The organism is Lentzea sp. NPDC055074 (genome assembly GCF_053608005.1).
This window is the reverse complement of record NZ_JBSGUQ010000022.1, coordinates 91,872-147,142: the sequence shown is the minus strand read 5'-3', so window position 1 is coordinate 147,142 and position 55,271 is coordinate 91,872. Positions and strand designations below refer to the sequence as shown.

57 protein-coding genes (2 of these 57 cut by a window edge) are annotated in these 55,271 nt (G+C 69.0%); 26 read left to right on the top strand and 31 right to left on the bottom strand.

Annotated features, from left to right (window positions below):
* Nucleotides 1–114, bottom strand: partial view of an aminotransferase class V-fold PLP-dependent enzyme gene (locus tag ACWF7A_RS37125; RefSeq protein ID WP_452255176.1) — the beginning only. The gene continues 1,104 nt to the left of window position 1, outside the view; 114 of the gene's 1,218 nt are visible here — the first part of the coding sequence; it begins with the start codon at nt 112–114; its stop codon lies off the left edge, out of view.
* A complete protein-coding gene (locus ACWF7A_RS37120; protein WP_452255175.1) occupies nt 101–547 on the bottom strand; it encodes a DUF1453 domain-containing protein in 447 nt (148 codons plus the stop codon). The genes ACWF7A_RS37125 and ACWF7A_RS37120 overlap by 14 nt, the downstream gene beginning before the upstream one ends.
* Nucleotides 548–610: 63 nt before the next feature.
* Between ACWF7A_RS37120 and ACWF7A_RS37115 the strand changes: the two genes are divergently transcribed.
* Entirely contained in the window at nt 611–1,210 is a 600-nt protein-coding gene (locus tag ACWF7A_RS37115; RefSeq protein ID WP_452255174.1) for a TetR/AcrR family transcriptional regulator, read from the top strand.
* Here ACWF7A_RS37115 and ACWF7A_RS37110 read toward each other — a convergent pair.
* Together ACWF7A_RS37110 and ACWF7A_RS37105 are read right to left on the bottom strand one after the other, a co-directional pair.
* Nucleotides 1,207–2,667 (bottom strand): alkaline phosphatase family protein, encoded by a 1,461-nt coding sequence (locus tag ACWF7A_RS37110; protein WP_452255173.1) that lies wholly within the window; start codon nt 2,665–2,667, stop codon nt 1,207–1,209. The two genes, ACWF7A_RS37115 and ACWF7A_RS37110, sit on opposite strands and share 4 nt — an antisense overlap.
* Nucleotides 2,668–2,753: 86 nt before the next feature.
* Nucleotides 2,754–3,200 (bottom strand): winged helix-turn-helix transcriptional regulator, encoded by a 447-nt coding sequence (locus ACWF7A_RS37105; protein WP_452255172.1) that lies wholly within the window; start codon nt 3,198–3,200, stop codon nt 2,754–2,756.
* 77 nt (nt 3,201–3,277) lie between these two features.
* Here ACWF7A_RS37105 and ACWF7A_RS37100 point away from each other — a divergent pair, with 77 nt between their 5' ends.
* Nucleotides 3,278–3,784, top strand: a complete 507-nt coding sequence (locus ACWF7A_RS37100) for an N-acetyltransferase family protein (RefSeq protein WP_452255171.1) — start codon at nt 3,278–3,280, stop codon at nt 3,782–3,784.
* A 151-nt stretch (nt 3,785–3,935) separates the two neighbouring features.
* Nucleotides 3,936–5,408, top strand: coding sequence for a hypothetical protein (locus tag ACWF7A_RS37095; RefSeq protein ID WP_452255170.1), 1,473 nt, complete (start codon nt 3,936–3,938; stop codon nt 5,406–5,408).
* 36 nt (nt 5,409–5,444) lie between these two features.
* Here ACWF7A_RS37095 and ACWF7A_RS37090 read toward each other — a convergent pair whose 3' ends face one another.
* The gene (locus ACWF7A_RS37090; protein WP_452255169.1) at nt 5,445–6,371 is read right to left on the bottom strand and encodes a nucleoside hydrolase; all 927 of its coding nucleotides are present in this window, start codon (nt 6,369–6,371) and stop codon (nt 5,445–5,447) included.
* A 63-nt stretch (nt 6,372–6,434) separates the two neighbouring features.
* On the opposite strand from ACWF7A_RS37090, the gene ACWF7A_RS37085 reads away from it, so the two are divergent.
* From ACWF7A_RS37085 to ACWF7A_RS37060, 6 genes are all read left to right on the top strand, one after another.
* A complete protein-coding gene (locus tag ACWF7A_RS37085) occupies nt 6,435–7,700 on the top strand; it encodes a Gfo/Idh/MocA family protein (protein WP_452255168.1) in 1,266 nt (421 codons plus the stop codon).
* Nucleotides 7,701–7,877: 177 nt separating this feature from the next.
* Complete coding sequence (locus ACWF7A_RS37080; RefSeq protein ID WP_452255167.1) at nt 7,878–8,924, top strand: Gfo/Idh/MocA family protein; 1,047 nt, start codon at nt 7,878–7,880, stop codon at nt 8,922–8,924.
* Nucleotides 8,925–8,961: 37 nt separating this feature from the next.
* Entirely contained in the window at nt 8,962–9,477 is a 516-nt protein-coding gene (locus tag ACWF7A_RS37075) for a hypothetical protein (protein WP_452255166.1), read from the top strand.
* 170 nt (nt 9,478–9,647) lie between these two features.
* The gene (locus ACWF7A_RS37070; RefSeq protein WP_030476842.1) at nt 9,648–9,851 is read left to right on the top strand and encodes a cold-shock protein; all 204 of its coding nucleotides are present in this window, start codon (nt 9,648–9,650) and stop codon (nt 9,849–9,851) included.
* Between the two features lie 86 nt (nt 9,852–9,937).
* Entirely contained in the window at nt 9,938–10,510 is a 573-nt protein-coding gene (locus ACWF7A_RS37065) for an AAA family ATPase (RefSeq protein ID WP_452255165.1), read from the top strand.
* Nucleotides 10,507–11,019, top strand: a complete 513-nt coding sequence (locus ACWF7A_RS37060; RefSeq protein ID WP_452255164.1) for a hypothetical protein — start codon at nt 10,507–10,509, stop codon at nt 11,017–11,019. The genes ACWF7A_RS37065 and ACWF7A_RS37060 overlap by 4 nt, the downstream gene beginning before the upstream one ends.
* Before the next feature lie 10 nt (nt 11,020–11,029).
* On the opposite strand, the gene ACWF7A_RS37055 is transcribed toward ACWF7A_RS37060, so the two are convergent.
* From ACWF7A_RS37055 to ACWF7A_RS37030, 6 genes are all read right to left on the bottom strand, one after another.
* Nucleotides 11,030–11,497: a hypothetical protein gene (locus ACWF7A_RS37055; protein WP_452255163.1), complete on the bottom strand. Its 468-nt coding sequence runs from the start codon at nt 11,495–11,497 to the stop codon at nt 11,030–11,032.
* 73 nt (nt 11,498–11,570) lie between these two features.
* The gene (locus ACWF7A_RS37050) at nt 11,571–12,152 is read right to left on the bottom strand and encodes a TetR/AcrR family transcriptional regulator (protein WP_452255162.1); all 582 of its coding nucleotides are present in this window, start codon (nt 12,150–12,152) and stop codon (nt 11,571–11,573) included.
* Nucleotides 12,149–14,065, bottom strand: coding sequence for a YhgE/Pip family protein (locus tag ACWF7A_RS37045; RefSeq protein ID WP_452255161.1), 1,917 nt, complete (start codon nt 14,063–14,065; stop codon nt 12,149–12,151). The genes ACWF7A_RS37050 and ACWF7A_RS37045 overlap by 4 nt, the downstream gene beginning before the upstream one ends.
* Nucleotides 14,062–14,691, bottom strand: a complete 630-nt coding sequence (locus ACWF7A_RS37040) for an ATP-binding cassette domain-containing protein (protein ID WP_452255160.1) — start codon at nt 14,689–14,691, stop codon at nt 14,062–14,064. Before ACWF7A_RS37040 ends, ACWF7A_RS37045 begins: the two co-directional genes overlap by 4 nt.
* A gap of 78 nt (nt 14,692–14,769) precedes the next feature.
* Nucleotides 14,770–15,690, bottom strand: coding sequence for an N-acetyltransferase family protein (locus ACWF7A_RS37035; RefSeq protein WP_452255159.1), 921 nt, complete (start codon nt 15,688–15,690; stop codon nt 14,770–14,772).
* Between the two features lie 11 nt (nt 15,691–15,701).
* Complete coding sequence (locus tag ACWF7A_RS37030) at nt 15,702–16,535, bottom strand: class I SAM-dependent methyltransferase (RefSeq protein WP_452255158.1); 834 nt, start codon at nt 16,533–16,535, stop codon at nt 15,702–15,704.
* A gap of 178 nt (nt 16,536–16,713) precedes the next feature.
* Here ACWF7A_RS37030 and rpsA point away from each other — a divergent pair, with 178 nt between their 5' ends.
* The 3 genes from rpsA (at nt 16,714) to coaE (ending at nt 20,607) form a co-directional block, all read left to right on the top strand.
* Nucleotides 16,714–18,204: a 30S ribosomal protein S1 gene (gene rpsA, locus ACWF7A_RS37025; protein WP_319977070.1), complete on the top strand. Its 1,491-nt coding sequence runs from the start codon at nt 16,714–16,716 to the stop codon at nt 18,202–18,204.
* 626 nt (nt 18,205–18,830) lie between these two features.
* Complete coding sequence (locus ACWF7A_RS37020; RefSeq protein ID WP_452255157.1) at nt 18,831–19,448, top strand: hypothetical protein; 618 nt, start codon at nt 18,831–18,833, stop codon at nt 19,446–19,448.
* 10 nt (nt 19,449–19,458) lie between these two features.
* Complete coding sequence (gene coaE / locus ACWF7A_RS37015) at nt 19,459–20,607, top strand: dephospho-CoA kinase (RefSeq protein WP_452255156.1); 1,149 nt, start codon at nt 19,459–19,461, stop codon at nt 20,605–20,607.
* Here the strand turns inward: coaE and ACWF7A_RS37010 are convergent.
* Together ACWF7A_RS37010 and ACWF7A_RS37005 are read right to left on the bottom strand one after the other, a co-directional pair.
* Entirely contained in the window at nt 20,583–20,924 is a 342-nt protein-coding gene (locus ACWF7A_RS37010; RefSeq protein WP_266041765.1) for a hypothetical protein, read from the bottom strand. The two genes, coaE and ACWF7A_RS37010, sit on opposite strands and share 25 nt — an antisense overlap.
* A gap of 265 nt (nt 20,925–21,189) precedes the next feature.
* Entirely contained in the window at nt 21,190–21,735 is a 546-nt protein-coding gene (locus ACWF7A_RS37005; protein WP_452255155.1) for a DUF402 domain-containing protein, read from the bottom strand.
* Between the two features lie 14 nt (nt 21,736–21,749).
* Between ACWF7A_RS37005 and ACWF7A_RS37000 the strand changes: the two genes are divergently transcribed.
* From ACWF7A_RS37000 to ACWF7A_RS36980, 5 genes are all read left to right on the top strand, one after another.
* A complete protein-coding gene (locus tag ACWF7A_RS37000) occupies nt 21,750–22,853 on the top strand; it encodes a DUF5685 family protein (RefSeq protein ID WP_452255154.1) in 1,104 nt (367 codons plus the stop codon).
* A gap of 55 nt (nt 22,854–22,908) precedes the next feature.
* On the top strand, nt 22,909–25,071 hold the full coding sequence (uvrB, locus tag ACWF7A_RS36995; RefSeq protein WP_452255153.1) for an excinuclease ABC subunit UvrB: 2,163 nt from the start codon (nt 22,909–22,911) through the stop codon (nt 25,069–25,071).
* A gap of 30 nt (nt 25,072–25,101) precedes the next feature.
* Entirely contained in the window at nt 25,102–25,782 is a 681-nt protein-coding gene (locus ACWF7A_RS36990) for a DUF6193 family natural product biosynthesis protein (protein WP_452255152.1), read from the top strand.
* Between the two features lie 217 nt (nt 25,783–25,999).
* The gene (locus ACWF7A_RS36985; RefSeq protein WP_452255151.1) at nt 26,000–26,404 is read left to right on the top strand and encodes a MarR family winged helix-turn-helix transcriptional regulator; all 405 of its coding nucleotides are present in this window, start codon (nt 26,000–26,002) and stop codon (nt 26,402–26,404) included.
* 23 nt (nt 26,405–26,427) lie between these two features.
* Nucleotides 26,428–26,763: an MmcQ/YjbR family DNA-binding protein gene (locus ACWF7A_RS36980; RefSeq protein ID WP_452255150.1), complete on the top strand. Its 336-nt coding sequence runs from the start codon at nt 26,428–26,430 to the stop codon at nt 26,761–26,763.
* Here the strand turns inward: ACWF7A_RS36980 and ACWF7A_RS36975 are convergent.
* Complete coding sequence (locus ACWF7A_RS36975) at nt 26,760–27,140, bottom strand: VOC family protein (RefSeq protein ID WP_452255149.1); 381 nt, start codon at nt 27,138–27,140, stop codon at nt 26,760–26,762. The genes ACWF7A_RS36980 and ACWF7A_RS36975 overlap by 4 nt on opposite strands.
* 56 nt (nt 27,141–27,196) lie before the next feature.
* Here ACWF7A_RS36975 and ACWF7A_RS36970 point away from each other — a divergent pair, with 56 nt between their 5' ends.
* A complete protein-coding gene (locus tag ACWF7A_RS36970; RefSeq protein WP_189159708.1) occupies nt 27,197–27,589 on the top strand; it encodes a VOC family protein in 393 nt (130 codons plus the stop codon).
* Between the two features lies 1 nt (nt 27,590).
* On the opposite strand, the gene ACWF7A_RS36965 is transcribed toward ACWF7A_RS36970, so the two are convergent.
* From ACWF7A_RS36965 to ACWF7A_RS36955, 3 genes are read right to left on the bottom strand one after another with little or no spacing between them, the layout of a single operon-like run.
* Nucleotides 27,591–28,517, bottom strand: a complete 927-nt coding sequence (locus ACWF7A_RS36965; RefSeq protein WP_452255148.1) for an ABC transporter permease — start codon at nt 28,515–28,517, stop codon at nt 27,591–27,593.
* Nucleotides 28,514–28,762: a hypothetical protein gene (locus ACWF7A_RS36960; protein WP_452255147.1), complete on the bottom strand. Its 249-nt coding sequence runs from the start codon at nt 28,760–28,762 to the stop codon at nt 28,514–28,516. The genes ACWF7A_RS36965 and ACWF7A_RS36960 overlap by 4 nt, the downstream gene beginning before the upstream one ends.
* Nucleotides 28,755–31,430 carry an alpha/beta fold hydrolase gene (locus ACWF7A_RS36955; protein WP_452255146.1) on the bottom strand — a complete coding sequence of 892 codons (2,676 nt, stop codon included), beginning with the start codon at nt 31,428–31,430 and terminating at the stop codon, nt 28,755–28,757. The genes ACWF7A_RS36960 and ACWF7A_RS36955 overlap by 8 nt, the downstream gene beginning before the upstream one ends.
* Nucleotides 31,431–31,959: 529 nt before the next feature.
* Between ACWF7A_RS36955 and ACWF7A_RS36950 the strand changes: the two genes are divergently transcribed.
* A complete protein-coding gene (locus ACWF7A_RS36950; protein WP_452255145.1) occupies nt 31,960–32,964 on the top strand; it encodes a TerC family protein in 1,005 nt (334 codons plus the stop codon).
* On the opposite strand, the gene ACWF7A_RS36945 is transcribed toward ACWF7A_RS36950, so the two are convergent.
* Entirely contained in the window at nt 32,965–34,167 is a 1,203-nt protein-coding gene (locus ACWF7A_RS36945) for an amidohydrolase family protein (RefSeq protein ID WP_452255144.1), read from the bottom strand.
* 89 nt (nt 34,168–34,256) lie between these two features.
* Here ACWF7A_RS36945 and ACWF7A_RS36940 point away from each other — a divergent pair, with 89 nt between their 5' ends.
* Complete coding sequence (locus ACWF7A_RS36940) at nt 34,257–36,116, top strand: S9 family peptidase (protein ID WP_452255143.1); 1,860 nt, start codon at nt 34,257–34,259, stop codon at nt 36,114–36,116.
* Nucleotides 36,117–36,164: 48 nt separating this feature from the next.
* Nucleotides 36,165–38,204 carry an ATP-binding protein gene (locus ACWF7A_RS36935; RefSeq protein ID WP_452255142.1) on the top strand — a complete coding sequence of 680 codons (2,040 nt, stop codon included), beginning with the start codon at nt 36,165–36,167 and terminating at the stop codon, nt 38,202–38,204.
* On the opposite strand, the gene ACWF7A_RS36930 is transcribed toward ACWF7A_RS36935, so the two are convergent.
* The 3 genes from ACWF7A_RS36930 to ACWF7A_RS36920 are packed head-to-tail and all read right to left on the bottom strand — an operon-like array spanning nt 38,187 to nt 39,832.
* Entirely contained in the window at nt 38,187–38,540 is a 354-nt protein-coding gene (locus ACWF7A_RS36930; protein ID WP_452255141.1) for a hypothetical protein, read from the bottom strand. The two genes, ACWF7A_RS36935 and ACWF7A_RS36930, sit on opposite strands and share 18 nt — an antisense overlap.
* 22 nt (nt 38,541–38,562) lie before the next feature.
* Complete coding sequence (locus ACWF7A_RS36925; RefSeq protein WP_452255140.1) at nt 38,563–39,219, bottom strand: RES family NAD+ phosphorylase; 657 nt, start codon at nt 39,217–39,219, stop codon at nt 38,563–38,565.
* A gap of 28 nt (nt 39,220–39,247) precedes the next feature.
* Complete coding sequence (locus ACWF7A_RS36920) at nt 39,248–39,832, bottom strand: DNA-binding protein (protein WP_452255139.1); 585 nt, start codon at nt 39,830–39,832, stop codon at nt 39,248–39,250.
* 156 nt (nt 39,833–39,988) lie between these two features.
* Between ACWF7A_RS36920 and ACWF7A_RS36915 the strand changes: the two genes are divergently transcribed.
* Nucleotides 39,989–41,158 carry a glycosyltransferase 87 family protein gene (locus ACWF7A_RS36915; RefSeq protein ID WP_452255138.1) on the top strand — a complete coding sequence of 390 codons (1,170 nt, stop codon included), beginning with the start codon at nt 39,989–39,991 and terminating at the stop codon, nt 41,156–41,158.
* Here the strand turns inward: ACWF7A_RS36915 and ACWF7A_RS36910 are convergent.
* Complete coding sequence (locus ACWF7A_RS36910; protein WP_452255137.1) at nt 41,100–41,645, bottom strand: HdeD family acid-resistance protein; 546 nt, start codon at nt 41,643–41,645, stop codon at nt 41,100–41,102. The two genes, ACWF7A_RS36915 and ACWF7A_RS36910, sit on opposite strands and share 59 nt — an antisense overlap.
* A 53-nt stretch (nt 41,646–41,698) precedes the next feature.
* Between ACWF7A_RS36910 and ACWF7A_RS36905 the strand changes: the two genes are divergently transcribed.
* Nucleotides 41,699–42,367 carry a hypothetical protein gene (locus ACWF7A_RS36905; RefSeq protein ID WP_452255136.1) on the top strand — a complete coding sequence of 223 codons (669 nt, stop codon included), beginning with the start codon at nt 41,699–41,701 and terminating at the stop codon, nt 42,365–42,367.
* A gap of 9 nt (nt 42,368–42,376) precedes the next feature.
* Here ACWF7A_RS36905 and ACWF7A_RS36900 read toward each other — a convergent pair whose 3' ends face one another.
* The 6 genes from ACWF7A_RS36900 to ACWF7A_RS36875 all read right to left on the bottom strand — a co-directional run bounded on the left by ACWF7A_RS36900 (nt 42,377) and on the right by ACWF7A_RS36875 (nt 49,831).
* Nucleotides 42,377–43,273, bottom strand: coding sequence for a hypothetical protein (locus ACWF7A_RS36900; protein ID WP_452255135.1), 897 nt, complete (start codon nt 43,271–43,273; stop codon nt 42,377–42,379).
* A gap of 256 nt (nt 43,274–43,529) precedes the next feature.
* Nucleotides 43,530–44,387, bottom strand: a complete 858-nt coding sequence (locus ACWF7A_RS36895; RefSeq protein WP_452255134.1) for an immunity 49 family protein — start codon at nt 44,385–44,387, stop codon at nt 43,530–43,532.
* A 15-nt stretch (nt 44,388–44,402) separates the two neighbouring features.
* A complete protein-coding gene (locus ACWF7A_RS36890; RefSeq protein WP_452255133.1) occupies nt 44,403–48,437 on the bottom strand; it encodes a hypothetical protein in 4,035 nt (1,344 codons plus the stop codon).
* Nucleotides 48,437–48,745, bottom strand: a complete 309-nt coding sequence (locus tag ACWF7A_RS36885; protein WP_452255132.1) for a type VII secretion target — start codon at nt 48,743–48,745, stop codon at nt 48,437–48,439. Before ACWF7A_RS36885 ends, ACWF7A_RS36890 begins: the two co-directional genes overlap by 1 nt.
* 35 nt (nt 48,746–48,780) lie before the next feature.
* Nucleotides 48,781–49,314, bottom strand: a complete 534-nt coding sequence (locus ACWF7A_RS36880) for a YbaB/EbfC family nucleoid-associated protein (RefSeq protein WP_452255131.1) — start codon at nt 49,312–49,314, stop codon at nt 48,781–48,783.
* Between the two features lie 142 nt (nt 49,315–49,456).
* Nucleotides 49,457–49,831 (bottom strand): FKBP-type peptidyl-prolyl cis-trans isomerase, encoded by a 375-nt coding sequence (locus ACWF7A_RS36875; RefSeq protein ID WP_452255130.1) that lies wholly within the window; start codon nt 49,829–49,831, stop codon nt 49,457–49,459.
* Between the two features lie 172 nt (nt 49,832–50,003).
* Between ACWF7A_RS36875 and ACWF7A_RS36870 the strand changes: the two genes are divergently transcribed.
* Both ACWF7A_RS36870 and ACWF7A_RS36865 read left to right on the top strand, forming a co-directional pair.
* A complete protein-coding gene (locus ACWF7A_RS36870; RefSeq protein WP_452255129.1) occupies nt 50,004–50,810 on the top strand; it encodes a S1 family peptidase in 807 nt (268 codons plus the stop codon).
* Nucleotides 50,811–50,865: 55 nt separating this feature from the next.
* Nucleotides 50,866–52,818, top strand: coding sequence for a beta-propeller domain-containing protein (locus tag ACWF7A_RS36865; protein WP_452255128.1), 1,953 nt, complete (start codon nt 50,866–50,868; stop codon nt 52,816–52,818).
* Here the strand turns inward: ACWF7A_RS36865 and ACWF7A_RS36860 are convergent.
* Both ACWF7A_RS36860 and ACWF7A_RS36855 read right to left on the bottom strand, forming a co-directional pair.
* Nucleotides 52,808–53,563, bottom strand: a complete 756-nt coding sequence (locus tag ACWF7A_RS36860) for an EI24 domain-containing protein (RefSeq protein WP_452255127.1) — start codon at nt 53,561–53,563, stop codon at nt 52,808–52,810. The genes ACWF7A_RS36865 and ACWF7A_RS36860 overlap by 11 nt on opposite strands.
* A 57-nt stretch (nt 53,564–53,620) precedes the next feature.
* Nucleotides 53,621–54,370 (bottom strand): GNAT family N-acetyltransferase, encoded by a 750-nt coding sequence (locus tag ACWF7A_RS36855; protein ID WP_452255126.1) that lies wholly within the window; start codon nt 54,368–54,370, stop codon nt 53,621–53,623.
* A 70-nt stretch (nt 54,371–54,440) separates the two neighbouring features.
* Between ACWF7A_RS36855 and ACWF7A_RS36850 the strand changes: the two genes are divergently transcribed.
* Complete coding sequence (locus tag ACWF7A_RS36850) at nt 54,441–54,806, top strand: hypothetical protein (protein WP_452255125.1); 366 nt, start codon at nt 54,441–54,443, stop codon at nt 54,804–54,806.
* Here ACWF7A_RS36850 and ACWF7A_RS36845 read toward each other — a convergent pair.
* Nucleotides 54,777–55,271, bottom strand: partial view of a YihY/virulence factor BrkB family protein gene (locus ACWF7A_RS36845; RefSeq protein WP_452255124.1) — the 3' portion only. It continues 426 nt past the right edge of the window; the window shows 495 of its 921 coding nt (coding positions 427–921); the start codon falls outside the window, past its right edge; the stop codon is at nt 54,777–54,779. The two genes, ACWF7A_RS36850 and ACWF7A_RS36845, sit on opposite strands and share 30 nt — an antisense overlap.

The window sequence follows — 55,271 nt, the reverse complement described above, 5'->3', positions numbered from 1 at the left end:
ATCCAGCCGGAACTCGCGGCGCACGGCGCCCCAGTCCACTCCCTGCCCGGCGGACGAAGCGGTCGGAGCGACGGCGAGCAGTCCTGCCCCCACGAGGAAGTCACGACGTTCCATACCTTCCATTGGACAGCTTCTCCGGTGCGAACGGCAGCCCCGTGTTCAACGCCTTCGCCCCCACGGCGCACAGCTCGCCGAGCATGCTCACCCCGATGGACAGCTGCGTCGGTGCGTGATGGTCGAACAGCAGCGCGAACCCGAGACTCGCGCCGATCGACGTCATCCACACGAGCAAGGTCCACGGCGTGTACCGCTGCCACAGGTGGCCGTCGCGCTCGAACAACCTGATCGTCAGGCCCCGGACCGCGCCGAACGCGAACCCGGCCGCGAGCGGGAGCAGGTAGGCCAGGTGGAACTCGTCCACCGCGCGGACGCCGAAGAACAGCAGGAACGCCGGCGGCGCCAGCAGGTCTCTGGCGTTGAGCGGTTCCCCCCTGAACCGGCGCACGAGCACGTACAGCACACCGGCCGCTATCAGCAGATATGTCACTGCATCCCCCTGGTTAGCATGACCCTGCTACTTAAACTAGCAGGGTCATGCTACAAAAGGGAGGTGTCACCGAGAGTCGTGGATCCCGTCGCCCGCCGCCAAGCCGTCGCCGAGGCGGTGTTCCGCGTGGTCGTGCGCGACGGCGTCGAACAGGCCTCGTTGCGCAACGTGGCCGTGGAGGCGGGCCTCGCGATCGGCTCGATCCGCCACTACTTCGACAGCCACGACGACATGATCATTTTCGCCGTCGAGGCCCTCATCCACTCCATCAACCAGCGCGTGATGGCCCACGTGCAGGCGCTCCGGGGCCGCAGTGATCCCCGCAGGCCGGGCGAACGCGTGCTCTCCGAGGTGCTCCCGCTCGACGAGCGTCGGCGGGACGAAGCCGTGCTGTGGCTGGCTTTCGTCACCGCCGCGCGCACCCGGCCGTCGCTCGTGCCGCACGCCGAACGGCTCTACGACGGCCTGCGCGAGCTCTGTCACCGCGCGCTGACGGTGATGACCGAGGCGGGCACCATCGCGGCCACGCACGACATCGCTCTGGAGACCGAGCGGCTGGCGTCGTTGCTCAACGGCCTCACCGTCGACGGCGTGCTGCACCCGGACCGGATGACCCCGGAGCTCACGGTGTCGTTGCTGCGCAGGCACCTCGACTCGCTCTAAGACAGGCGCGGTGCGTCGACGGCCCAGTACCAGTTGTTGCCGGCGTCGAAGAGCCGCCACGAGACCCGTGCCGTGCGGGCACCGGACGGGACCGCGACGGTCAGCGAGACCTGCTGCGCGAGGCCGTTCGCGTCGTGGGTGCGGACGACCTGCTCCGGGCCTCCGTCGAACGACACGCTGACCGTGCCGCGCTGCGTGCCCTCCTGCAGGTAGTGGGAGAAGTAGTCGAGCTTCACGCTCGACTTCCCCGTCACGTCGTAGGCGGGGGAGGCCAGTGTCGAGTCGAACTTGCCGCGCGCGGCCGGCGAACCCTTGTCGTCCCACTCGTCCGGGTCCGCGACGGCGAAGACTCCACGTGCGCGCACGTTCGCCTCGCGCGACTGAGAAGGAGCGGCACGGGTCCAGAAGTCGTCGGTCGTGAACGACCAGCCCTGCCACTCCGCGACGCCCTGCGGCATCGACGAGGCCGTGGTGACGGTCCAGCCCGCCGGACCCTGGCGCGTCCAGCCCAGCACCGAGGCGGGCACACCGGTCTCGTCCTGGCGCGGCTTCGGCGTCACCGAGTCGAACGGGTCCACCGGCGCGCTGCCGAGCGCGTAGCCGTCGAGCGACGCCGGGACGTCGAGGTGCTTCAGCGCGGACGCCGCCACGTCCACCAGCTTCGGCGCGACGGCGGGGCGAGCCGAGCCCGTGGAGATCACGAACGTCATCCGCTCTTCGGGCGAGTCACCGCCGTGGCCGCCCGACGCCGTGTGGCCGTGGTCGGTGGTGATCATGATCAGCCAGTCCTCGGACGCGTACGACGGCCGTGACTCGACGGCCCGCACGAGACGGCCGATCTGGGCGTCGTTCGTGCGCATGGCCGCGGCGTACTGGGAGGAGTCGGCGCCGTGGTCGTGGCCCGCGATGTCGATCTGGCCGAGGTAGACGAACGACGCGTCGGCGGCGTCGGTCCTCAGGTGCTGCTCGGCGTCGACGGTGATCTTCTCGTCGGAACCGGTGTAGCCCGCCGTGTCACCGTCGAGCACGTACTTGCGGTCCTGGCCGGTGCGCAGGACCCGGTCGCTGATCGGCTTCCAGTCCACCGCCGCGTACGTCGACAGCGCCGGTTTCGCCGTGTTCGCGCGCTCCAGCCAGCTCGGGTACGAGGTGAGGGCGTTGCCGGAGAAGGAGTTGTCCTTCACCTTGTGCTTGTCCGGCCAGACGCCCGTGAGGATCGTCGACCAGCCGGGGCCGCTGGAGGTCTGGGCCATGCCCGAGCCGTACAACGCGCTGCGGGCGCCGTACCCGCGGCCCAGCAGCGCCTTGACGTTGGGGGTGTCGGCGGAGAGGAGCTTGTCGTAGCGGGCGCCGTCGAGCCCGATCACGAGCACCTTGGGTGTCTTCGCCGGTGCCGCGACCGCGGCCGGGGTCACCAGCAGGAGAGGCAGCAGGATCGCAAGAGCAGCTCTTGTCATGACAGGCAGACTCGCGGCCCGCAAACGTCTTCAGCAATAAGGTGGATCTTAAGTTCACCTGGGCTTCGGCAGTTGTCAGTACAAGTTCACTGCCTGGCCGTCACGTTCACGTCGCGCGCGGTCAGTTCGGCGGCGCACTCGGTGCACTCGACCTTCGCCCGCACGCCGCCGCCGCAGTCGCGGTGGTGCAGCTGGAACGTCTCCTCCTCGTCGGGGGCCATCCACTTCTCGCCCCACGTGCGCAGCGCCATCAGCACGGGGTAGAGGTCGCGTCCTTTCTCCGTGAGGCGGTATTCGTGCCGTGTGCGGCCGTCCTCGTGGTACGGCACGCGCTTGAGCACGTTCTCCTGCAGTAGCACGTTCAGCCGGTCCGTCAGGACGCTGCGCGAGATGTCCATCGTCGCCTGGAAGTCCTCGAAGCGGCGGGTGCCCAGGAAGATCTGGCGGAGCAGCAGCAGCGTCCAGCGCTCGCCCAGCAACGCCGCGGGGCGGCTCAGCGTGCAGGGCATGCTCGCGAAGTTCGAGTACGGCATGAGCCCAGGATATCCCTTGCGTTCGATTTTCGAACTCAGCTACAGTTCGGATTCCGAACTCAGAGGGGTAGATCCTCATGCGCGTCACCGAGCTCAACCGCGACACCGCGCCGGAAGCTGTCGACGCGGTGTTCGAAGGACTGTCCGCGCGAAGCCGCTACCTGCGCTTCCACTCGCCGACGCCCCGTCTGACCGCGTCCGCCCGCCGGGTGCTGACCGACGTGGACGGCCGTCGGCACGCGGCCGTGTGCGCCAGGGTCGGCGGCGAGCCGGTCGGCATCGCCAGGGTGATCAAGACGGGGGAATGCGGCGCCGAGATCGCGGTCGCCGTGGTCGACCTGTGGCAACGCCGAGGCGTCGGCCGCCTCCTGTTGGAGGAGCTCACGGCGGTCGCGGCCCGGATGGGCGTCGCGGAACTGCACGGCGACGTGCTGCCCGACAACCACGCGATGCTGGCCCTCGTGCGCAAGGTGCTGCCCGGCGTCCGGTTGACCAGGGAGGTCGACACGGTCCAGCTGAGCTACCCGCTCGCGTGGGTCCTCGCCGAGATCAGCGACGCCGACCTCGTGGAAAGCCTGCGGTGACGATCGTCCACAAGGGTCGACTTCACTGCCCGTGCGCCCGGCCGTGCGTTCACCGTTGACGGTCTGAACGGCGCGGACAAGTCGGCGAAGGCGGGAACACAGGACGTTCGACCGGACCAAAACTTCACATCGCCTTGCTACGGTGACCGGCATGAGATCGTGGGGGATGTTGGCGGTCGCCGCGGCGGCCATCACGTTCGGCTCGACGCTGGCCATGCCTGACGTCGCGGTCGCCGCTGCCGAGGGCGGGGTGGTCTGCGGGACGTACGAGGCCAACTCCAAGATCACGCGCAGCGAGGTCCTGGCGCGCTCGCGGACCTGGATCAGCGCCCGCGTGCCCTACAGCCAGAGCGACTGCTTCGGCAACAAGTACGGCGCCTACCGCACCGACTGCTCCGGCTTCGTCTCCATGGCCTGGGGCCTGCGCATCTCCTACACCACGCACATCCTCGAGCAGGTCGCGCACCGCATCGACTGGGAGGACCTCCGTCCCGGCGACGCGCTCAACGACCGCGAGAACCACGTCGCGCTGTTCATCGGCTGGGCGGACGCGGCCAAGACGCGGCCCATCGTGCGCGAGCAGGCCGGGCCGGACGGCAGCAGGCCCGTGCAGCGCGTGTGGAGCGCCAGCAACGCCCGCAGGTACGTGCCCCTGCGCTACAACAACATCCTCGAGGCCGGCAGCAGCGGCAGCACCGGCAGCGAGACGCCGGTGACGGACAAGCTCGTCGTCAACGCCGGCCCGCAGATCTCGAACACCGGCATGGGCCAGCTCGAGGTCTTCGCGCGCGCCGCGGACGACACGATCATCACGAACTTCCACAAGACGAGTCGCTGGAGCGGCTGGCAGCAGCTCGGCCCCGAGCTCTTCGCCGGCGACCCGGTCGCGCTGATGAACCCGCAGACGAAGATCGTCGAGGTGTTCGCGCGCGGCACGGACGACAAGGTCTACCGCCGCGTCGACGGCAAGTGGGTAGCGCTCGGCGACACGGCCGTCGCGGGCGACCCGACGCTGTTCTGGAACGACAAGACCAAGGCCGTCGAGGTCCTCGCCCGCGGCGCGGACGGTCTGCTGCTCCGCTTCACGGACCAGTGGGCGCCGGTCGGCGACCGCAAGATCGAGGGCAACCCGGCCGTCGCCGACAAGGACGTCTACGCGCGTTCCGCCGACGGCAAGCTCGTCAAGTGGGACGGCACGACCTGGGCGGACCAGGGCGACAAGAAGATCGTCAGCGACCCGAGCGTCGCCGTCGACCAGGTCTTCGTGCGCACCGAGTCCGGCAGTGTCGAGCAGTACGCGGCGGGCGTCTGGAAGTCCATGGGCGGCAAGGGGACCGGCGCGCCGTCGGCGGTCTTCAACTCGACGACCGGCTCCATCGACGTCGTGCAGCTCGGTGAGGGCGGCCTCGTCGAGCACTCCCGCGCGACCGACAACGGCTGGACCGCGTGGGCCAAGCTCGGCACCACCAAGGCCTCCGAGGCGCCGACCGCGATGTACCACGCGCAGACGAAGACCGTCGAGGTCTTCGCCCGCACCGAGGACGGCAAGCTGATCCGCCGCTTCTACAAGGAGAAGGCCGGCTGGAGCCAGTGGGCCGTCCTGAGCGGCAAGACGATCGGCTAGGCGCCTAGACCAGACCTGTGGGAACGGGGCGGCGACTCACCGAGTCGCCGCCCCGTTCTGCGAGAGCCGGGCCACGGCTCCGACGACCAGGTCGAAGAACCGGTCCACGTCGAGCCCGACGGCCACCCGCGCGTTCGGCTCCCGGCCGAGCCGCCCGTGCAGGTCCACGACCGTCGCACCGCGGGTGAACGTGCCTGTCGTCTCGATCCCCACGAACGCCTCGACGCAGGTCACGAGCGTCGGATCGATCACCCGCGCCACCGCGACCGGGTCGTGCAACGGCGGTGCCGCGAACCCGAACACCTCGCGGTAGGTCGCCGCGAAGAACGTCATCAGCTCCCCGCACGTCCGCCCGAGCGGTCCCAGCGCGTTCAACTGAGCCACGACTTCCGGCGTCACCAACGCCTGGTGAGTCACGTTCAACCCGATCATCGTGATCGGCACGCCGCTGCCGAAGACGATCGCGGCCGCCTCCGGGTCGACGTAGATGTTGAACTCCGCGTACGGCGTGGTGTTGCCGCGTTCGGTGGACCCACCCATGAGCACGATCTCGCGCACCGCCGACGGTCCGTACCGCCGCAGGTACATCGCCACGTTCGTCAGCGCACCGGTCGCCACCAGCGTCGCCGGCATGTGGGCGTGCATCACGTCGATCGCGTGCTCCGGCACGACGCCGACCGTCAGCGGACCGAACGACGGACCGTCCATTCCGGACTCGCCGTGGATGTCCTCCGCCACGTACAGCGGCCGTACCAACGGTTGTGCGCACCCGCGGGCGATCGGCACGGAGATCCCGGCGGCCGAGCAGATCCGTTGCGCGTTCGCGGTGACCTTGTCCAGCGTCTGGTTCGCGGCCACGGTGGTGATCGCGCGCAGGTCGATCTCGGGGGACCCGGCCGCCAGCAGGATCGCGATCGCGTCGTCGTGGCCGGGGTCGCAGTCGAGCACCACAGGAGTCGGCATGTCCCCATCCTGCCGCTCGCGTATCGTGACACGACCGAAAACGTTTTCACGGGAGGTCGGATCGTGGCACGCAGGCGATACGCGGTGGTCGGCACGGGGTCGCGGGCGGAACGGCACGTCCACGCCATCGCGGTCGAACACGCGGACACCTGCGAGCTCGTGGCGTTCGCCGACGTGAACCGCACGAGGATGAACGTCCACAACGAACGGCTCGTGGAGCAGGGAGTCGAGCCGGTGCCGACGTACGACGCCGAAGACTTCCTGAAGATGCTGGAAGAGCAACGGGTCGACGTGGTGGTGGTGACCACCGTGGACCGTTTCCACGACACGTACATCGTCGAGGCGCTGGACGCCGGATGTGACGTCGTGACGGAGAAGCCGATGACGACGGACGTCCCCTCGGCCGGCAAGATCCTGGACGCGGTGCACCGCAACGAAGGCACCGTCACGGTCACGTTCAACTACCGCTACAACCCGATCCACGAGAAGGTGCGCGCGCTGCTGGCGGACGGCGCCGTCGGTGAGATCGGGTCCGTGCACTTCGAGTGGCTGCTCGACACCCGGCACGGCGCCGACTACTTCCGCCGCTGGCACCGCGACAAGGCCAACTCCGGTGGTCTCATGGTGCACAAGGCGACCCATCACTTCGACCTGCTCAACTGGTGGGTCGGCTCGGTGCCGGAAACCGTGTACGCGCACGGCCGTTTGTTCTTCTACGGCGAGGAGAACGGCGAACGGCACGGCTACGCGCGCGATGACCGGTTCGACATCAAGCTGGAGCAGAACGCGTGGCTCAAGAAGCTCTACGTCGACGCACGGCACGAGGACGGCTATCGCCGCGACCAGAACCCGTTCGAACCCGGTGTGTCCATTGAGGACGACATGTCCGTGCTCGTCCGCTACGCCAGCGGCGCGAACCTGACGTACCACCTCACGGCCTACTCGCCGTGGGAGGGCTACCGTTTGATGGTCAACGGCAGCAAGGGCCGTCTCGAGCTCGAGGTCGTCGAGAACTCCTGGGTGTCGGGTCAGGACCCGTCCGTGCACGGCGCCACGGCGAACCCCGAGCAGGGGTGGGCGAAGCTCTCCGTGCAACGGCTGTTCGCCGAACGCGAGGACGTCCCGCTGGAGTACGACCGGGACGGGCACGGCGGCGCGGACCAGCGCATGGTCGACGCGCTGTACGGGCCGGCCGGGCAGGAGGACCCGCTGGGACGCAGGGCGACGCACTACGACGGCGTGCTTTCGCTGCTGACCGGGTTCGCCGCCAACCGCAGCTTCGAGACGGGTGAGGCCGTCCGCGTCGCCGACGTCCTCGACCTCCGATGAGGACCCCTTAGCGGTCGCCGCACTCTCCGCGCCATTGCCCGTTCGGGTGGCCACGTTGACCGTGGTCGCCCGGATGATGTCGCAAACGAGTCTTGGTTGGCGCGGTGCATTGAAATTCGACGCACGTCGGCTGATGCTGGTGGGCGCGGTGGAGTCCGCCCGAGAAGGGTGAGAGCGATGCGTGTTGCGCTGGTCGGCGCTCGTGGGCACGGGGCGCGGCACGTGGAGAACCTGGTGCGGCTGGGTCACGACGGCCTCGCCACCTTCGTCGGGGTGGTCGACGTGGCGGACGTCGACGTGCCGGTGCCGTCCTACCCGGACCTGCCGTCGCTGGCCGCCGAGCTCCACCCGGAGGTCGTCGTGATCTCCTCGCCGCCCGCGACGCACCGCGACCTCGTGCTCGCGGCGTTCGAACTGGGCTGCGACGTGCTGGTCGAGAAACCGGCCGTGCTGTCGGTGACCGACTTCGACGAGATCTCCGCGGAGGCCGCGAAACGCGGGCTGGTGTGCCAGGCCGGGTTCCAGACGCAGGGCAAAGGCTCGTATCGGCGGCTCTGCTCGTTGCTCGGCTCCGGTGCGTTGGGCGACATCACGGGCATCGGCGCCGCCGGCCGTTGGGTGCGCACGGACTCGTACTACGACCGCGCCGAGTGGGCCGGGCGCCAGGGCGAGGACGGGACGCTCGTGAACCCGTTCGCCCACGCCCTGCAGAACGCGTTGCTGCTCGCCGATGTCGAGGAACGGGCCGACATCGCTGTCGAGTTAGAGCTGTACCGGTGCCGCGACACGATCACCGCGGACGACACGGCGTGTGTCCGCGTCACAGCCGATGGCGCGCCACCGGTCGTGGTCGCCACCACGCTCTGCGCCACGACATCGTTGCCACCGGTCGTGTTGGTGCACGGAACGCTCGGCCAGGCCGTCTGGTGGTACGACGACGACAGGCTGACGGTCAACGACCACCGCATGGCCGTGGCGCCGTCCGTAGATCTTCTGGAGAACCTCATCCGGCACCGGCGGACCGGCGAGCCCCTGGTCTCGCCGCTGGCCGGCGCGCGGGCGTTCACGTCCGTCGCCGAGCAGTGCGGCAAGGCCGACGTGCCGCTGCTGCCCGCCCGCCGCGTCGGTGACCGGGTGGTGCTCGACGGCATCGACGAGGTCGTCGTGAGGGCCGCCGAGAAGATCGCGACCTTCACCGAACTGGGCTGCGGATTCGGGCGGTAGTCTGCCGCGCAGTTCGCCGCGTTCGGGGAGAGTTGCGTTGGACACCTACATCGACCTGAAGGACGTCCGGGTCACCGGTTACGTCACCATGGGCCTGATCGCGCTGGTCGCCGCCGAGTCGATCTGGGGCACGATCAACGACTGGCAGGGCGGCTCGTCGTCGTGGAGCTTCCTGGCGATCGTGCTGATCCTTCCCGCGGGCGTCGCGTCCTTCCTGTGGTTCCGCGGGGTCACGCACAACGCCGAGGCGATCGCGCTGCACGGCGTGCGGACGGTCTCGCAGGTGTGGAAGGCGAGCGACCCGGCGCAGCGGGAGAAGCCGTTCGAGCAGCGCGTCGCGAGCCCGTTGATCAAGCCCTGGCAGTACGCGTTCCTCGCCATGGTGCTGTGTGACGTGTTCGAGTCGATGCTCCTCGACACACCCCTTTACGTGGTGTTCTCCACTCTCTCCACGCTCCTCGCGATCGGCGCGGCCGGTCTCGCGTGCTTCCTCGTGCTGCGAATCTCGCTCATGCAGCAGCGGTTCGCGGTACCTCAGCGCAAACGCGGCTGATCTGAGGTAGACTCCTTCGTTGGTTGCAGTTTTGTGTTCGTGTCTTTCACGCTCGCCAAACTTCAGTTGCGAGCGCTTCTCCTTCTTCACGGTTGGGGCAAGGCTCATGACCAACCACGGAGTGGCCGCACAGTGCGGCTCGCTCTTCAGTAATCAAGGAGAAGCAGTACATGGCAAACGGCACCGTCAAGTGGTTCAACGCTGAAAAGGGCTTCGGCTTCATCGCCCCCGAGGACGGCGGCGCTGACGTCTTCGTCCACTACTCGGCCCTCAACGGCGGCGGCTACCGCAGCCTCGAGGAGAACCAGAAGGTCTCGTTCGACATCACGCAGGGCCAGAAGGGCCCGCAGGCGACGAACGTCACCGCTCTCTGACGTTGTTTCATCCGTTGGGCCCCCGGAGTCTCTCCGGGGGCCCTTCGGCCTTCTCGGGACGTGTGCGCGCCCCCTAGCCTGGCCGGATGCCGTTGCTCGGACCAGCCGACCCGCTGCCGCACGTGCCCCGGCGCGTCCTCGTCGCAGGCAACGCCGGATCCGGCAAGTCGACGCTCTGCCTGCGCATAGCCGAGCAGCACGACCTGCGCCGGGTCGAGCTGGACAGCCTCTACTGGGGTCCGCGGTGGACCCCGCGCCCGGAGTTCCGCACCGAGGTCGCCGCGTTCGTGCGCGAGGACCACTGGGTCACCGAGTACCAGTACAAGGCGGCGCGGCCCGCGTTGCTCGCGAGGGCGGACACGGTGGTGTGGCTCGACCACCGCTTCGCGGTCGTGATGGGACGGCTGGTGAGTCGCACGATCAGACGTCGCGCGGCAGGGGTGGAGTTGTGGAACGGTAACCAGGAGCCGTCGCTGTGGTCGGCGTTCACCGACTCCGGCCACATCCTGCGATGGGGCTGGAAGAGCTACCGGCGCAACCGGGCCAGGGTGCTCGCCCTGGTCGACGACGTGGTGGTCGTGCGGTTGCGTGGGCAGGCGCAGGTGGAGCGGTGGCTCTCGGGTCCGCTCGCCTCGGTCGGGGAGGAGCGCGCTCGGTGAGAACCGCACTGGTGCTCGGCGGAAGAGGCATGCTGGCCGGCTGCGCGGGACAGCTCGTGGCCCGCGGGTGGCGGGTGGTGCTGCCCTCGCGCACGCAGCCGCTGATGGCCGACGACGGTCCCGGACGCGCGGCGCGGGCGTCGATCTCGCACGGGCACCGGCCGACGTGGGTCAGGGCCGACTGGGCCGATCCCGCGAAGCTGGCGACGGAGGTCGAGTACGAGCTCGACGGCCATCGGGTGAACCTGCTGGTCGCGTGGGTGCACGCCAACTACCGCGTGAGCGTGCTCAACGCCGTGCGGCACCTTCTCGCAGAAGGCGCGCCGGTGGTGGAGGTGCACACGTCCGCACCGGTGCCGGACCCTGTGCTCCCGCACCCGACACAGCAGGTGTTGCTCGCTCACTTCGCCCACGACGCGATGCAGCGCACGAGCCGTGCGGTGCTGGAAGCCGTGGAGCGGGGACTGGAAGGACGGGCGCCCTCGCTGCATCACGAGGACGCCCGCTGACGTCTCGGCCCTACCTGGCCTCGGTCTTCTCGATCTTCGCCCGGCCGATCTCCGCCTGCACCTTGATGCCGGCGGCCACGTTCACGAGCTGACGGACGACCACGTCCTCGTTGCGGATGTCAGCGATCTTCTGCTTGGTCTTCGTGACGAACTCGAACTCCGCGACCTCCGCCGCCTCGATCTCGGCGACCTTCTGGAAGTCCTTGCTGAAGTCGAGGACCACCTCCGCGTCGTCGAGGACCACCAGCTGGTAGTCCGACGGCAGGTCGGAGGCGAAGCCCTTCTGGAACTTGCCGGTGACCTTGATGCCGTCGGGTGTCTCCAGCAGGTCGAGGACTCCGTCGACCGGCGTGAACACCGCCTCCCGGAAGTCGGCGGTGGCCTTCGCGGGCACGGGTTCCGGCTCGGCCAGCGCGGGGGACGCCGTGAGTGCGAGAGTCGCGAGCAGGGCGGTGGCGATGTTCAGCAGTTTCGGCATGTCTTCGTTCGTACCGGCGGGCATTTGGCCCCGCTCGGTCAAACGCGTCGCTCGATCGGGCGGTGAGGCTCGATCAGCTCTGACGGGTCGAGCGCATTCCGCGCACCAGCAGCATGACCGACTCGCGCACCTCGGCCCGTGACCGCTCCGGCTGGAACACCTGCCAGTCCAGCGCGATCACGAGCAGCGTGCCGAACAACGCCGCCGACGCGGTGCCGACCTCGACCCCCTCGGGCAGGCGGCCCGCGTCGGACAGGCGCTTCATCTGACCGCGCACGATCGACACGATGTCGTCGCGCAGCAGCTTGAGCGTGCCGTGCCACTGGCCGGGCGTGCGCCACAGCTCCGAGACGAGGAGCTGGCCGAACGCCGGGTACTCGGCCCAGAAGCCGAGCATCTCGTCGACCAGCGCCTCCAGCGAGTCCTCGGACCCCTCTGCGGACCGCAGCCGGCCCGCGAGGATCTCCACGCCGTGGTGCAGCAGCGCTTCGACCAGGGCGTCCTTCGAGGCGAAGTTGTAGTAGATCGTGCCCTTGGCGACGCCCGCCTCCGAGGCGATCTCGTCGACCGTCACCGAGGCCGCACCCCGTTCGCCGACCAGCTTCAACGCCGCGTCGAAGAGCTTCTGCCGGGTCGCCGTCGTCCGGGCGCTCACAGCACGAGCTCCGGCTTGAGCTTGGACGCTGTCCACACGCGCTGCTTGTAGGCCGCCACGGACGTCAAGGCTAGGGCTCCGACCAGCCAGGCGAGAAGGATCAAAGCGTCCTTTCCGACGCTGCCCAGGTCACCGCCGTACATGAGGTGGCGCAGACCGTCGACCGCGTAGCCCATCGGCAGGCCGTAGTGCAGCGGGTACAGCGGCACGGGGATCGTCTGCCACGGGAACGTGCCACCCGCGCTGACCAGCTGCAGGATCAGCAGGATCAGCCCGAGGAACTTGCCGACTGCGCCGAACGCGGCGTTCAGCGCGTGCAGGATCGCCACGAACGTCAGTGACATCAGTACGAGGAACCCGAACGTGCCGATGGGGTTCGACGGCTCGATGTCGACCACGAACCGTACGACCGTGAACATCACGAGCACCTGCACGACGCCGAGCAGTGCACCAGGGAGCCAACCGCCCAACGCGACGCGTAGAGCCGACTGACCGGCGGCGAGCGCACGGCGTGAGAGCGGACGCAGCAGCAGGAAGAGCACGAACGCGCCGATCCAGGTCGCCAGGCCCAGGAAGAACGGGGCGAGGCCCGCGCCGTACGTGGCGGCCTTCGTCTGGGACAGACCCCGCACCGCCACCGGGTCACCGATCGCCTGCGCGATGGCGGCACGTGTGGGGTCGTCCTGGTTCGGGATCTTGTCGATGCCGCCGGACAGGCCGGCGCTCAGCTCGGACGCACCGCTCGCGACCTTCGTGGCGCCTTCCTTGAGCTGCGGGGTGCCCGTCGCGGCCTTCTGCAGGCCGTCGCGGAGCTGGGCGTTGCCGTCGGCGAGCTTCGTGGCGCCGTCGTCGAGCCTCACGATGCCGGAGACGAGGCCGGGCATCTTCGACGAGAGCTGCTCGGCGCCGTCGGCCACCTGGTCCGCGCCGGTCGCGAGCTTGCGGAGATCACCCGCGGCGCCCTGGACCTTGCCGTTGGCGTCGTCGACCGGCTTGCGGACCTGACCGAGCGTGGTCAGCACGTTCTGCACCTGCTCCTCGGTGAAACCCAAGGCGCGCAAGCGGGTCGCGATGTCTCCGTTGGCCTGGTCGAGCACGCCGACGAGAGCCTGGGCCTTCTTCGCGTACTCCTCGGCCTGGGTCGCGGCCGTCTCGTTGCCGGTGGCGACCTGGCGCGCGCCGTCCGCGATCTTCTTCGCGCCTTCGGGCAGCGGTGCGGTCTGCGAACGGAGCTCGTGCGTGCCGTCGCGGAGCTGCGCGGCGCCGTCGGCCGCCGTCACCGCGCCCGTGGAGAGCTGCTGGACGCCGCTGTCGAGCTCGCCGATCTTGTCGCGCAGCGTCGCGCTGCCGTCCGCGAGCTGCTTCGCGCCGTCGGCGGCCTTGGTGGTCTCCTGGCGGATCGTGGAGAAGCCGAGCAGCAGCTTGTCCGCAGCCTCGGTCGAGACCTTCGCCGTGACGGCCCTGCGGACCTCGTTCACGACCTGGTTCGCGATCGTGGAGCCGAGGTAGTTGTTGGCGTCGTTGGTCGTCAGGGTCAGTACGCCCTGGCGCGGCTTGTTCTGCTCGGCGGACGTGAGCGCCTCCGAGAAGTCCTCCGGCAGCGTCAGCGCGAAGATGTAGTCGCCCTTGCGGACACCCTCGTCGGCGTCGTCGACGACCTTCCAGTTGAACTTCTTGCCGTTGAGCAGCTCGTCCGCGACGTCCTTGCCGGCGTTGAGGTCCTTGGCGCCCTTGTCCTTCACGACCAGCGCTGCGGGCACGTTGTTGAGGTTCGCGTACGGGTCCTTGTTGGCGTACAGGTAGAGCGACGCGTACAGCAGGGGCACGAGCGCCAGCGCCAGGACGGCGAGCTTGGGGAGCTTGCCGGAGGTGATCCGGCGGATCTCGTTGAAGGCCATGCGAAGGGCGCTCATGCGGTGATCTCCATCTTGGTGTCGTTGTCCTCACCAAGGCGCGCGTGCGGGATGTCGAGGATGTGGGCGGAGGAGTTCGAGCACAGGACGACGACGGACCGTTCGGGGGTCACGTGGTCGTGGGCCAGTGCGAGCCACTCGCGCGGGTTCGGGTGGTAGCGGTCGGGGCAGTCGAGGATCAGCACCGTGACGCCGGGGCGTGCGGCGGCCAGGTCGAGCATCACCGCGCACCGCGTCTGCGCCGGAACGTGCTCGAAGCGCTTGTCCGCGTGCTCATCGGCGGCGTGCTCCACCAACCAGTCGTGCACTGCCTTCTTGCCGGAGGGCATGCCGTTCATCGCGAGCTCCTCGCCGACCACGGCGGACAGAGTCAGCGCCTCTTCCGGCTCGTTCACCTCGGGAGCGTCCACGAGCACGACACGCTTGCGCAGCGTCTTGGCGTCCGGGGACACCGTGCCCGTCGAGGGCTTCATACGACCGGAGAGGAGGAGGGCGAGAGCCGTGTGGCCGGCTCCGGGCTCACCCGCGACCAGGGTCAGCTCGCCGGGCTTCACGGTCAGCGAAGTCGGCCGGACCAGGGGACCATGGCCCCCGTTGACGCCTGCGCGACTTGCGTGGATCTCCACGGCTTTACCCTCCGTTTAAACTGACCGGTCAGTACAAATTCTCCCGCAGACCTCTGCCGCTGGCAACTCGGACATAGGTCACCTAAGGGCGGAGGCGGGGCGTACTTCCCAGACGGTCCACAGCGGCCGGTAGCCCTGACGCGGCCAGAACACGCTGCTCAACGGGTTCGGCGGGTTGTAGTAGAGGTACGTGCCGACCGCGCCCATCCGGTGGAGCTCCTGGTGGGCGTGGGCGAGGAGCTGCTGGCCGATGCCCGTGCCGCGGGCGCCGGGGAGCACGGAGACGCAGTTCACATAGCCCCAGCGGCCGCGGGGGAGCCGTGCGGCCGCCATCGTGCCGGGCTCGGACGACACGATCGCGCACTCGGCGAGCGCCACCGCGATGCCGTCGCGTTCGGCGAGCCAGATCGGACTGGCGTTCTTGAGACGTTCTGTGAGCGCGCGTCGCTTCACCACGGCGGCGTTCGGGCGCACGATCGTGGAGCCGACGTAGGAGGAGTACTCCAGCTCCGAGAGCGACAGCTCCAGCACGGTCTCCAGGTCGTGCGGGGTCGCACGGCGGATCGTGAGCGTGCGGGAGACGTGCTGCGTTGGTGTGCGCAGGCGCACGGCGAGCACGGACAACGGCACGAGCCCGTGGTCGAGGAACGCCCGTGCGGCCTTCGTGTCGCGGCTCGGCCAGTGCACGACGCACGCCGTGTCCTCGTGGACCTCCTGCGCGTCGAGGTGCCGGCGGAAGCGGGTGAGCAGCGCGTCCATGCCCTGCGAGCCGCCGACCAGCGGCAGCATCTCCCACACCTCCGCCGCCGACCACAGCCGCGTGGTCGTGTGCGGCTCGAAGCTCTGGTGGCTGACGACCCCGGCCACGCGCGTGCCGTCCGCCAGCGCCGCCGTGAGGACGTGGCCGTCGGCCGGCGGTTCGGTGGCGGGCGGGAGCAGCGGGTCCAGTGAGGCGAAACGGGCTGACTGGGCCGCCACTAGTCCGCGTGCCGAGGTCATGGCCGTTGAGATTACGACGTCAGGCGGGTCCGGAAGATCGCGGTGCCGGGGAAGAGCTTGCCGCGCAGGGGGCTCCACTGGCCCCAGTTGCGGGTGTGGCCCTTCGGCCACTCGGGCTCGACCAGGTCCTCGACCACGAAACCGGTGTTCGTGAGGGCGCGGACGTAGTCGCCGAGCGTGCGGTGGTGCTCGACGTAGGTCGCCTTGCCCTCCTCGTCGACCTCCACGTAGGGCGTGCGGTCGAAGTACGACTGCGTGACGGTGAGACCGAGCGGGCCCGGGTCGTCGGGGAAGATCCACCGCATCGGGTGGTTGACCGCGAACACCCAGGGCGCGCCGGGCCGGAGCACGCGGGCGAGCTCGCCGAAGACCTCCTGGACGTCCGCCACGAACGGCACGGCGCCGAAGGCGGAGCAGGCGGCGTCGAACGAGTCGTCCCGGAACGGCAGCTGGTCGGCGCTGGCCTGCACGAGCGGCACGTCGATGCCCGTCTCGGCGTTGGTGCGGCGGGCGTGCCGGAGCATGCCCTCGGAGATGTCGAAGGCCGTGACGTCGGCCTTGTTCTCCTTGAGCCAGCGGGCGCACATGGCGCTGCCGCAGCCCACCTCGAGGACGCGCTGACCAGCGATTTCCCCCAGGAACCGGGCTTCCTCCTCGCGCAGCCCCTCCGGGCACCACACGAAGTCCGCCGCGCCCAGGAAGTCGCCGTGCGTCTGGTGGTAGTCGTCGGCGTCCGCGTCCCACCAGATCCGGTTCGCCACCCTCGACTCGGCGGCGTCCGCACCCCGCTTGACGATGCCGGCGGTGCCGAGCGCTTGTTCCGCGCTCGCGTGCTGGTTGGACACACTGCTCCTTCACATGGGGGCTGGTTTGCTTGCGCGTCTTGCGGCCGCGTACGATATCGCGTGCGTAGTGGGTTAGTGCTGCCCATGATCCAGAACCGCGGATTCCAGGTCGCTGCGACGCTGCGCGCGCACCACTACCAAGCCATCGATGCCAATCCGTACCGGAGCCACCTACCTAATGTCCACCGACACCACCACCGCCCCCGTTGCCGCTGCTCCCAAGCAGGTCGCGATCAACGACATCGGGACGGAGGAGGACTTCCTCGCAGCTATCGACAAGACGATCAAGTACTTCAACGACGGCGACATCGTTGAGGGCACCATCGTCAAGGTCGACCGGGACGAGGTCCTGCTCGACATCGGCTACAAGACCGAGGGCGTCATCCCCTCGCGTGAACTGTCGATCAAGCACGACGTCGACCCCAACGAGGTCGTCAAGGTCGGTGACGAGGTCGAGGCGCTTGTTCTCCAGAAGGAGGACAAGGAAGGCCGTCTGATCCTCTCCAAGAAGCGCGCCCAGTACGAGCGCGCGTGGGGCACCATCGAGGCCCTCAAGGAGAAGGACGAGCCCGTCAAGGGCACGGTCATCGAGGTCGTCAAGGGTGGTCTCATCCTCGACATCGGCCTCCGCGGCTTCCTCCCCGCCTCGCTCGTCGAGATGCGTCGCGTCCGCGACCTCCAGCCGTACGTCGGCCGTGAGCTCGAGGCGAAGATCATCGAGCTGGACAAGAACCGCAACAACGTGGTCCTGTCCCGCCGCGCGTGGCTCGAGCAGACCCAGTCCGAGGTCCGCAGCGAGTTCCTCAACCAGCTGCAGAAGGGCCAGGTCCGCAAGGGCGTCGTGTCCTCGATCGTCAACTTCGGTGCCTTCGTGGACCTGGGTGGCGTCGACGGTCTCGTCCACGTCTCGGAGCTGTCCTGGAAGCACATCGACCACCCGTCCGAGGTTGTCGAGGTCGGCCAGGAAGTCACCGTCGAGGTCCTCGACGTCGACATGGAGCGCGAGCGCGTCTCCCTGTCGCTGAAGGCCACGCAGGAAGACCCGTGGCGCCAGTTCGCCCGCACCCACGCGATCGGTCAGATCGTGCCGGGCAAGGTCACGAAGCTGGTTCCGTTCGGTGCGTTCGTCCGCGTGGACGAGGGCATCGAGGGCCTGGTGCACATCTCCGAGCTGGCCGAGCGCCACGTCGAGATCCCGGAGCAGGTCGTGCAGGTCGGCGACGACGTCATGGTCAAGGTCATCGACATCGACCTCGACCGTCGCCGCATCTCGCTGTCGCTCAAGCAGGCCAACGAGGGCTTCACGGTCGACACCGAGTTCGACCCGACCCAGTACGGCATGGCCGCCGAGTACGACGACCAGGGCAACTACATCTACCCCGAAGGCTTCGACCCGGAGTCGCAGGAGTGGGGCGAGGGCTTCGACAAGCAGCGTGAGGAGTGGGAGCGCCAGTACGCCGAGGCGCACACTCGTTACGAGGCCCACATGAAGCAGATCCGCAAGGCCGCCGAGGCCGAGGAAGAGGCTTCGGCCGAGGGTGCGGGCAACTACACCTCCGGTGGCGACGCTCCTTCCGCGTCCGTCGGCGCGCCGGCTCAGTCCGGTGGCACGCTGGCTTCCGACGAGCAGCTCGCTGCTCTGCGGGAGAAGCTGTCCGGCGGTATGTGAGTCGCTGGCTAGACCCTTCGAAGGCCCCTGCACCCGGTTCTCGGGTGTGGGGGTCTTTGTTGTTGGCGGTTGGTTTGGGTGGGCTGGCCGTTGTGTGGGCGGACCTTGTCGGGCGGTCGTCTTTGCGTGGGGCGACCTGTGTGGGGCGAGCTGTGTGTGGGGCGAGCTAAGACGGTGGTCGCCTTGAGGGCGGCCAGGTTGCGTTGCGTGCTTTCCCTGGGGCTCTGCCCCAGACCCCGGCAATCTGATCAGGGGGCCAGCGCTGCCGGTGGGTAGATGGCACGCCTGTTGCTTAGAGCGGCTGCCTGTTGCTTTGAGAGTTGCGGTGGCGGTGGGGTCCCATCACAAGCCGAGCCAAGAGCGGGCCACATGTCTGAGGGGGTGTCAACTCGACGAAAAGCGTGTCGAGTTGACACCCCCTCAGACATGCAGCAAGAGCTGTGGCGCGACTCGTGATGGGACCCCACCACCCAGCCCTTGTGGAAAGACGGCTCGCCTTCGGCTTCGCGCAAACCAAGGTGTGTGGCTCGCCTTGGCTTCATTTGGTCGGTGCTTCTTTCGTGTGCCGGGTCCACCCGTTCACTCTGTGGTGGAGGCCGAACCTCGTTGTGTAGGTTGACAAACCTATGCGTGGGAACTGGTTCTTCGTCGCACTGGGCGCGGGTGTGCTGGCGGTCTGCACTGCCTGCTCGACTGCCGTGCCTCAGACTCAGGCGCCGCCGCCGCAGATTCCGAAGATCACGCCTCCCACCACTCCCTCGCGGGTGCCCGTGATGGTGGATCGGGCGTTGCCGGACGACTGTGAGCTCGTGGTGCCCGTGGAGGTCATGAACGCGGCGATCGGGCAGGAGTTGCCCGGGGAGCCCCGGATCATCGTCGGCATCAAGGAGCCCGGGATCGGGCGGACCGGCAAGATTGACTGCTACTACGGGATTCCCGAGAAGAAGGGGCTTCCGGACGCCAAGATCGTCATCGGGTTGTCGACCTACACGGACGATCTGACGGCTCGTACTCGGGTCAACGAGAGTGTCGAGGCCGAGCGGGGTGAAGGGGCCAAGGTCACCGAGGTCGACGTCGGGAAGCAGAAGGGGACGTTGGTCGAGGGCAAGGACGAGCAGTTGTTGATCGGGTCCTTGGGCAAGTCGACGTTCGTGGTGCGCAACCGGAACAACTTCATCCCCAAGGAGAAGCTCATCGCGATCCTGCCGGTGCTGGCCGTGCAGTCGATGACGCCGCCGGTCTAACCTGTCCGGCATGCTCAGGGTGGGGTTGACCGGGGGAATCGGGTCCGGGAAGTCGACGATCGCGCGGTTGCTCGTGGAGCGCGGCGCCGTCGTCATCGATGCGGACAAGCTCGCGCGTGAGGTTCTCGAGCCCGGGAGTGAAGGGCTCGCGGAGGTCGTCAAGGCCTTCGGTGAGGACGTGTTGCAGGCTGACGGGACGTTGGACCGGGCCGCGTTGGCCGCCAAGGCGTTCGCCGGCGAGGAGGCTCGGCAGACGCTCAACGGGATCACGCATCCCCGTATCGGCGCGCTCACCGGGCAGCGGATGGCCGAGGCTCCCGAGGACGCCATCGTCGTGCACGACATCCCGTTGTTGGTGGAGCGGGACATGGCGGCGATGTACCACCTGGTGATCGTTGTCTACGCGGACTCCGGCACTCGGCTGGAGCGGCTCGTCACCAGCCGGGGGATGGATCGGCAGGACGCTGAGAAGCGCATTGCCGCTCAGGCGACTGATGAGCAGCGGCGGGCCGTTGCGGACGTGTGGCTCGACAACACCGGTGAGGTTCCGGACGTCACGGCGTTGTGGGATCGGTTGGTGGGGTTCGAGAAGAACGTGCGGACGCAGTCGTACGCGTCCGGGTCGCCGGTCGTGGTGCCCTACGACGAGCGGTGGCCCGCGCAGGCTCTGCGGGTTGCCCGGCGGATCAGTGTGGCGGCCGGTGGGCGGCACGTCGAGCACATCGGGTCCACGGCGGTGCCTGGGCTCGCGGCCAAGGACGTGCTCGACTTCCAGCTCGCCGTCGAGGACATGGACACCGCGGACGGCCTGAGAGAAGCGTTGGGGCAGGCCGGGTTCCCGTACCTCGGGTCGTACGAGGACACGCCGCGCGGCGAGGGCGACTGGAGCAAGCGGCTGCACGCCGGCGCTGACCCCGGACGGCGCGTGAACCTGCACCTGCGCGTCGAAGGCACGGCGAACTGGCGGTGGGCGATCGACTTCCGCGACTGGCTGCGGCACGACGCCGTGGCTCGTGAGGAGTACACCAACCTGAAGTGGGAACTGTCCCGACGTTTCGCGGCCGATACCACCGGGTTCGCCTACGGTGAGGCGAAGGATCCCTGGATGGAGGCGGCCGTGCGTCGCGTCGAGGCCTACAGGGGCGGCCAGGAGTCGTAGATGCCGTGCCACGTCAGCCACGACGTCAGGTTGTGGTTGACGTTGCTGAGCTCTTCGAGGGTGCGGTGGACCGTGCGCAGCGCCTGGTCGGCGTCACCCGGTCGCAGCACGCGGCCCGCCACTGCGGCGGCGAAGTCCTCGCTGCGCACGATGCGGGCCGTGGTGCCGCCGGGGACGGCCAGACCGAGCAGCAGGTCCGTGGTCTGCCAGTGGCGGTGGTCGCGCTCGACCCGCACCGCGGACAGCACGCTCGGGCTGCTGCGCGCGTGCCGGGAACGCGGGCGGTAGGTGGTCAGCCGCAGGCCCAGTTCGGGCATCAGCCAGGTGACCTCGGAGTCCGAGAACGGGTCTTCCGGAGTGGGATGCTCGATTCGCAGACCCCACCGTTCGACATAACACGAACTGAGGGTCCGAGAGCCACCCGATGAATACGAGCGCACGCCCGAAATGGTGTCGACGACATCGACCAACTGAGGTGTAGTGACCGCTCCCACGCCGCCGAGCGTAGTCAAATATGTGCTCGCAGTTACACGCCGGGTCGATTTGTTACGTCACGGTCAGGTGACGAACACGCTCTGTGTATCAACGCCAGGCCGTGGGGCAACCCGAATAGGTGAGCCACCTGACCACATCGTGACCGTGCGCTGAAATGCCGGACACCGCCGAGTAGGTGGTTTCCAGTGCCCATTGTGCGCGTTCCGGAGAGAGCAGCTCGTGCTGAACTGCGGAGATCAACTCGTCCGTGTCCAAAACAGTCACGCTGTGGCCCGTTCGGACTATCAGGTCGAGGTACAGATCGGTTGTTTTCCAGACGCTGCCGATCGCGTTGATCTCGACGACGTCCACGTAGAAGTCGAAGTCGAGCTGGTGGCCGGGGTGCCAGGACTGGCGCGTCACGCGGATGTTGAGCTTGGGCAGGAACCAGCTCTCGAAGTGGCTGATCTTCGGATGCCCGGCGAGCGGCCGGAACATGTAGAGGCCGGTCGGCGTGAGCCGGAACTCGTCGACGCTCCTCAGCTGCCCCTTGGGATCGGTGTTGCTCTTGGCGTCCAGGTCGAAGTACTCGATCTTCGGCGGATGGATGTGTGCCACGTCCGCGATACTGCCATCGTTGGACGCCGCGGCCACTTAGGATGCCGCGCATGTTCGGGATCATCCGCCCCTGTCGCAACAGAATGGGCGCTGAGCTGCGGTCCGCGTGGCTCTCACACCTCTGTGGAATGTGCCTGTCGTTGCGCGACGAGCACGGTCATCTCTCACGCCTCGTCACGAACTACGACGGGCTGATGATCTCGGCCGCCGTGGAGGCGCAGTCCTCCGTGTCGCGGCGGACCGCCGGGCCGTGCGCGTTGCGCGGAATGAAGTCCGCGGACGTGGCCATCGGGGACGGGGCGCGGCTCGCGGCGTCGGTGTCGCTGGTGCTGGCGTCGTTGAAGATCCAGGACCACGTGGACGACGGCGACGGGCTCGCCGGCCGGATGGGGTGGGCTGGGCGAGCGGTGGCGCAGCGGTGGGCCGCCAAGGGCCTCGGAACGGCCTCGGACCTCGGCTTCGACGCGTCGGTGATGGTGGACGCGGTGCGGCGGCAGCCCGAGGTGGAGGCGGGCGCCGGGCTGGGCAGTTCCGTGCTCGTGGTCACCGAGCCGACGGAGACCGCGACCGCGTTCGCCGTCGGGCAGACCGCGATCATCGCCGGCAGGCCAGGCAACGTGGAGCCGTTGCGCGAGGTGGGGCGGCTGTTCGGGCGGGTGGCGCACCTGATCGACGCCGCCGAGGACCTGGAGGAGGACACGGCGTCGGGGGCGTGGAACCCGCTGACCGCCACCGGAACGTCCGTCCAGGAGGCGCACCGGCTGTGCCTGGACGCCGTGGCGGGGATCAGGCTGGCGCTCGCCGAGGTGGAGTTCACCGACGCGCGGCTCGTGCACAAGCTGCTGGTGCACGAGCTGGAGGAGTCGATCATCCGGGTATTCGGCAAGCGCCAGCGCCACCAGTACCCGCCGGACAAGCGCCGGTGGTCCGACCCCGGCAGCGGCCTGTGGGCCTACCCGAGGCTGAACTGGCAGCGGCAGCCGCGCGGGTGTTTCGAGGGCTGTGGCGCGTTCCTCTACATGTGCGGGACGTGCCAGTTCTGTTGCCGCGACCCGTTCCCGGGGCCGTGGAGCGACAAGCGGCGCGACGGGTGCGACGGCGGCGACTGCGGCCCGAACTGCGACTGCGACTGCAACTGCTGTCCGTGCGATTAGGCCTCTGACCAGGCTCAATCGGAAATTGTCAGACCTCCGGCGTAACGTGCTTCCCGTGGCTTTCGCAACCGAGCTCCCGCCAGAGGAAAGCACCGTCAAGGCGCACTCCGAGCACCGTCCCGTCGGCGACATCGTCCGCACCGACGGGCAGTTCCGCGTGGTCAGCGAGTACCAGCCGGCGGGTGACCAGCCGGCTGCGATCGCCGACCTCGAACGCCGCGTGCGCGGTGGCGAGCGCGACGTGGTGCTGCTGGGTGCCACGGGTACCGGCAAGTCGGCGACGACGGCGTGGCTGGTCGAGAAGCTGCAGCGCCCCACGCTGGTGATGGCGCCGAACAAGACTCTGGCGGCGCAGCTGGCGAACGAGCTGAAGGAGCTCTTCCCGCACAACGCGGTGGAGTACTTCGTCAGCTACTACGACTACTACCAGCCCGAGGCGTACATCCCGCAGACGGACACGTACATCGAGAAGGACTCCTCGATCAACGAGGACGTGGAGCGCCTGCGCCACTCGGCCACGATGTCGCTGCTGACCCGGCGCGACGTCATCGTGGTCGCGTCGGTGTCGTGCATCTACGGCCTGGGCACGCCCCAGTCGTACCTCGACCGCTCGATCCCTCTGGAGACGGGCGTGGAGGTCGACCGCGACGCGTTCCTGCGCCTGCTGGTCGACGTCCAGTACACCCGCAACGACATGTCGTTCACCCGCGGCTCGTTCCGCGTGCGGGGCGACACGGTCGAGATCATCCCTTCCTACGAGGAGCTCGCGGTCCGCGTCGAGTTCTTCGGCGACGAGATCGACAAGCTCTACTACCTGCACCCCCTCACCGGTGACGTGGTGAAGGAGGTCTCCGAGCTGCGGATCTTCCCCGCGACGCACTACGTGGCGGGCCCGGAGCGCATGGAGCGCGCGATCCGCGACATCGAGGCCGAGCTGGAGACGACGCTCGCCCAGATGGAGCGCCAGGGCAAGCTGCTCGAGGCCCAGCGCCTGCGCATGCGCACGCAGTACGACCTGGAGATGATGAAGCAGGTCGGGTTCTGCAACGGCATCGAGAACTACTCGCGCCACATCGACGGGCGTGGTGCCGGCACCGCCCCGGCGACGCTGCTCGACTACTTCCCCGACGACTTCCTGATGGTCATCGACGAGTCGCACGTGACGGTGCCGCAGATCGGCGGCATGTACGAGGGCGACGCCTCCCGCAAGCGCAACCTCGTGGAGCACGGCTTCCGCCTGCCCTCGGCGCTCGACAACCGCCCGCTGACGTGGGAGGAGTTCGCCGACCGGATCGGCCAGGTCGTGTACCTGTCGGCGACCCCGGGCCCGTACGAGATGGGCCAGTCCGGCGGTGAGTTCGTCGAGCAGGTCATCCGCCCGACCGGCCTCGTCGACCCCGAGGTCGTCGTGAAGCCGACGGAGGGCCAGATCGACGACCTGGTGCACTCGATCCGCGAGCGGGCCGAGCGCGACGAGCGGGTGCTCGTGACCACGCTGACCAAGAAGATGGCCGAGGACCTGACGGACTACCTGCTGGAGCTGGGGATCCGGGTCCGGTACCTGCACTCCGAGGTCGACACCCTGCGCCGCGTCGAGCTGCTGCGGCAGCTCCGGCTCGGCGAGTTCGACGTGCTGATCGGCATCAACCTGCTGCGCGAGGGTCTCGACCTCCCCGAGGTGTCACTGGTGGCGATCCTCGACGCGGACAAGGAAGGGTTCCTGCGCTCGGGTACGTCGCTGGTGCAGACGATCGGCCGTGCCGCGCGCAACGTGTCCGGTGAGGTCCACATGTACGCGGACCGGATCACCGACTCGATGCGGCACGCGATCGAGGAGACCAACCGGCGCCGCGAGAAGCAGGTCGCCTACAACACCGAACGCGGCATCGACCCGCAGCCGCTGCGGAAGAAGATCACGGACATCCTCGAGGCGGTCTACTCCGAGATCGAGGACGAGGTCCCGGTCGGCGGGTCCGGCCGGAACCAGTCCCGGGGCAAGCGCGCCACCGGTGAAGGTGGCCGCTCCTCGGGTGTGGTCGCGTCGCACGAGCGGGCAGGGATGGCCCGGTCGGAGCTGGCGGACCTGGTGCAGTCGCTGACGGACCAGATGATGAACGCGGCCCGCGATCTGCAGTTCGAGCTGGCGGCTCGGCTGCGCGACGAGATCCAGGACCTGAAGAAGGAGCTCAGGGGCATGGACGCGGCGGGGGTCAAATGACAGCTGGCTTAGACACGTAGCTTGGACGGCATGGGGAGATCGCCGTACCAGGACGTGGCCGACGCGGGTGGTCTCGAGATCGTGCTCCGAGGGGCGTGTCCCGGTGGCGTGGTCGAGGTGGAGGTGTTTCCAGGCTGCTACAACGCCACCGTGGCCCAAGGCGACCGGTCCGTGGACGTGAGTCTGCTGCGCCGCGAGCGCGAGTTCAGCGTGAAGCACCGGCTGCGCGGGGTGTGGTTGAGCCGCGTGACCACGACCGACCTGGCCGAGTTCACGGGCTGGGTGGCGATGTGGCTCGGCGGGGCCACCGCGCGGGAGTTGGCCGTCACGTGGCCGTCCGCTGATTTCGTCGCCGTGGCCGACGCCTTGGAGAGCGGCGACGAGGTCGAGCTCAGGTGGCAGCAGTGCCGTGCGATCAACATGAACGGCCTGGGGGAGTTCGTCGCGTCGGTGATGCGGGAGCCTCGGCTGCGGCCGCTGTACCCGTTCATGTCGCACTGGTGGATGTCGTTCAAGGTCGCCCCGACGGCGTATCGCATGGGCGGCCCCTGGGTTCGTGCGCTCGGCGGTGGACGATTCTCGGTGACCGAGGTTCGTTACCCGGACCGTGTTGACGTCGAGTACGACGCCGCCGACGCGGTGCGGGTGTGCGTGGCCGAGTTGGAACGGCTCGGTGTGCTCTCGCCCGAGGAGCTCACGTCTCCGGGCTGACGTGGAGCACGCGGTTGGCTTCGTCCATTGTGGATGTGGGGCGGATCGCGTCGCGGTGAGTTAGATCGACGTGTGCGGTGCGTAGTCCTGGGGCCGTATAACGATTTGCGCGCCCGCCGTAAATCGCCCTCTGGGGTGAGATGTGCGCGGACTGCTTTCGTCAGGGCCGCGGGCCGCCATGATCTCTGGGGTGGATGTGGACTCCCACCTTGCCGCGGTGGAGCAGGCTCTGATCGCTGTGCGGCGCAGTCAGTCTCGTAGGGCACTGGCCGAGTTGGCTGTTCCGGCCTTCGACGTGCTCGACGTCGTGGAGACGGCTGAGCGGACTGGGGCCCAGGCCACGGTTTCCAGTGTTGCCTTGGCTTTGCACGTCGACCAGCCTCGGGCGAGCAAGCTCGTCACCAGCGCCGTCGACGCCGGGCTGGTCGCCAGGGTGGCCGACAAGGCCGACGGGCGCCGGGTGTTGCTCGTGCGGACGCCTCGTGGGCGGGCGACGTCCGCTGAGCTGCACAGGGCTCGGCAGAGTGCTTGCGCCGTAGCGATGGCGGACTGGAACGAGGAGGAGCGGGTGGAGTTCGCCCGGCTGCTCACCCGTTTTGTCGCTGTGTTCGGCGCACGCTAGTTTTTGTTGTGACACTTGATGAGTTGATCGTCTACTGCGCCGGCAAGCCCGGTGCGGAGGAGACGTATCCGTGGGGCGAGGCCGAGCTGGTGTGCAAGGTCGGCGGGAAGGCGTTCGCCTTCATCGGCCTCGACGTGCACACCGTCGGCCTGAAGTGCGGCACCGATGCCGAGGCCGCCGCGGTGTGGCGAGAGCGCTTTCCCGGTGACGTCACGGTGAGCGGCTACATCGGCCGGTACGGGTGGAACACCGTCGCGCTCAAGGGAGCCGTGCCGGACGACGACCTGCTGGAGCTCGTCGACGGCTCGTACGAGGCCGTCGTCGCCCGGCTGCCCAAGGGGAAACGGCCTGCTGTCTAGCGTTCTTCGGGCTGGATGATGCCGAAGATGTTGTTCTCGGTGTCCTTGTAGTAGGCGAGCAGGCCCACGCCCGGCATCTTGTCCTTGGGCAGTGCGACGGTGCCGCCGTTGACCTCGATGGCCGCGATGGCGACGTCGATGTCTACCACGCTGATCGTCATGACGTAACCGTGGACCGGTGCGTCCGGGTCCGGGTCGGGGCCGCGGCGGGGAAGCAGGCCGCCGTTGACGCCCGGCTGGTCGTCGTCGCCGGTGACGATGGTCCAGTAGGGGATGTCGCCCCACTGTTCGATCTTCCAGCCGAAGACGGACGAGTAGAAGTTCCGCGCCCGCTCGGGATCTGCGGCGTGGATCTCGAAGTGCACAGGACGTGACATGACACGGCACGCTACTCCGGACAGTGGTTGTCCGCATTGGTCTCTACGGTGGCGGCATGGCAATCGGAATCCAGGTCACGATGGACGCGGCGGACCCCGGCAAGCTGGCTGCTTTCTGGGCGGAGGCGCTCGGTTACGTGGTGCAGCCGCCCCCTCCCGGGTTCGACTCGTGGGAGGACTTCGCGGTCAAGAACGGCATCCCGTTCGAGTCGGTCAACGACTACTCGGCGATCATCGACCCCGAGGGCGCCGGCCCGCGGTTCTTCTTCCAGCGCGTGCCCGAGGGCAAAACAGCGAAAAACCGCCTCCACCTCGACGTGAACGCCGGGCTGGAGGCGGTTGATCGGCTCGTTTCCCTTGGTGCCACGAAGGTCCAGGAGTTCAACGACAACAAGGGCCACTGGGTCGTGATGCTCGACCCCGAGGGCAACGAGTTCTGCGTGCAGTGAGCTAGCTCGTGATGTCCTTCGTCTTGAACACGCGCGCCGCGAGCAGCGTGAAGACGCCGCCGTAGACGAGCGCGGAGAACGTGCCGCGGGTCATCTCCGACCAGTCGATGTCGGTCGAGAGCAGGTCGGCCCACGCCATCGCGTAGTGCGTCGGCAGGTAGTTGCGCAGGTCTCCGAGCGGCTCGATCTGGTCGAGGATCTGCGACACGATCGAGACGAGCACCGTGCCGCCGACCGCGCCGAGAGGCGCGTCGGTGGACACGGACAGGAACATCGCGAGGCCGGCGACCCAGAACAGGTTGATCGAGATGTAGACGACCGCGAACGCCATGGCCAGCACGCCGTCGCCGAACGGGGCGGCTTCGCCGGTCGGGCTCACCACCTCGCCCGTGCCGTACCAGACGACGCCGACGGCCAGCGCGACCGCGGGGAGCAGCGCGAGGGCGAAGACGCTGAGGATGCCGCTGCTGATGGCCTTCTGGCGCAGCAGGCGGTGCCTCGGGATCGGTGCGGCGAGCAGGTACTTGAGGCTCGACCACGACGCTTCGGACGCGATCGTGTCGCCGAAGAACAGCGCCACGATCATCGGCAGCAGGAAGCTGCTGCTCACGAACAGCGTGAGCACCACGAAGTTGATGCCGCTGGCGGTCGCGAGGTCGACGAAGCCGCCGGAGCGGCGGTTCGGGTCGGACTGACCGATCTCGAAGCTCGCCGCGAGGATGAACGGCAGCAGCACCAGGAAACCCAGCACGAGCTGGGTCCTGCGGCGGCGGATCTGCCGTTGCAGCTCCACGTGGATGCGGAGCGTGCGGCGCGCCTTGTACCCGACCGACGAGCCGTCCGGCGCCACCTTGGTGTGCTGCTGGGCGGCCGCGTCGGTGAGGTCGTTGAGCGCGCCGGGGTCGGTGTGGACGCCGTTGTTGTTCACTGGTCCACCTCCTGCCGGATCGGTGCCTTGGTGCGGTTCGGGTTCGCCGTGAGGACTGTTTTCACCACGGGCGAAACCGCGGCCGCGGGCGGCTGTTCGGCGCCGGAACTGTCGGTGCCGACTGGGATAATTGAGTCAAGGGGTCCCCCTTCGCCGGCGAGCAACGTGCGCTCGCTCGACGAGGGGACCTCTGCCTCGGCCTGGGCGTCCGTCGCGGACGCCGCTGCCATCAGGAAGTCATTCACCGACCAGCTCCAAGAACGCGTCTTCCAGCCTGCGTCGCGGGCCCGCCTGGTCCACCGCCACACCGGCCGCCACGAGAGCGGTCAGTGCGACGGAGCGCGGGACGCCGTTCATCGACGCGTGCACGGCGCCCTCGTCCTCGTGCACGTCGTGCACGCCTTCGAGGCTCCGCAGGACATCGGCTGCCTTTGAGGGGGAGTCGACGCGGAACGTCGCCTCGCCGCCTCCCGCCGCGATGTCGGCCACCTCGCCGGCGGCGACGAGCTGACCCTTGTGCATCACGACCACGTGCGAACAGGTCTGCTCCACCTCGGCCAGCAGGTGCGACGACACGACGACCGTGCGGCCCGCCGCGGCGTAGCGGCGCAGGACCTCGCGCATCTGGTGGATCTGGGGCGGGTCGAGACCGTTGGCCGGCTCGTCCAGGATCAGCAGGTCCGGGAGGCCGAGCATCGCCTGCGCGATCGCGAGCCGCTGGCGCATGCCCTGGCTGTACGTGCGCACGCGGCGGTGCACCGCCTTGCCGAGGCCCGCGATCTCCAGCGCCTCCTCGACGTGTGCCTCCTCCACCGGCCGGCCCGTCGCCGCCCAGTACAGGCGCAGGTTCGCGGCGCCCGAGAGGTGCGGCAGGAAGCCGGAACCCTCGACGAACGAACCGATGCGCGACAGCACCGGAGCACCCGGCGTGACCTTGTGGCCGAAGACCCGGATGTGGCCCTCGGACGGGTGGATCAGGCCCATCACCATGCGCAGCGTCGTGGTCTTGCCGGCGCCGTTGGGGCCGAGCAGACCGAGGACCATGCCGTGCTCCACGCGGAACGACAGGTCCGTCACCGCCTTCACGCCGCCGGGGTAGGCCTTCGTGAGGTTGGAGATGACCAGCGGGACGTCCGCGAGGTCCGGGTCCGAGTCCTGCGCCATGCGGCGGCGGAACAACGCGATGACGCCCGAGCCGATCAGCACGAGCAGCGCGATCACGATGCCCCAGAGAGCACCCGTCGGGAAGCCCTCGGTGACGTTGCGACCGGGCACCACGGGCACCGAGATCTCGTCGGAGGCGAGCGAGATGCGGTACGCGGCGGGCTGCTCGGCGTTCGCGAACGCCTGGTCCGTCGTCGACACCACGAGAGCCAGCTTGTGCTCGCTCTCCACCGGACGCACCGCGCCCGGCAGCGTCACCGTCACCTCGGCGGCGGAACCGTCCGGCGGCAGCGCCACGCGGAAGGGCGCGACGATCGAGCCCGGCAGCGTGCGGGTGCCGTCCGCGGAGACGTCGTAGAGCTTCGCGAACAGGATCGCCTCGCCGGAGCTCTGGTCACCGCGGGCGACCTTGAGCTTCACCGTCGACGACCCGGTCAGCAGCACCTGCGAGGTCAGCTCCTCCGAGGTGAACACGGCGGCCTGGCCGGGCATGTCGAGCGACAGCCGCGACGAGATCGCCGACGACCGCGACAGCGCCGAACCGAGGCCCGGCAGGTTGCTGATCGACGCCGGGTTGCCGCCCGCCGGGTTCACGACGACCTGCTCGCGTCCCGTGAGCTTCAGCGTCTTGCGCTCGGTGGACGAGCCCTGGGCGAGACCGGGGTACGACGGCGCGATGACCGTGCGCAGCGACGGCTGGCCGGACGAGCGGAACGCGCCCTGCACCGTGTACTCGAAGCCGGTGCCGGGGTCGGTCCCCTTGCCGCGCAGGTGGAAGTCCATCCAGTCGGCGATCTGGCCGCGCAGCGCGGTGCCGGGGTTGCCGCCGTCGTGGCCGCCCGCGTACCAGACCATCTTGACCTGGCCGCCGGCCGCGGCGATCTGCCGCGCGGTGGCGTCGGACTGGTCGAGGCCGAACAGGGTGTCCTGCTCGCCCTGCACCAGCATCGTCGGCTGCTTGATCTGGTCCGCCACGGCGACGGGGGACGACTTGCGCAGCAGGTCGAGCGTCTGCTGTGACGCACTGCCCGTCGTGGCGACCTCGGTGTAGGCGGTGCAGACCTCGGGGGTGAAGCGGCCGCACGCGCCGAGGGACGGCGTCGGCGGCTGCTGGCCCTGGCCCCCGGAGTTGCCACCGGGCTGCTGCTGCGGCGCCTGAACGGAGTTCTGGCTCGGCTCCCGCTGGCCCTGCTCGGGCGCGTCACCCGTGGGCGACGAGAGGTCGATCGACGTCATGCCCGCCGAGAAGAAGATGCCCGCCCACGAACGCTTGAAGACGCCGTCCTCGCCGAACGCGGTCGCGGACGGGGTGGCGTCCGCACGCGGTGTCGCCAGCGCCGAGTTCGGCAGCAGCGACTGGGCGAGGTCGTTGTAGGTGATGACAGGGACGATCGTGTCGACGCGCTTGTCGACGCCCGCGAGCAGGAGTGACAGCGCACCGCCGTACGACGCGCCTGTCACGCCCACGCGGGGGTCGCCGCCGCTGTCCTTCTCCACCTCGTCACGTGTGCCGAGGAAGTCGAGGAGCTTCTGCGCGTCGCGGACCTCGCGGTCGACGGAGTTCAGCGCGATCTGGCCCGTGCTGCGGCCGAAGCCGCGCGCGGACCACGTCAGCACGACGAAGCCGCGTCGTGCGAACTCCTCGGCCTGCGTGTGCACGCTGCGGAGGCTGCCGCCGAAACCGTGCGCGAGCATGATCGCGGGCGCGGGCGTCTGCTGGGGGAGGTAGAGGCGGGTCTCGATCGTCACCGTCTGAGCGCTGTCAGGGCTCTCGGGTGCGTCGATGTTCGCTTCTTTGAAGGAAACGGCTACGGGGTCGTCTCCGGATCGAGTGAAGTACACGCCACCTGCGACGAGGGCTAGTACCACGATCAATGCGGGGATCGTCCACCTGCCGCGAAGGCGGGAGAGGCGGGACACAGCGATGACGATATGCGAGTTTTGCTGAGAACGGCTTGTCGGGATCCGGTCGCGGTCTCAGCATCAGTGGATCTTCAGCAGGCCTTCAGGTAGTGGGTCGCTCAACTCCGAACGACACCCCGCGTATTCCCGTTGCACCTGGTCGCGTGCGTCTGCTCACCCTGTGTGGCGCTAACCGACCTCCATGGCGCACAATATTCACGCAGCATGGAGGGGAGTACTCCCTAAGCGGCGGTGTCGTCAGTACGGAGCTCAGTGTCGAGGTCCCGGTGCCGTCGGTCGTTCGAGAGATCATCTCGGCGGCGGAGGAGACCTCCGGGTTTATCTGGCATGCCCTGAGAATCCCGGAGGTTGGGTTGTGAACGTCCCCGCATGGATGTGGATCGCGACGATCGGTGGTCTGCTCGTTCTGCTAGCCGTGGACCTCGTGATCGTCGATCGCAAGCCCCATGAGGTGACGATCGGTGAAGCCGCCCGCTGGGTGATCTTCTACGTGGCGATGGCCGCCCTCTTCGGTCTCGGGATCTGGTACTTCTCCGGCGGGCAGTACGCCACGGAGTTCTTCGCCGGGTACATCACCGAGTACTCGCTGAGCGTCGACAACCTCTTCATCTTCTTGATCATCATGACGACGTTCAAGGTGCCCGCGATCCACCAGCACAAGGTGCTGCTGATCGGCATCCTGCTCGCGCTCGTCATGCGCGGCATCTTCATCGCGGCCGGCGCGGCTCTCATCAGCCAGTTCAGCTGGGTCTTCTTCATCTTCGGCGCGTTCCTCATCTACACCGGCTGGCAGCTGGCGCGGGAGAACCACGACGAGGAAGAGGAGTATAAGGAAAACCTCATGCTCCGCATGGTGCGCAAGGTCTTCCCGGTCACCGACGACTTCCACGGCTCGAACTCGTTCATCAAGATCGACGGCAAGCGCTACGTGACCCCGATGTTCATCGTGATGGTCGCGATCGGCTCCACCGACCTGCTCTTCGCGCTCGACTCGATCCCCGCGATCTTCGGCCTCACCAAGGAACCGTTCCTGGTCTTCACGGCCAACGCGTTCGCTCTGATGGGCCTGCGTCAGCTGTACTTCCTGCTCGGCGGCCTGCTCGCGAAGCTCGTCTACCTGTCGATCGGCCTGTCGGTCATCCTCGGCTTCATCGGCGTCAAGCTGATCCTGGAAGCCCTGCACACCAACAACCTGCCGTTCCTCAACGGCGGCGAGCCCTTCCACGTGCCGACCATCGGCATCGAGGTCTCGCTGTCGGTGATCATCGGCGTACTGGCGATCACGACGATCGCCAGCCTGTGGAAGGTGAAGCGCCACCCCGAGGCCGCGAAGCACATCGGGGCGGACGCCAACCACTAGCTACAGCTGGGAGACGCCGTTCTGGTAGACGGCGCGGACGGCCCGCTTCAGCGTTCCGGCCTTCACGTGCTGTTCGGCGTCACCCTCCACGAGTACGAGATCGGCGAGCTTGCCCGGGGCGAGCTCGCCGAGTTCGTTCTCCAGGCGCATGAGCTCGGCGGCCGACCTGGTGGTCGCCTGGAGCGCCTCGGCCGGGGACATGCCGTACTCGACCATCAGCGTCAGCTCGTTCAGGTTGTCCCCGTGCGGACCGACACCGGAGTCGGTGCCCATCGCGATCTTCACGCCGGCCTCGTGGGCCTTCTGGAACGACTGGAAGTGTTGCGAGACAACGGCGTTGGCCTTGTCGAGGATGACGTCCGAGATCGCCATGCCGGCGGCGGCCTGGTCGAGCACCATGCGCGGCGCCATCAGCGTGGGCACGAGCCACGTGCCGTTCTCGAGCATCGCCTCGACGCCCTCGTCGGTGAGGAACACGCCGTGCTCGATGGACCGGACTCCGTTGCGCACGGCCGTGAGGATGCCGTCGCCGCTCATCGCGTGTGACATGACGGCGATGCCGGCGGCGTTGGCCTCCTGCACGATCATCGCGATCTCCTCGTCGCGGAAGTGCGCGTGACGGGGGTTGCTGCGCGGGGACATCACGCCGCCGCTCGACGCGATCTTGATGATGTCGGCGCCGTGGCGGACGAGCGTGCGGATGACCTTGCGCAGCTCTTCGGGACCGTCGGCGACGGTGTCGGGCAGGCCGGGGTGCAGCGGCGGTGAGACGTGGGCGCCGCACTGCATCCAGTCGTCGTTGTGGCCACCGGTCTGCGAGACCATGTTGACCGCGATCTGCATGCGCGGGCCCTGGACCAGACCGCGCCGCACCGCCTCCGCGACACCGAGGTCGGCGCCGAGAGCGTCGCGGACCGTCGTGATGCCGCACTGCAGCGTCGCCTTCATGTTCCCGATCGCCTCGTAGAACGGCAGCGAGAACGGCGTGTTGAGCGACCGCACCAGGTCGGCGCCGCTGAACATGAAGTGCACGTGGCAGTCGAACAGTCCCGGCAGGATCGTGTGGCCGGTCGCGTCGACCACGGTGTCACCGTCGAGCCCGATGCCGACGTCGACGATGCGGTCGCCCTCGACCACCACGTCGCCGGGCTCGCTCGCCCGGCCGGTGAAGACCTTGCCCCCAGAGAACACGATGCGCGTCATACGCGGGAATCTATGCGGCGAGTCAATTTTTGTGATCGGTCAACAAATAACTCTGAGCTTTGCTAACAAGTTCTGTTAGCGTCCACGCCGTGCGCCCTGAAGACCTGCAGCTGCTCACCACGCCCGGCACCGTCGCCGTGTCCGGAGACCTGGTGCTGGTCAGCATCACCACGCCCGACCTCGACAAGAACACCTACCGGGGCGGTCTGCACCGGGTGTTCCCCGACGGCACGACAACACCGTGGACGCACGGTGATCGTGACAATGCGCAGCGCATTTCTCCCGACGGCAAGCTGGTCGCGTTCTTGCGCGTCAGTGGAAAGTCGAAGCCGCAGCTGTACGTCGTTCCGGTGGACGGCGGCGAGCCCCGCAAGCTGACCGACCTGCCGCTGGGCGCCGGTGCCCCGGTGTGGTCGCCCGACTCGTCGCGCCTGGTGTTCGTCGCCCGCGTGCCCGAGGCCGGCCGCTACGGCACCACGGACGACGGCCCCGAGTCCGAGGCGCCGCGCCGCATCACACGCCTGGACTACCGCGTCGACGACATCGGCTTCCTCGGCGACCGCCGCCCGCGCCTGCACGTCGTCGACCTGGACGGCGCGGTCACCGAGGTCACCGACGGCACCCACGACGTCTCGGACCCGGCCTGGCTCGACGACTCGACGCTGGTCTTCGTCGCGCCGCGCGACCTGGGCGTCACCGAGACCCTGGAGTCCGACCTCTACACGGTCCCGGCCGGCGGCGGCTCGGTGTCGCTGCTGGTCCGCGGGGCCGGCGAGGTCGCGATGCCGTTCGTGGCCAACGACTCGCTCTACTGGCTGGGCACCGAGTTCACCGGCATCGACGCCGTGGCGCGCAACCTCGGCCTGTGGCGCTCGCCTGTGGACGGTTCCGCTCCCGTCCGTCTCACCGACACCGAAACCGTTGACGTGGAAAGGCTTTCGGGTCAGCCCGTGGCCGACGCGACGGGCGTGCTGCTTGTCGTGCGCAACCGCGGTGCCCTGGAGCTGCGCCGCATCCCGTTCGACGGCGGCCCCGGCGAGGTGCTGGCGGGTGCTTCGGCCGCTGTCCGCTCTTTCGCCACGGACGGGTCCACCGTGGTCGCCGTCGTGTCCACTCCGGACCAGGTCGGCCAGGTCGAGTTCGTCGGGACCGGTGTGCGCACGGCGTTCTCGTCGGTGCCCGCCCGCCGCGTCGTCGAGCTGAACGGCTCCGCCTCGGACGGCTACCCGGTGCACGGCTGGCTGGTGCTGCCCGACGGCGACGGCCCGCACCCGGTCGTCATGGCGGTGCACGGCGGCCCGTTCATGTACCACAGCTGGGGTTTCTTCGACGAGGCCCAGGTCTACGCCACCGCGGGCTACGCCGTCGTGCTGCCGAACCCGCGCGGTTCGGCGGGTTACGGCCAGTCCCACGGCCAGGCGGTGATCGGCAAGTTCGGCACCGTCGACGTGGACGACGTGCTGTCCCTTTTGGACGTCGCGCTGGCTCGCGAGGACACCGACGCCGAACGCGTCGGCGTGATGGGCGGCTCGTACGGCGGCTTCATGACGTCGTGGCTGTCCGCGCACCACGGCGAACGCTTCCGCGCGGCCTGGTCCGAGCGCGCCGTCAACGCCTGGGACTCGTTCTCCGGCTCGTCCGACATCGGCTACTTCTTCGCCGACGCCTACTGCGGCACCGATCCCGAGGCGCAGCGCGCGATGTCGCCGCTGACCTACGCCGAGAAGATCAACCTGCCGTTCGCCGTCGTGCACTCCGAGCAGGACTGGCGGTGCCCGCTGGAGCAGGCGCAGCGGATGTTCGTGGCGTTGAAGCGGCGCGGTGTCGAGACGGAGATGCTGATCTTCCCGGGCGAGGGGCACGAGCTGACCCGATCCGGTCAGCCGCGGCATCGGCGGCAGCGGTTCGAGGCCGTGCTGGACTGGTGGGACCGCTACCTGAAGGCCTGACCCGTTCGGGCGCTGGTCTGCGACCGCGCCGGACACGAGGGTGTTCCGATGAAGGAGAACCCGATGTCCGGCGCGGTTGTGCGGGCGAGCTCGAACCTGAGCCTCCCATCACACGAGAACGTCGTTCCTCGTCAGCTTCCCGCAGCTGTCGGCAACTTCAGCGGCCGCCGGGACGAGATCGCTGAGCTGGAATCGCGTGCCAACTCGGGCGCAGTGGTCATCTCGGCCTTGAACGGTACAGCCGGTGTCGGGAAGACAGCTCTGGCACTGCATTGGGCTCACCGCGTGGCCGACCAGTTCCCGGACGGCCAGTTGTACGTGAACATGCGCGGGTTCGAGCCGGATCGGGAGCCGATGACTCCCGATGAGGCGATTCGCTGCTTCCTCGACGCGTTCGGGGTTTCGAGCGATGCCATGCCCATGAGTCTGGACGGGCAGGCTTCGTTGTTCCGCAGCATGGTGGCCAAGCGGCGCGTGCTCGTGGTCTTGGACAACGTGAACAACGCCGCTCAGGTGCGCCCTCTGCTGCCGGGCACTCGGAGTTGCTTCGTGCTGGTCACCAGTAGAAATCAGTTGTCCAGCCTGGTGGTGGAACACGATGCCAAGCCGTTGCGGCTCGACCGTCTCACAGTTGAGGAATCCACGGCGCTGTTGAGGGCACGAGTCGGGGAAGCTGATTCCGCGGCGCTCGCCGAGGTGGCCGGACTGTGCGCCGGCTTGCCACTCGCACTGGCCATCGTGGCGGCCAGGATTGCGCAGGAACCGCATCTCCCTGCCTCCGAGGTGGCCGCTGAACTGCGCGCCGACCGGCTGGAGGCGTTGGATCTCGGGGATCATGAGCTCAGCGCGAGGTCGGTCTTCTCCTGGTCGGTCCGCGCATTGCCCGAGCCCGTCGTGCGCGTGTTCCGGCTGCTTGGCCTGCACCCCGGTCCTGACATCGACGTTCGGGCCGCTGCCGCGCTGGCCGGCATTTCGGCTGCGGAGTGCCGACGACTGTTGCGGCGACTGGTCGCCGCCAACCTGCTGGACGAGTACATGTCGGGTCGGTTCCGCTTCCACGATCTGTTGCGGTTGTTCGCCCGAGAGCAGGCGGGCAGCGACGACGAAGCTCAGCGCCGTGTGTTGGACTTCTACCTGCACTCGGCGTGGGCAGGAGACCGCGCGTTGGTGTCGCAGCGCATCAGCATCGACCTGCCTGCACCTGACCCGCAGATCGTCCCGTTGACCTTTCTCGGTCCGGCAGACGCCGCACGGTGGTTCACCGAGGAGCACGCGGTGTTGTCGGGGCTCGTCAGCCATGCGGCTGACGCGGGGTTCGACGAGCACGCATGGCGGCTTGCCATGGCGATGCGCAGCTACCTGGACACGCAGGGACACTGGGGCGGTTACGAGTCCGTGTACAGGGCGGCGATCGCTCCGGCGAACCGGCTGGCGGACCAGCTCGTGCAGGCGCGAGTCCACAGAGGACTGGGCAGGGCGCTCAGCCGGCTCGGGAGGTGGGAGGAGGCCGAGGACGTGCTGCTGATGGCCCTCAGCTTCACCGACGAGACTTCTGACCGCAGGCAGCGAGCGCAGTGTCACGAGGCGTTGTCGTGGTTGTATTCAGAGCGGCAGATGCACTCGCGCGCTCTGATGCACGCGGCGAGTGCTATGGATTTGCATCCGACTGATGACAACGCGGCGTGGCGAGGCTACTCGCTCAACATCCTCGGGCGCTGCTATGCGGCGATGAACTCTCCTGCCGAGGCGCTGAAGCATTCGACCGAGGCACTCGAACTCCATCGAGGCCTGGAGATTCGCGACGAGACCGGTGAAGCCGAAGCTCTCAACACCATCAGCCACATCCGCTCGCTGATGGGCGAGCACGCGCTTGCGTTGCAGAGCGCGCAGGAAGCGTTGGCGATTCATCGTCACATCGGCAACAGGCCGGGCGAAGCCGAGGCGTTGGAACGCATGGGCGACGCCCAGTTGGCGCGGGGCCTACGTGACGAGGCGCGAAGCGCGTGGCTGGAGGCGCTGGTGATCCTCGAAGAGTTGCAGCGTGCGACTCTGGCGGACGTGCGGCGGAAGCTAGCCGAGCTCGCTTGAGATGAACGCCTTGAAGCGAGCTAGGAGTTCCTGGGCTGGTGAGGAGCCGGCGTTGAACGCCACCAGGCGTTGGCGATCACCCTGCTCCCGCACGCCCACCCGGTGGCACTCGTAGCAGAACTCCAGGTCGAACAGCACGTCTCCGCCGGTGGAGTGCGCCCAGATCGCGTACTCAGGCGAGTAACACCGCATCGGCTCACCGGTCGGAAAGTTCGCGACGAGGGCGAGGATGTCGGAGGCGTCTGGTCCCTCCCACGATCCGAGCAGATCGCCCGCGACGGTCCACGCCTCCAGCCGATGCGCATGACGAGCCCTGGCCGGCATTCGCGTGCCCATGGGTTCACGAGGTTCCACCAGATCACCCCAGCAGCGTGTAGTTGAGCTCCTCGCACACCCGCGCCAACGGCAGGTCCAGCCCGGGATGGTCCAGCGGCAGCAACACGTCCGGCGCCGCCGGCAACCCCGACGCACCGGGCGGGTCCCACAGGCAGATCGCCGGGTCACCGGAGTCCATCGACGACCGGTACCAAAGCCCGTCCAGCTCCGGATAGGCCGCCCGGATCGCCCGCGACCACGCCTGGGTCACGATCTTCGGTCCCGTGGAGATCTCCTGCGAAGCCCCGACCCGCGTGGGCCACAGCCCGCCCAGGTCCAGCAGCCGCAAGGTGCGGCGAGGGCGCAGCACCACCAGGAACGGTGAGCGGGTGCGGCGGTCCACGATCGACGTCGCCTGGAAGACCTCGGCGATCGACGTGCGGACCGAGAGGCCGAAGTACAGGACGCCGTTCTCGTGGTCCTGCGCCGGTGAGCCGTCGTCGGCCGGTTGTTGCGCGTCGAAGCGCGCGTGGGGGAGCGGGCCCGTGTAGCGGAACGTGTTCCAGCGCTGGGGATGCGAGCCCTTCGCGGTGAAGACGCGCACCAGGCGGGTCGCCCGGTGCACCGCCACCACGTCCTCGGTGCGGCGCAGGTGCGCTTGGAGCACGGCAGGGGCAGGCGGCTGCGGAAGCCGTGACATTCGGGTCCTGTCGGGTGTTCGGGAACGCTCAGGCAGGTGTGCCGAGCGTGGAGGCCAGGGTCGCCACCCGGCGCGGGTCTCCTCCTGCGAGGAGCCAGTCGCGCGGGGTCGCGGGCTCGCCGTCTACGGGCAGGTCCTCCTGGAGGGTGGTCATGAACGCGGCCACGACGAGCGCCGGTTGGTCCTGCGGGATCTCCGCCAGGACGGTCTCGAGGCCCGGTAGTACGCCGGTGCCCGCGAACTGCCACGCGGGCAGGCGCCAGCTGCCCCTGTCCTTCCAGCCCACGAGCCTGCCGACGCCGAGGCGGTGGCGGATGCGGCTGGTGTCGACCTGGAGCTGGCGCGCGGCCTCGTTCACCGTCAGCGCCGAGTCGCGCAGCACCGCGTGGGCCACGACCGTGCGGGTGCGGGGCTTGGCGTCGGACGGGCCCGCGGGCGACAGGTCGAGGCCCACGTCCGTCAGGGCCGCCTGCTGCTCCGGCGTGAAGTACGTGGCCGGTTCCGGGTGCGGCGGGGCGAGCCTTCGTGCCGCGTCGGTCACGAGGGCCAGGAACTCGTCGGGACTCACCTGCAGGCCGGCCTTGGCCAGCACCGTCTCCAAGGCTGGACTCATGCGCACAGAATATCCCGTGCGTGCGCATTTGTGCGCCCTACGAACGGCTCAACCACGAACGTTCGACGTTGTGCGCCCACGCGACGACGCTACGTGAGAATTCCCGGTCGGGACCGGTGACGTGGGCCTCATGTGGCACATCGATACCATTCCCGGATGCAGCTGGACCGCACCACCAAGCGGGTCGTGGTCGTGTGGGGCGCCGTCATGGCGGCCTCGCTCGCCTTCGTCATGCTCCGCCCTCAGGGGTGGTCGCTCGACCTGCGCGTCTACCGCAACGGCGGTGCGGCGTTCCTCAAGGACCTCCCCCTCTACGTCGAGGGGTTCGCGAAGCCGCTCGGCGGGCCCGACCTGCCCTTCACCTACCCGCCGATCGCCGCGGTGCTGTTCAGCCTGCTGGCGCTCGTCCCGCTCGGCGTCGCGATCTTCGTGGTGGCGGCGGCGAACCTCGCCATGCTCACGGGGCTGTGCCTGATCGCGGCGCAGCGCGTGCTCGGCTGGGGTCCCGGGGCCGTGCGGTGGGGGCTGGGCGCGGCGGCGGTGTCGACGATCTTCGACCCGCTGCGCGAGACGCTGTGGTTCGGCCAGATCAACCTGCTGCTCGGGCTGCTCGTGATGGCCGACTGCCTGCTCGAACGCACCCGCTGGTGGCCGCGTGGCGCGCTGATCGGGCTCGCGGCCGCGATCAAGCTGACGCCGGCGTTCTTCGCGTTGTTCTTCGTGGCACGCAGGCAGTGGAAGCCCGTGTTCGTGTCCATCGGCTCGTTCTTCTTCTTCGTGGTCGTGGGATTCCTCATCTCGTTCGGCGACGCCAAGGAGTACTGGACGCACGCGCTGCTCGACCCGGGCCGCGTCGGGCGCCTCACCTACGCGTCGAACCAGGCCATCCGCGGCACGCTGGCGCGCTTCGGCCTGGAGAACGGCGCCCAGGTCGGCGTGTGGCTCGTGCTGGCGCTTCTGGTCGTGGCGACGGTGTGGTGGCTGGCGTCGCGGGTCGGGGAGATCGAGGCGTTCTTCGTGGTGGCGATCGGCGGTCTGCTGATCTCGCCCGTGTCGTGGGGGCACCACTGGGTGTGGATCGCGCCCGCGCTCGTGCTGCTCGCACGGCCCGAGCTGCGCCGTCACTGGGCTTCGTGGGCGATCGTGGCGGTGTTCGCGATCGGACCGCACTGGCTGTTCCCGCGCGACAACGACGTCGAACGCGACTGGTCCTGGTGGCAGCAGCTGGTCGGCAACCTCTACGTGTTCGTCGGGATCGCCGTGCTGGTCACATTCGTCGTGCGGGTCGTGCGAGACCGCCGTCGAGCTGCTTCAACCGCAGGCTGAACAGCACCAGCACCACGCCCCACAGGATCGCGAACACGCCGATCGTGATCACGAACGCCATCGCGCCCGCGGCCGGGTTGACGATCAGGACGACGCCGAGCAGCACCGTCAGCACGCCCGTGACGACGTAGAACCACTCGTTCGTCATCACCTTGCGCAGACGGATCCCGTCGATGATCTGCAGCACGCCGGTCACGAGCGCCCAGACCGCGATGAGCAGCAGCAACGCCGTCGCCGTGATGCCCGGCCAGAACAGCGCGATCAGGCCCGTCACCAGGCCCAGTGCGCCGATGAGACCGAGCGCCCAGCGCGCGGGCCACTCCTTGTGGGTCACCGTCAGGTACAGCATCATCGCGCCGTCGAAGAACGCGTACGCGCCCCACAGGATGATCAGCGCCAGCAGGGTGAGGCCGGGCCAGATCAGGGCCGCCACACCGAACAGGACAGCGAACACTCCGCGCACCGTGAAGAGCCACCACCGTTGCATGGTCAGGATGGTCTCGGCTGTCGCGGTGCCCGGCAACCTGAGACCCTCGTCCGGTGCTGATCCGAGTGGCTGACTGGGAACGCATCCGGTCCGGCGAGATCACGCTGCAGTTCCGGCGCTGGACACGGCCGACTGTGCGTGCCGGAGGGACGTTGCGGACGTCGTGGGGCGTCCTGGCGATCGACGCGGTGGACGTCGTGTCGCGGGTGAGCCGTGCCGAGGCGGTCGCGGCCGGGTTCCCGACGGTGACCGCGCTGAAGTCCTCAGTGGACGGACGGGAGGGCTCGCTCTACCGGATCCGCCTGCGTTTCGTGGGCGAGGACCCACGCATCGAGCTGCGTTCGTCGTCCGATGTGGACGGACTGGTGCTGAAGGAGGACGCTCTGGCGTTGCTGCGGCTGATCGCGGCGAACCCCGGAGTGCGGGCCGCGGACCTGGCCGCGTCCGTCGGCCGCGAGAAGCTGCCGTTCAAGGCGGACGTCCGCAAGCTCAAAGCCAAGGGGCTCACCGAGTCCCTCGAGGTGGGGTATCGCCTCTCCCCGCGGGGAGAGGCGTACCTCCACACCCTGGCCAGTGGTGTGGCTCAGAACGTGGGCGGCGCATCCGCGCCCAGCAGGGCGCCTCGCGGCACCGCCCCCACGCCCCCGTACAACCAGTACGAGGACGTGGGGGCGGCACCACGAGACACCCGTCTGACCACGAATACACCGGCAACGTTCTGAGTCACACCACTAGCCCTGACCCGTGATGATCGAGACCGCCCGGTCCTGCGTCTGCTCGTTCACCTCGGCGACCTGGAAACCGCGCGCCACGGCGTGCGCCACCAGCTCGGGCTCCGGCGGCAGACCGTACTTGCGCAGGTAGTGCGGCACGGCACCGGCCCAGATCCACGTCCCGTCGGTGCGGAAGTTGAGCGGCACGTCCTGCTCGCCGCTCTGCGAGAACTCGTCGAGGTCGTAGCTGCGCGCGGCCAGCACGACCGGCGCCGACTCGAGGTAGTTCAGCAGCCCTTCGAGCAGCTGCGGGTCGACCGGCTGACGGTTCACCATGATGCGGCCGTCGTCGTTCTTGCCGTCGTACACGCGCGCGGTGCGCAGCTCGCCACCGCCCGCCTGCGGGACCGGCTGCTCGGCCGGCACCTGGTACTCCTGCTGCGGCTGCTGGGGTTCCGGCTCCGGAGCGGGCAGCGGCGGCAGGCCGACGCGTTGGCGCCACCAGTCCGGGATCTGCCGGTCCGGCCGCGGGAACGTCTGCAGCTCGTCGCGGAAACCGATGGGCGGCGGCGCGTTGCGCCAGCGGGGCTCGTCCTCGGCGTTGAAGTCCACCGTGAACGCCGCGGGCGCCTCGATCTCGTACGTCGCGCTCAGCCAGGTGCCGCGCTCAGGGTGGTACATGCCCCCGCGCAGGTGCCCGAACATCTGCACCACGTCCATCGGTGGCCGCACCGGGCGCAGCTGGCCGTCGGGCCCGGCGAACGCCAGGTCGACCTCGATGTGCCTGCCCGCCGCCCGGTACTCGGCCCGGATGCGCTGCCAGCCCTGCGGTACGGCCGGCAGCATGGCACGGCCGATCTGCCGCACCAACTGCTGCTGGTCCTGCTCGCTCAGCGGTGTCGCCGGCTGGCTCATGTGGTCCTCGCCCCTCTCCCCGTGAAAGCCCGCTGATCTTATCGGGCCACCGCGACGCGCGCGGGGCGGTCACACACCCCGCGCCGTTCACACAACTCTGAGTAGGTGTCAGGCCCGGCGGTTCCCGAGGTCGGGCAGGTGGCCGGACCTCGATCGGCACGCCGTCGTCCCGGCCGCGGACGGCCAGGGCGATGGGCGGCGGTCACCTGCGCCAGTGCCTCGCCGACGTGTCGTGGAACTCTCCCGCGACAGGGGCCTACAGCTGCTTTTCGCCGACCCAGGTTCCGTCGACGAGGTGCCCGGGGAGGTAGTCCGATGCCACCGCGACGTCCACGCCGGCGTCCTTGGCGAGGCAGACGATGGCGAGCACCCTCCACGCGACGAAGCCCTCGGGGTCGTTGCGGCGTTCGGTGGTCGCGGTCCAGTACCGCTTGTGGAGCTCGAGGGCCTTGGCGAGCGACTCGTTGAACTTCTCGTCCTCGCGCTGGGTGAGCAGGTAGAAGAGCTCCATGGGCGGGTAGAGGACCTCCGCGACCATGGCGGCGCCCGCCACGGTGTCCGCCTCGGGGTCGGCACCGCTCATGGCGCGCAGCAGCGCGTCGATCAGGCCGTCCTCGGAACGCCAGTAGAGCTGGAGCGCAGTGATCCAGTCGAACTGGAACTCGTCCGCGGCGCCGCTCCTGGCTCGCAGCGCGTCGACCGGCGTCTGCGCGAGCACGTCGATGCGCTGGCGTTCACGGCAGATCATGGCCAGGGCCATCGCCCTCTGCCACGTCCCCGCCGTCGTGTCCTGGGTGGGTCCGGTGGCGGGGACCGTGAAGTCCTTGTCCAGGATCCTGAAGGTGACCTGGCCCTCGTCCTTGCTCGCCGCGACGAACATCGCGGAGGAGGCCTGCATGGCCAGGCCGACCGCCTCCCACGTCACCGCGGACGCGGCGGAGGGATCGAGAATCGTGCGGCTGGCCGCCTCCATCGTCGCGCCCTCCTGCAGGAAGTAGAGCGCCTTCGGGCTCCGCTCGACCCGGACGAGGCGCCGCTCCCTGTTGCCGGCGTAGTACTCCACCTGCTCCTGCGCCTTGGCAGCGTCGACCTCGTGTCGAGCGACGGTGACCACCACACGGATCCTTTCCTACTCCGACAGATCGAAGTGCTTCTGCGAATAACCACCGTACTCGGCGGTCGGCCCGCTGCCGTTCACCCGTGCTTTCGCGACGGTGTAGTCCAGCAGTCCGTCCTCGCGGGCGTCCATCAGGTCCTGGGCGAGTGCCTTTTCCTGAGGAGTCCCGTTCTTCGCCATGTTCTCGATGACGCTGTCGACGTACTTCGGGTGACCCTGCTGGTAGTTGAGTCCGTCGGCACCCCTGCGCGTGCCGAGGTCGGCGTTGGGACCCTTGGCCTCGACGACCACGATCCTGGTCTCGCCGGTGTCCTTGTTGTGGACCTCGTAGATCTGGTCGAAACGTCCGGAGCCCTTCAGGTCCGGGTCGTGCAGCGGCTTGACGTCGAACTTCTCCGGCGGGAAGGAGTCGCGCACGGCATCAGCCGCGGCGTGCTCGCCGAGCTCCTCGCCGACCTCGGTGCGTTCGTGATGCGCCGCACGACGTTCGTCGACCGTGTCCTGGTTGGCGTCGCGGCCGCCGTCGATCTCCTTCTGATAGGCGTCTTCGGCGGTCTTGGTGCGTTCGAGCGAGGCTTCGCGACGGTCGATGATGTCCTTCGCGGCGGCTTTCTGCTCCGGGGTGGCGTCGTGCTTGACCTCGGGCATGTCGTCGCGGAACTTCGCCGGTGTGTAGGCGTCGGAGGACGCTTCGAAGTTGCCGGAGCCCTTCGGGTTCTCGACCAGCTTCGGCACGTCGTCGCCGTTGGCGTCGACCTGGTTGGCGTTCTTGCGGCTGTAGTCGCCGTTGCTGTTCGGGCCGTCGTAGTACTTGTCCCGGAAGTCCTTGTCCTTGAGCTTCTCCTCCATCAGGGCAGGAGGGTTCCGGGTCTCGATCTCGACCGGCGTGTCCGGGATCTGCCGCTGCGCCATGCGGTCGCGCGCGTCGGACGGGTCGACGTCCTTGTCCTTGTCGTGGGTGCCGGGCGCGAAGCCGTCGTCACCGGTCCTGGACCTGGAGCCGTCGGGGTGGTGCGTCTCCCACTCGCCGTTCGGCGGGATCTTCGGCTGGCGGGTGCCGTCGGGGAGGATCTCGGGGTCGCTCGTGAAGACACGGCCGTGGCTGTCGGTCCAAGCGGGCTTGGTGGGGGCGAGCACCGGGGCGTCGAGGTGCCTCGAGAGCTGCTGGGCGAAGTCGTTGCTGCCGGCGTCGCAGCCGATCAGGCGGACAGGCCTGCTGCCGTCGTAACCGGCCCGCCGGAGCATGTCGGCGTACTCGGCGGGGGTGTAGTCGTGGCCGCCGACGCGCGCCCTGCCGTCGGGGGTGATGTGGACGTCGGCGGTGAAGTAGCGCGGGTCGTTGGGGACGCGGTGGGGCAGGTCGCCCATGTCGGGGTCGCCGCCGTGGTGGGAGACGCCGGCCGGGGTGTTCTCCGCGTGGCGGGCGTGCGCCTGCTCCGGGGTGGGACGGTCCGCGGGCGGCGTGTCCGGGTCGTTGTTGCCGGGGGCGTCGCCGTCGTGCGGCTTGTCGGCGTCGGGTCCGTCGTGCGGCCTGTCGGCGTCCGGGCCGTGGTGGGGTGCGTCCGGCTGGTGCGGCGCGTCGGCGTCCGGGCGGTGCGGGGGTGCTGCCGTGTCGGCGCCGCGGGAGCGGGGCGCGTCCGGGCTTTGGGGGCTGTGAGGACGCGAGCCGTCGGGACGGTTGCCGTCGGGACGTGAGCCGTCCGGTCGGTTGCCGGGGCCGCTGCCGTCCGGTCGGGACGGGGCGTCGGGGCGGTGGGGAGCGTCGGGGCGCGACGGCGAGTTGGGACCGCCGTGCGGTGCGTCGGGACGCGACGGGGTGGTCGGGGTGTTCGGGCTGTGCGGTGAATTCGGTGCGTCGGGACGCGACGGTGCGTTGGGACCGCTGTGTGGTGCGTCCGGTCGCGACGGAGTGTGCGGCGCGTCAGGACGCGACGACGGTGCTGTGGTGCCGCTGTGCGGTGCGTCGGGACGCGACGGGGTGTTGGGGCTGTGCGGTGCGTTGGGACCGCCGGTGGGGCGCGAGGGTGTGGCGTCCGTGCGCGGCTGCGGTGCCGATGGGGAGTGCGGGGTGTTCGATCCCGGGGAGTGCGGGGTCCCTGTCGAAGGAGCGTGCGGGGCCGTCGCGGACGGGGTGTGGGTCGGTGCCGCGGCCGAGGGGGTGGTGGCGCGGCTCGGCGGCGTCGCGTCGGTGCGGGGCGCGTTCGGGGCGCCGGCCGACGGGGAGTGTGGAGCGCCCGCTGAAGGTGCGTGCGGAGTGCCTGCCGAAGGTGCGTGCGGTGCGCCGCCGGACGGCATCGACGGCGCGGACGGCGCGGATGGCGTCGACGGGGAGTGGGGCATCTGCGGTGCCGACGGCGTCGACGGGCGGGCCGGGGCGTCTGCCCGGGCCGCCGACGTCGAGGCGTCCGGCGTGCGCGGGGCGGGAGCGCCCGAGCCGAGGTCTCCTCGGCTGCCCGGGGTGCCGGTCCAGCCAGGTCCGCCGGCCGTGGGACGGGGTGCCGCCGGGGAGGACGGGGCGTTGCCGCCCGCGTTCGGGGCGCCGCCCACCGGACCCGACTGGGCCGGGACCGACGGTGAGCCGTCCGGGGATCGCGGTGCGGATGGGGCGGTCGGGACGTCCGCGCGGGCCGGGGCCTCCGGCGGTGCCACCGAGGACTGGACGGTCTGGCCGGTGTTGCGGGGAGCGGGCGCGTCCGGGGTGGACGACGGGGCGGCGGGGGCGTGCGGGGTGCCGGCGGAAGGCCCGCCCGGGCCCGCGGGCGAGGACGGAGCGCTGTCGGGCGAACGCGGCGCCGACGTGGGCGAGGCGGTGTCCGGGGTGCGCGACGGGGCGCCGGGAGCCGAGCCGTCCGGGGTGCGCGACGGGGACGGGGCGTCCGGGGTGCGCGAGGGAGACGGGGCGTCCGGCGACGACGGGCTGTCGGGCGTGCGTGACGGTGCCGACGGCGGGGTCGCGGAGGACGGCGACGAGCTGTCGGGAGCGCGCGAAGGAGCGTCCGGCGTGGAGGACGGCGAGGAAGGCGAACTGTCCGGAGAGGACGGAGAGGACGGAGAGGACGGAGAAGTCGGAGAAGTCGGGGAGGACGGAGAAGTCGGGGAGTTCGACGACGGCGAACCGTCCGGAGTGGACGAAGGCGAGCCGTCGGGAGACGACGGCGTGCCACGGCCGCCGGAGGGGAGGTCGGGCGTGTTGGTGCTCTGGAACAGACCACCGGGCTTGATGGACTTCGTGGAGATCACGTCGAGACCGGTCACCTTGCCGACCAGCTTGCCGACGACCTTCATGATCTTCGTGAAGATCTCGACGAGACGACCGAGCAGCGGCGAGACCTTCTTGATGGTCTTGATGAGCTTCTGGATCAGCTCACCGATGCGCGTCGCCCACTTGGAGATCGCGGTCACGGCCTGCGCGACGATCACCGGCGTGCCGAACCCGAGCGTGAAGACGGCTTCGAGCACCCACGTGATCAGCTTCGCGACCAGGTCCGCGATCAGGTCGCGCACCATCTCGCGCACGAACCCGACGACCATGCCCATGACACCCACGACGGTGCCGACCGAACCCGCGGTGGAAGCCGCGCCGGACAACGCGTCCAGCTGCTCGCCGGCGGCCTTGCGGTAGGCGTCGGCCGCGGCGCCGGTCCACTCGCCGGTGCCGTCGACGGCGGACTTGTAGTCGCCCGCGATCTTGCCGAGCTCCTGCGAGACGTTGCCCCACGTCGTCGAGTACGACTGGATCACCGGCGGGTCACCCGCCAGCCAGTCCAGCGCCTCCTTCAGCGGCTGCATGTGCTCCATCAGGAACGAGGCCGCGGACGACAGCAGCGTGCCGAACGGGTCGATCGCCATCGAGGCGGCGTCGGCGACCAGGCCGACGACGCCGAGGCCGCCCTCGATCCAGCTGCCCTCGGAGATGCCCTTGTACGCGTCCATCGCCGAGTCGGCGATGGAGAAGCCGGTCGCCCAGCCGTTGTCACCCGTGCCGGCGTTGAAGAAACCGGACGGTTCGGCGGGGGCCTGCGCCACCAACGGGTTCGGAGTGGTCATCAGGCGCCGCCCTTGAAGGCGCGGGTGATCTGGTCGTCGATCTCCTGGTAGTGCTTGGCCGTCGCGCTGATCTTCTTGGCGGTGGCGTCCATGGCCTCCGCCGCGCCCTTGAGCGCGTCCATGCCCCACTGCTCGACGGGGTCGAGGAGCATCCGGAACGGCTGGCAGATGATGCCGTACGCGTCGGTCGGCATCGACACGGTGTTCGCCGCGTCCACTGCCCCCTGCAAACGCCCGTGCAGGCCCTCCAAGGCCTTGGCGTGCGCTTCCAGCACGTCCGAGGTGACGTTGAAACCACCGGAAGTCATCGAACCCCCTCAAGTTCGAGCAGCGGACAGAAAGATCAGGTGAGCACGGACTCCCCGCCGAAGTCCTCGTCGTCGTCGTCCCTGGGCGGGCGACGGCGCGGCGGAGGCGGTGGAGTGGGCCTGGACGGCGGAGGCGGGTCGTCGTCGACCCGGAAGTTGATCTCGTTGTGGTCGTACGGCGTGCGCGTCGGCTCCTCGGCGGGCGGCGCGGGGAAGTTCTTCTTGGCCTCGTTGAACAACACGTTGGCCGTCTCGTCCTGGGTGCCGATGGTCTCGGCCATGGCTTCCTGCAGCAGTTCGGGGATCCGGGACTGCGCGCGCTGCAACAGCTTCATGATCTCGCCGCTCACCTCGGACATGCGCTTGCCGGAGGCGGACTCGTTGATCACGAGGTTCTGCAGGATCCCGTTGGACCCGACCAGGATCTCGATCGAACCGTCCGAGGACCGCTCGGAGATCGTCATCCCCTGGACGCGCGTCGCCATCTCCTGGTAGCGCGCGGCGCGTTCCTGGATGTTCTGGTTCCAGTTCGCGAGCATCTGCTCGGACCCGGCGATGTCCTCGGGCACCGGTGGTTCCCTCCTGAAGCTGCGGCGGACTCAAAGGATGACGCAGCCGAATCCGATCTCGTTCCACCCCGAGTCCAAATCGGCCGGAAAGACCAGCGGCGTCCCACTGAAAGAACCAGTGGGACGCCGCCGGCGAAACGTGCTAGTTCACGCCCAGCAGGTCGACGACGAAGATCAGCGTCTCGTTGGGCTTGATGGCACCGGGGGCACCGCGCTCGCCGTAGCCCAGGTGCGGCGGGATGACCAGCCTGCGACGGCCACCGACCTTCATGCCCTGGACGCCCTGGTCCCAGCCCTGGATGACGCGACCGGCGCCGAGCGGGAACTGGAACGCGTCGCCGCGGTCCCAGGAGGCGTCGAACTGCTCGCCGGACGAGTGCGCGACACCGACGTAGTGCACGGACACGAACTGGCCGGCCGTGGCCTCCGCGCCGTCGCCGACGGTGATGTCCTCGATCAGCAGGTCGGCGGGCGCCTGGCCGTCGTGCGGGTCGACCTCGGGCTTCGTGGGGGCCATCACAACTTCCTCTCGGAACGGGGTTGTTCGCGGTCGATCCAATCACGCGCGGGCGCGCGCGGCCGAATGGCCTACGCGGACCAGCCCTACCCGGCCCTACGTGACTCATGTCTTTCTTTAATGACCCGCCGGCCCCGCAGCCGGAGGTACACAACAGAAGAAGGAGACGATCATGGCGGCAACCCTGCACCGCCTCCGGTCTCTGCTCGGCGCGGCACTGGCGGCGGCAACGCTGTCCATGGCCTGCGTCAGCGTGGCCGAAGCAGCTCCGGCTCCGACCGCCGACGGCGAGTTCGGCACCCAGATCGTCGGTGGCACGCGCGCGAGCACGTCCACCTACCCCTGGGTCGTCTACCTGGCCACGAGCAGCGGTTTCCAGTACTGCGGCGGCACTCTCGTCGCTCCCAACAAGGTTGTCACCGCCGCGCACTGCACCGTGGGCGACTCGCCGTCCGCCGTCCGGGTCGTGGCGGGCCGCGACGACAAGAACTCCACCGCGGGCACCGTCGCCCGGGTCACCAGGATCTGGATCCACCCGAGCTACCGCGACGTGACGCTGGGCTACGACGTCTCGGTGCTCACGCTCGACCGCAACCTGTCGCAGACCCCGCTCCCGTTCGCCACCTCGGCGGACAGCGCGCTCTACACCGCGGGCACCAGCTCGACGATCCTCGGCTGGGGCACCACGTCCTCCAACGGTCCGGCGTCGCGCTACCTGCTGCGCGCCACCGTGCCGCTGACCAGCAACTCCAGCTGCTCCAGCTCGTACGGCGGCGACTTCAACGCGACCCACATGGTGTGCGCCGGCTACACCCAGGGCGGCACCGACACCTGCCAGGGCGACTCCGGCGGCCCGCTCGTGGCCGGTGGCAAGCTGATCGGCATCACGTCGTGGGGCGAGGGATGCGCGGCCGCCGGTTACCCCGGCGTCTACTCCCGCGTCTCCACCTATGCGGCGCAGATCCAGGCACAGCTGTAGAAAGTCGGGGCCGGGAAGGGGCAACCCTTCCCGGCCCCGCTTACGTCCTCACACCATGAACGGCAAGAAGCTGTTGGCCGGTGCCGCCGTGCTGGCCGTCGCCGGAGTGTGCGTGAGCTCCGCGGTGCGGGACGAAACCCTCGCACCACCACCGATCGTGGACTACGGGCCGGTGCGTCTCGTCGCGTTCGACTCTTGCGACAACGCAGTGGCCGAACTACGCCGCGCCATGGCCCCGTACGTCACCGCGTACGGCCTCGGGGGCAGCAATGTCATGTTCTCCGAGGCCACTGACAGCAGCGCGGGCGTCGCGCAGAAGGCCACGCCCGACGCGCCCACCGCCGCGACGCCGCCCGCGCAGCAGCAAGAGCACTCGACGACGAACGTCCACGAGCAGGGCGTCGACGAGCCGGACATCGTGAAGACGGACGGAAAACGCGTCGTCTCCATCGCCGATGGCAAGCTGCGCGTGATCGACGTGGCGAGCAGGGCGATCACCGGTACCGTCGACCTCGGCGAGCGCCGCGCGAGCCAGCTGCTGGTCTCCGGCGACCGCGCTCTCGTGGTCACCGAGGGCCAGGTACCGATGATGAAGCCGACGGTGCCGACCGACCGCCCGTCGTTCGCGCCGCAGTCCGGCACCGAGCTCGTTCTCGTGGACCTCAAGGGGCTCAAGGAGATCAGCAGCCTCAAGACCGACGGCTTCTACCTCGACGCCCGCCAGATCGGCGGCACCGCCCGCGTCGTCGTCCGCTCGCATCCGCGCATGGAGTGGGTGTACCCGGACCAGACGACGAACGAAGCGGGATCGTTGCGCCGCAACAAGGAGATCCTGCAGAACGAGCCCATCACGTCGTGGCTGCCGCGCTACGAGCTGAACGAGAGCGGCGCCGAGTCGAGCGGGACCCTGGTCGACTGCGCGAACGTCAGCCACCCCGTCGTGCACTCGGGCACGTCGATGCTGACCGTGCTGACGTTCGAGCTCTCCGGTCAGCTCGGCACGGGCCAGCCGGTCTCGATCGTCGCCGACGGCGACACCGTCTACGGCACCGACCGCACCCTCTACATCGCCGACGACCACCGCCTGCTGCCGGAACTCCCCTCGAGGCCACCGGTTCAGCGGCCGGTCACCACGGCGATCCACCAGTTCGACATCAGCAAGCCCGGTCCGCCGAAGCACGTGGCGTCCGGTGACGTGAACGGCACGCTGCTCAACCAGTACTCGTTGTCCGAGCACGAGGGAGTGCTGCGCGTAGCCACCACGACGGGCACGGAGACCCGCTGCTGCTGGCGGATGCCCGGGGACGTGGCTCCACCGCAGCGGCCCGCGCCGTCGGAGAGCTTCGTCACGACGCTGCGCCGCGACGGCAACCAGCTCTCGAAGATCGGCCAGGTCGGTGGCCTCGGCAAGGGTGAGCGGATCTACAGCGTCCGGTTCATCGGCAAGATGGGCTACGTCGTCACGTTCCGCCAGACCGACCCGCTCTACACCCTCGACCTCGGCAACCCGCGGCAGCCGAAGGTCATGGGAGAGCTGAAGATCAACGGCTTCTCCGCCTACCTGCACCCCGCGGGCGACGGCAAGCTGATCGGCGTCGGCCAGGAGGCGACCGACCAGGGCAGGACGACGGGCACGCAGGTGTCGCTGTTCGACGTGGCCGACCCCGCGTCACCGCGGCGGATCGCGCAGTACCACCTGCCGGGCAGCAGCTCCGAGGCCCAGTTCGACCCGCACGCGTTCCTCTTCTGGCCGCAGGACGGCACCCTCGTGATCCCCGTGTCGTCCTACAAGACCTACTACGAGGTCTCCTCGCTGGTGCTGCGCCTCGACGGCACCCAGCTGCGCGACGGCGGCAAGATCGTCGAACCGTCCACTCAGGAGTACGGCGGCGGGCAGCGGCGCACGATCGTGATCGGCGACCAGCTGTGGTCGATCTCGAACGCGGGCGTGCAGGTCAACGCGCGCAACGGCCTGGCCCAGCAGGCCTGGCTGCCGTTCACGCGGTAGCGCGGTCTCCGTTGAGCAGGCGGTGCGACAACACCGTGCCGCCTGCCATCGCCGCCGGGATGACGACGAGCGCGGCGAGCGGGATCAGGCACAGCAGGTAGGTCGGCACGGCGAGCCCGAGCACCAGCCCGCGGCGCGTCGCGAGGATCTGCCTGCGCTGCTTGAACGTCCGGCCGCGGCGCGTGAACGGGATGCCGGTCAGCTCGATGCCGAGCAGGTAACCGTTGATGCACACGGCCAGCACGGGCACGACGGTCTGGCCGACGAGGGGGATGAACCCGCAGAAGAACAGGGGGATCGCGAACAGGATCGACGTGCCGACCAGCAGCAGGGTGCTGCGCAGGCCGACGACGAACCCGCGCCACCAGCCGATCTGCTCCGCGTCCGGCACACCGCCGAGCTCGTCCTCGACCTCTTCGGAGATGTACTCGTAGAACGGGCCGCCGATCATGAGCGTGATCGCGGTGAACAGCAGCACGCTCAGGCCGAGCCCGGCCGCGATCACCGAGATCCCGACGGCGATCTCGGCGATGCTCTTCCAGGTGTCGCTCCACGAGTCGGCGAACCCGGTGAGCCAGCCGGCGACCGCGTCGATGTTGGTGAACAGCACCACCCAGCCGGTGAGCATCAGCACCGCCGTGATGACCGCGGGAAGCGCTCCCATCAGCACGCGCTTGGGCGAGCTGAACACCAGGCTGAAGCCGCGCAGCAGCAGACCGACACCGGCACCGAAGTCCTTGATCACGGCCGCAGGATAGTCGCTTTCGTCCGGTGCCGAGGCCAGGTGGAGCGATTTCGCGGGCTAACCGGGCGGAGCGGCGATGCAGGCAGTACCCGCGCGGCGGAACCCGACGCGTTCGTAGACCCGCGCGATCTCCTCGCTGCCGGCCGACAGGAACACCAGCTCCGCGCCCCGCTCCAGCGCGTCCCGGGCCAGTTCCGCGGTGACCGCGCCGCCGAGGCCACGCCGCCGTGCCGCGGGCAACGTGCCGATGCCCGCGATCTCCACCACGTCACCGGCCCGTTGCGCGGTGCCCACCGCCAGCACGCCCTCACCCGGCAGGTCGGCGACCGCGTGCCGGTGGCGGGTGCTCACCGGGACGGCGGCGGCCAGTTCCGCGTCCCGTTCCGCCGTTCCGGCCTCGCCGCGTGCCGTGCCCGGTGACGAGAACGCCAGCTGCGCCACGACCGACACCTCGACCGGCCGGGTGCCGAGGACGCGCACGTGCGGATGAGGTGCGGGCAGCTTCGCCGGATCGAGCACCAGCAACGGCGCTTGGAGCACCTCCAAGCCAGCCTCGGTGGCGACGTCGAGCAGGCCCGGCGTCGTCTCGTGCACCCACTCGAACGCTTCGGGCACACCGAGTTCGCGCTGCCGTTCGCGCATCCTCAGCACGTCGGCGACGGTCGGCCGCCCACCGGGGAACCGCGGCCGCGCGTAGTACGGGTAGCCGTCGCCCGCCTGCACGAACAGGACCAGCTCGCCGTGTTCCTCAACGCGAGATCCCGGTCGGGGCACAGTGTCGTAAAAGCTTTCGAGAACGTCCCACACGGACGATCACGCTAGCTACCTTTGGCGGTATGACGCACGGCAATTCCCGTCCCAGCGCCTTCGAGCTGCCATGAGGGCCCTGGCCGCGCTCGTCGCCCTGCTCCTCGTCCTCACCGGTTGTGGCGGCGACAGCGAGGACCGGTTCGCCCGGCCCGGCGCGCCCAAGCAGTCGCCGAGCGGGAAGTTCGTCGCGCACGCCGAGAGCGCGAGCGAGGTGCGGGTGACCGACCGCAACGGCGGCGACGTGTTCCGCAAGTCCTACGAGTACGCGACGAGCTCGCGTGCGGACGGCATCGGTGTCGTGTGGCTGTCCGGGAAGGACCAGCTGTGGGTGCTCGTCCCCGGCGACACGAGCGAACGCATCGAGGCCGGGCCGGACGGGGTCTGGACGGCGGTCGAGGCCGACCTACCCGGGGAGATCACGCGGCTCGGGTGACGGGTCCTTCTCGCCCTCGGCCATCCGCCTGCCGCGCTCCAGCTCCGCGTCGAGCTCGGCGCCGAGCAGCACGGCGATGTTCGAGATCCACAGCCACACCAGGAAGACGATCACGCCACCGAGCGAGCCGTAGGTCTTGTTGTACGACGCGAAGTTCGCCACGTAGATCGCGAAACCGACGGTGGCGAGCGCCCAGAGCACGATCGCGAGCAGGCTGCCGGGGGAGACCCAGCGGAAGCCGGGCTGCCGCACGTTCGGCGCGGCCCAGTACAGCACCGCGAACGCGAGGCTCACGAGCAGCAGGATGACCGGCCACTTCGCGATGTCCCACACGGTGACGACGGTGTCGCCGAGCCCGATCGCGTCGCCGACGGTGTCCGCGACGCCGCCGGTCAGCACGAGCGCGCCGAGCGTGAGCGACACCAGCACCACGGAGCCGAGCGTCAGCCCGAGCCGCAACGGCAC

What these genes read in the sequence shown, in the direction of transcription:
- ACWF7A_RS37110 (WP_452255173.1), bottom strand. Translation starts at nt 2,667, where the DNA reads ATGACAAGAGCTGCTCTTGCGATCCTGCTGCCTCTCCTGCTGGTGACC.
- ACWF7A_RS37105 (WP_452255172.1), bottom strand. Translation starts at nt 3,200, where the DNA reads ATGCCGTACTCGAACTTCGCGAGCATGCCCTGCACGCTGAGCCGCCCC.
- ACWF7A_RS37100 (WP_452255171.1), top strand. Translation starts at nt 3,278, where the DNA reads ATGCGCGTCACCGAGCTCAACCGCGACACCGCGCCGGAAGCTGTCGAC.
- ACWF7A_RS37095 (WP_452255170.1), top strand. Translation starts at nt 3,936, where the DNA reads ATGAGATCGTGGGGGATGTTGGCGGTCGCCGCGGCGGCCATCACGTTC.
- ACWF7A_RS37090 (WP_452255169.1), bottom strand. Translation starts at nt 6,371, where the DNA reads ATGCCGACTCCTGTGGTGCTCGACTGCGACCCCGGCCACGACGACGCG.
- ACWF7A_RS37080 (WP_452255167.1), top strand. Translation starts at nt 7,878, where the DNA reads ATGCGTGTTGCGCTGGTCGGCGCTCGTGGGCACGGGGCGCGGCACGTG.
- ACWF7A_RS37070 (WP_030476842.1), top strand. Translation starts at nt 9,648, where the DNA reads ATGGCAAACGGCACCGTCAAGTGGTTCAACGCTGAAAAGGGCTTCGGC.
- ACWF7A_RS37065 (WP_452255165.1), top strand. Translation starts at nt 9,938, where the DNA reads ATGCCGTTGCTCGGACCAGCCGACCCGCTGCCGCACGTGCCCCGGCGC.
- ACWF7A_RS37055 (WP_452255163.1), bottom strand. Translation starts at nt 11,497, where the DNA reads ATGCCGAAACTGCTGAACATCGCCACCGCCCTGCTCGCGACTCTCGCA.
- ACWF7A_RS37045 (WP_452255161.1), bottom strand. Translation starts at nt 14,065, where the DNA reads ATGAGCGCCCTTCGCATGGCCTTCAACGAGATCCGCCGGATCACCTCC.
- ACWF7A_RS37035 (WP_452255159.1), bottom strand. Translation starts at nt 15,690, where the DNA reads ATGACCTCGGCACGCGGACTAGTGGCGGCCCAGTCAGCCCGTTTCGCC.
- rpsA (WP_319977070.1), top strand. Translation starts at nt 16,714, where the DNA reads ATGTCCACCGACACCACCACCGCCCCCGTTGCCGCTGCTCCCAAGCAG.
- ACWF7A_RS37020 (WP_452255157.1), top strand. Translation starts at nt 18,831, where the DNA reads ATGCGTGGGAACTGGTTCTTCGTCGCACTGGGCGCGGGTGTGCTGGCG.
- coaE (WP_452255156.1), top strand. Translation starts at nt 19,459, where the DNA reads ATGCTCAGGGTGGGGTTGACCGGGGGAATCGGGTCCGGGAAGTCGACG.
- ACWF7A_RS37010 (WP_266041765.1), bottom strand. Translation starts at nt 20,924, where the DNA reads ATGCCCGAACTGGGCCTGCGGCTGACCACCTACCGCCCGCGTTCCCGG.
- ACWF7A_RS37000 (WP_452255154.1), top strand. Translation starts at nt 21,750, where the DNA reads ATGTTCGGGATCATCCGCCCCTGTCGCAACAGAATGGGCGCTGAGCTG.
- ACWF7A_RS36990 (WP_452255152.1), top strand. Translation starts at nt 25,102, where the DNA reads ATGGGGAGATCGCCGTACCAGGACGTGGCCGACGCGGGTGGTCTCGAG.
- ACWF7A_RS36975 (WP_452255149.1), bottom strand. Translation starts at nt 27,140, where the DNA reads ATGTCACGTCCTGTGCACTTCGAGATCCACGCCGCAGATCCCGAGCGG.
- ACWF7A_RS36970 (WP_189159708.1), top strand. Translation starts at nt 27,197, where the DNA reads ATGGCAATCGGAATCCAGGTCACGATGGACGCGGCGGACCCCGGCAAG.
- ACWF7A_RS36945 (WP_452255144.1), bottom strand. Translation starts at nt 34,167, where the DNA reads ATGACGCGCATCGTGTTCTCTGGGGGCAAGGTCTTCACCGGCCGGGCG.
- ACWF7A_RS36935 (WP_452255142.1), top strand. Translation starts at nt 36,165, where the DNA reads ATGAAGGAGAACCCGATGTCCGGCGCGGTTGTGCGGGCGAGCTCGAAC.
- ACWF7A_RS36930 (WP_452255141.1), bottom strand. Translation starts at nt 38,540, where the DNA reads ATGGGCACGCGAATGCCGGCCAGGGCTCGTCATGCGCATCGGCTGGAG.
- ACWF7A_RS36925 (WP_452255140.1), bottom strand. Translation starts at nt 39,219, where the DNA reads ATGTCACGGCTTCCGCAGCCGCCTGCCCCTGCCGTGCTCCAAGCGCAC.
- ACWF7A_RS36920 (WP_452255139.1), bottom strand. Translation starts at nt 39,832, where the DNA reads ATGAGTCCAGCCTTGGAGACGGTGCTGGCCAAGGCCGGCCTGCAGGTG.
- ACWF7A_RS36915 (WP_452255138.1), top strand. Translation starts at nt 39,989, where the DNA reads ATGCAGCTGGACCGCACCACCAAGCGGGTCGTGGTCGTGTGGGGCGCC.
- ACWF7A_RS36910 (WP_452255137.1), bottom strand. Translation starts at nt 41,645, where the DNA reads ATGCAACGGTGGTGGCTCTTCACGGTGCGCGGAGTGTTCGCTGTCCTG.
- ACWF7A_RS36900 (WP_452255135.1), bottom strand. Translation starts at nt 43,273, where the DNA reads ATGAGCCAGCCGGCGACACCGCTGAGCGAGCAGGACCAGCAGCAGTTG.
- ACWF7A_RS36890 (WP_452255133.1), bottom strand. Translation starts at nt 48,437, where the DNA reads ATGACCACTCCGAACCCGTTGGTGGCGCAGGCCCCCGCCGAACCGTCC.
- ACWF7A_RS36885 (WP_452255132.1), bottom strand. Translation starts at nt 48,745, where the DNA reads ATGACTTCCGGTGGTTTCAACGTCACCTCGGACGTGCTGGAAGCGCAC.
- ACWF7A_RS36875 (WP_452255130.1), bottom strand. Translation starts at nt 49,831, where the DNA reads ATGGCCCCCACGAAGCCCGAGGTCGACCCGCACGACGGCCAGGCGCCC.
- ACWF7A_RS36870 (WP_452255129.1), top strand. Translation starts at nt 50,004, where the DNA reads ATGGCGGCAACCCTGCACCGCCTCCGGTCTCTGCTCGGCGCGGCACTG.
- ACWF7A_RS36865 (WP_452255128.1), top strand. Translation starts at nt 50,866, where the DNA reads ATGAACGGCAAGAAGCTGTTGGCCGGTGCCGCCGTGCTGGCCGTCGCC.
- ACWF7A_RS36850 (WP_452255125.1), top strand. Translation starts at nt 54,441, where the DNA reads ATGAGGGCCCTGGCCGCGCTCGTCGCCCTGCTCCTCGTCCTCACCGGT.